The sequence below is a fragment of the Psychromicrobium xiongbiense genome (genome assembly GCF_030271165.1).
Classification (GTDB): Bacteria; Actinomycetota; Actinomycetes; order Actinomycetales; family Micrococcaceae; genus Renibacterium; species Renibacterium xiongbiense.
Genome location: NZ_JASSZH010000021.1, coordinates 113906 through 170262, shown reverse-complemented (window position 1 = coordinate 170262; position 56357 = coordinate 113906). Strand labels below are relative to the sequence as shown.

The following is a 56357-nucleotide window of genomic DNA, read 5'->3' as shown; positions in this document are numbered from 1 at the left end:
CCTCGGTGGTGATCGAGGCCCGGGAGGGTCAGTTCCAGACCACTCTGCGCCAGCCCGGCATGCTGCGTGCGCTCAGCGCCGCGGAACTCTCCGACGGAACCCTCCGCTACCTGCTGCTGTGTGCTGCGCTGCTGACCCCGCGACCGCCCGAGCTGATGGTGCTCAATGAACCGGAGACCAGCCTGCATGCGGATCTGCTGCCCGCAGTTGCGGAGTTGATCGTTGAGGCTGCGCGCCACTGTCAGCTGCTGGTGGTGACTCATTCGGAGCAGCTGCGGGCGCTGCTGGCCCGTCATCCCGAGGTCCACCAGCACGAACTGGTCAAGGAACTGGGGGAGACCAGGATCCTCGGTCTGGGGCTGTTGGACGCGCCGGCCTGGACATGGCCATCCCGCTGAGCTGCACCGCTGATCCGCGAACGCGCTGATCAGCGAAGGCCTTGACCCATGAACGCCGGTGAACAATGGCAGACTGGACGGGTGAGTATTGAGGTCATCTGGTCCCGTCCCGAGAATGAGCGTGCTGGAACGCCGCTCCTGGTCCTGTTGCACGGCTACGGCGCCGATGAGCGGGATCTGTTCAGTCTGAGCGAGCAGTTGCCTCCGGATCTGACCGTTGCCTCAGTCCGGGGATCATTGCAGGCCGGCCCAGGTTACGCCTGGTTTCCGCTGGCGGGGGACGCGGAAGGGAACCTCAGCTTCGAGGTGCAGGAGGTTGAAGCCGCCACCGCAGCCCTTGCGGAGTGGCTCGATGGTGTACGTGAGGCCCATACCGGCGTCGGTGTTCTGGGCTTTTCCCAGGGGATGGCGATGGCGACCTCGCTGGCCCGGCATCGTCCGGGGCAGATCGACACCGTCGTGGGACTCTCCGGTTTTGTGGTCGATCCCGGTTTGGCTGATCCAGCTACGGCTGAGCGTTCTGCTGCAGAGTTCTTCCATGACGAAGAGTTCAGCAAAGACCGGGTTCCGGTCTTCTGGGGTCGGGATCAGGCCGATCCGCTGGTTCCCGCCGCGGCCGTCGAATACACCCATGGCTGGCTGACCCGGCATGCGGTGCTGACCAAAGTGCTGTACTCGGGCATGTGGCACGGAATCAGCGCGGCGGAGATCAAGCACGTTGCGGAATTCCTCCAGGCAACCCTGCTGGCCCCGGTGAAGTAGCCTTCGCACAACGGGCGGAACGCCCATCGCCTCTGCCTACTAAGGACCTCTGCTTACTGAGCACGGTCAGGCCGAGGCATCTACCAGTCGCACCGAGCGGCCGTTGACGCTCACCAGAGCGCCGGCCCGTAACTGGGCTCCGCGGCGGGTCTCGATCTGCCCGTCCACGCTGACCAGACCGTTCTCAATGAACTCCTTGGCCTGGACGCCGTCCTCCGCGAGGCTCGCCAGTTTGAGTAGCTGTCCCAAGCGGATGGAACCATCCCGGATTTCGCATTCTTCAGTCGCCATCTGACCATCATCCCGCATTCTGAACCCCGGATGCCGCACTAGGCTTGAGGCCATGGAGCTACTAGTTGGGTCGTATACCACCGGCGGGAACCACGGAGCAGGACTGAGTGCGATTCCGCTGGATGCTCAGGGCCTGCTGGGCGAGGCGCAGCTTCTGACTGCCGTGGAGGATCCGTCCTTTCTGCTGGCTGAGGGTGGCCGTGCTCTTGCCGTGCTGGAGGGCGCGGAAGGCAGGCTGATCAGCTTCAACCGCAACGATCCTGCCGCCACCTTGCGGGAGTCGCCCGTTCTGGGGGCTGCCCCCTGTCATCTGGCCTTGCTGCCGGATGACAGGGTGCTGGTGGCGAACTACGAATCCGGAACCGTCTCCCTGGTCAGTGCCGACCTTGAGGTTCTGGATACCCTGCAGCTTCACGGCTCCGGTCCGGTGCCGGAACGTCAGGAAGGCCCGCACGCGCATCAGGTGGTTCTCACCGCTCATGGAACCTTCCTGGTCAGCGATCTGGGCGCGGATCTGATCCTGGAAGTAGTGGTGGACTGCGACGCACTGCGGATCGTGAACTCCTCCGCACTCCCGGCCGGGTCCGGTCCGCGCCATATGGCGCTGCGCCGCTCCGCGGGGGTCGAGGAGCTACTGGTAGTGGGCGAGTTGGATGGTCGGTTGCACCTGCTGCGGCGGCATCTGCCGGATGTACCCCAGCAGCCAGATACCCCCCAGCAGTATGGGCAAGCCAGCCTCTGGGAATACGCAGGTGGCGTTTCCGTCGCCACCACCGAGGGTGATGGCTTCTGCGCCCACCTTGCACTGCGTCAGGACAGCATGCACGGAGATCGTGCCTATGTCAGCGTGCGCGGCCAGGACCAACTGAGTGTTTTTGCGCTCGGTGAGCCGCAGGTCTCAGGGTCGGAAGGGCTCCCACAGCTGGTCCAGGAGGTCGCCACCGGTGGCTCCTGGCCGCGGCACTTCGCCTTGGGTGGTGGGGTTCTTTACGTGGCGAACCAGTTCACCGACTCGATTGTGGTCTTTGCCCTCACTGCGGAGGGACTGCTGGGCGCCCGGCTGCAAGAAGTGCAGATCGGCACCCCGGTCTGTCTGGTGCTCAACGAGTCCTGAGCACGATGACGGAGGTGTCAGGCCGCGCGGCCCGGTAGGCTTGCGATGTACCTTGTCCGGTCCGCATCCAGCCGACCACCGTGAACCACCAGGAGTTGTGCCCTATGGCCGCTAAATCTGCTCTCGATCCGATCATCTCGCTCGCCAAACGCCGGGGATTCGTTTTCCAGGCCGGTGAGATCTATGGCGGTTCGCGTTCAGCCTGGGATTACGGGCCACTCGGCGTGGAGCTCAAGGAGAACATCAAGAAGCAGTGGTGGCAGACCTTCGTTCGCGGACGCGACGACATGGTGGGCCTCGACTCCTCGGTGATCCTGCCGCGCCAGACCTGGGTCGCTTCCGGCCACGTGGAAACCTTCACCGATCCGCTGGTGGAGTCCCTGCACACGCACAAGCGTTACCGAGCCGATCATCTGATCGAGGCCTACACCGCCAAGCACGGACACTCCCCGGAGAACGGCCTGGCCGATATCAAGGACCCGGAGACCGGCCAGCCGGGTGCCTGGACCGAACCGCAGCTCTTCTCCGGCCTGATGAAAACCTTCCTGGGTCCGGTGGATAACGAAGAAGGGCTGCACTACCTGCGCCCGGAAACCGCGCAGGGCATCTTCGTGAACTTCAACAATGTGGTCACCACCTCGCGGAAGAAGCCACCGTTCGGCATCGGCCAGATCGGTAAGGCCTTCCGCAACGAAATCACCCCCGGCAACTTCATCTTCCGGACCCGCGAATTCGAACAGATGGAAATCGAGTTCTTCACCGCGCCGGCCGAGGCTGACGAGTGGTTCAAGCACTGGGTGGAGTCCTGCTGGGACTGGTTTGTGGACCTCGGCATCAACCCGGAGAACATGCGCCGCTTCGACGTCCCCGCTGAGGACCGCGCGCACTACTCGGCTGGCACCATCGACGTCGAGTACCGCTTCGGCTTCCAGGGCTCTGAATGGGGCGAGCTGATGGGCATCGCCAACCGGACCGACTTCGACCTGGGTTCGCATTCGCGGGCCTCCGGGACCGAGCTGAGCTACTTCAACCAGGCCACCGGCGAGCGGTACACCCCGTACGTCATCGAGCCGTCCTTTGGCCTGACCCGCTCCATGATGGCCTTCCTGGTGGACGCCTACACCGAGGATGAAGCCCCTAACACCAAGGGTGGCGTGGACAAGCGCACCGTGCTCAAGCTTGATCCGCGCCTGGCACCGATCAAGGCCGCGGTTCTCCCGCTGTCCCGGAACGAGGATCTGTCGCCCAAGGCGCGCGATCTGGCCGCCGAGCTGCGCAAATCCTGGAACATCGACTTCGACGACGCCGGCGCCATCGGCCGCCGCTACCGCCGCCAGGACGAGGTCGGCACCCCGTTCTGCATCACGGTGGACTTCGACACCCTGGAGGATCAGGCCGTGACGATTCGTGAGCGCGACTCGATGAGCCAGGAACGCGTCGGGCTGGACAAGGTGCGCAGCTACCTGGGCGAGCGGTTGGCAGGGGCATAATGTCGTACGAATTCCGCTCCTGGCAGGCGGGTGATGAGGACGAACTGCTCCAGATCTGGGGTGACCCGGAAGGCGAACAGAACGGCTGGTACCGCCAGACGCTCACCCCGGACCGCGATGGCGGGGTCGACGAACTGGGCCGTCGTGTGCCGTGGAAGCGGACCATGGTGGCCGTGGATCAGGGCATTCCGGTGGCCGCCGGAGTGGTCATGGAGCAGCAACTGCACAGCTCCCTGCTGGCTGCCTATGTGGAGGTTGCCCGGGACCACCGACGTCAGGGCCTGGGGACCGATTTGCTGGAAGCCCTGCGCCGCGCCGCGGCTGAGTCGGCACCTCAAGGAGCCAGCGGAGAGCCGCTGACCTTCAGTGTGAAGGTCGATGCCGGAACCACCGGTGAGGCCTTTGCTCGCGCCCGCGGCATGCGGGTGGTGCAGAACTCCCGGGTGGTTCTGGTGGAGGCCGGAGCGCTCGCCCTGCCGCGCTTTCCGCGTGCCGAAGGCCAGGCCGATGAGGATGCCGGCTCCGAGCTGGTCCAGGACCTGGCCACCGGCTCGGTGGAGCTGACCGACCTGGTGGGGCACTGGTATGAGGCAAGCCATCAGGACTGGAGCCCCACCGGCACGCTCACGCCCGGAGCCACCCAGCGGTACTTTCTGGCCGATGCCACGGGTGCGCAGGGCGCCATCGTGCTGCGCGGTGCACCGGAGAGCGCCTTCGGTAACACCGTACGCGCCACGAAGCGGGGGCGCATCCGCGCCTTTGCGGTCAGCTATGGCACCTATCCGGGCGCGGCTGCGTTGGAGGATCCGGCAGCCGAGGTGTTGCTGGGCTGGGAGCCATCGCTGAGCCGCGATGACTCCGTGGCTGCCGTCCGCGATCTGCTGGCCCTGGTGGCTTACCAGCACCCGGTGGTGCTGGAGGTGGAGGACTCGCTGGTGGCGCTGGACGCCGTCGTCGACCCTTTGATCGCTGCCGGGACCGCTCGGGTGCTGCGAGCCACCCAGGTGCTGGTGGGTTGAGCGGTGACCTTCACGATCGCCCAGGTGGCCGAGCAGACCGGGCTCAGCCAGCACACGCTGCGCTACTACGAGCGTGACGGCCTGATGCCGGGTGCGGTGGCTCGTTCCTCCTCGGGGCATCGCCAGTACACCGAGGCTGATCTGCGGATGATCATCCTGATTTCTCGGCTGCGGAGTACGGGCATGCACATCCGGGATATCCGGAGGTACGCGGAGTTGCTGCGGCAGGGGCCCGGCAACGAGGGGGAACGTCTGGAGATCCTGCGGGTACATCGGGATCAGGTGCTGAAGCAGCTGGCCGATATGACGGAGAACCTCCGTGCGGTCGAGGACAAGATCGGTGTGTACGAGGAGGCTCAGGCGACAGCTGCGCAGCTTACGGAGCCGCTGAAACTGGTGGTCTGAGCTGCTCCGCAGCCACTTGACTTAGAGCGCACTCTAAGAGGTTGGCTGTACTCATGACTGAGAACACACGCACTCTTGGCACTGCCTCCCCACTCCAGGTCTCCAGTCTGGGCCTCGGCTGTATGGGTATGTCCGAGTTTTACGGACCAGCCGATGAAACCAACGGCCTTGACACCATCCATCGCGCCCTGGACCTGGGCATCACCTTCCTGGACACCGCAGATATGTATGGGCCGTTCACCAATGAGCGTTTGGTGGGCCGGGCCATTGCAGGCCGTCGGGACGAGGTGCAGCTGGCCACTAAATTCGGCATTGTGCGCGGCGAGGGTGGTGAACGTCTGGGCGTCAACGGCAGCCCCGATTACATCCGCCAGGCCTGCGATGCCTCCCTGCAGCGCCTCGGAGTGGACCACATCGACCTGTACTACCAGCACCGGGTGGACCCGAATGTTCCGATTGAGGACACGGTAGGTGCCATGGCGGAACTCGTCACGGCAGGCAAAGTGCGCCATCTTGGCCTGTCTGAGGCCTCAGCGGACACGATTCGCCGTGCTCACGCCGTTCATCCGATCACCGCTGTGGAAACCGAGTATTCGTTGTTCAGCCGCGATGTCGAGAACTCGGTGTTGCCTGCCTTGCGTGAGCTGGGCATCGGCCTGGTCCCGTACTCTCCCTTGGGGCGGGGCATCCTCACCGGGAGGTTGACTGCAGAGTCGCTGGCGGACACGGCAGACGCGCGCAACACCCCCTATTTTCCACGCTTTCAGGGTGATGCGCTCGAGGCGAACTTGCGTCTGGTGGAGGGTGTGAAGGTTCTTGCCGCCCAGAAAGGAGTGACCGCAGGCCAGATCGCCCTGGCCTGGGTGCTGGCACAGGGAACGGACGTGGTGCCCATTCCGGGAACCCGGAGGATCGCCTATCTGGAGGAGAATGCCGCTGCGCGGGAGATCCAGCTCAGCCTGAGCGAGGTCGAAGCGCTTTCGGCAGCGGTTCCGCCGGAGGCCGTGGTGGGCAGCCGTTATGGAGACATGAGCAGCATCGACGGCTGAGTCACGGGTGCCGACGACTCGGCATGACGGAGTATTAAGCGGCCAGCGGAATATCCGTCCATTTGCTTGAATGACCTCTCCAACAAGGACGAACATGGGGGAAGCGCAACCCCGCGCGGCGGCTTCTGGCGCACCAGCCAGTAAGCGGCTCCAGCAATCGAGACAGGGCCACGAGCCCCAGGACGAGGAGGACAGCATGGGTATCAGCGACAAGATCGAAAATAAGGCTGAGGAGCTTGGTGGCAAGGCCAAGGAAGTAGCAGGTCAGGCCACCGACGACCAGCAGCTTGAGGCAGAAGGCAAGGCCGATCAGGTTTCTGCCGGTCTCAAGCAGGCCGGTGAAAAAGTGAAGGATGCTGCGGAACACGTTGTGGACAGCGTCAAGGACGTGTTCAAGAAGTAGCAGTCAGCTCACCAGCTCACAGCACAGAAGGGGCGTCGCCAGGGTTTCCTGGTGACGCCCCTTCTGTTTTCAGGCGGGGCAAAGCTCCTGGATAGGCCTCTGTTCAGAGCTCGGCGTACCGCTGAGCTGCGGCCAGGGCTGCACGCAGGCCTCCGACGTCGTAGCGCGCCACGTACGCTGGCGTGTCCCGTTGGTATCGCCAGCCCTCGCTGAGCGGCCCGGCATCCACCACGTCGAAGCCGAAGGAATCGATCAGGGCGGTAACCTCGGCCCGTGCCTGGGCGTCATCGCCGGCCACTGCGAGGGCGCGCCTGCCGGGAGTGCCAGCTGGCAGACCCTGATCCAACAGATCCGCAGCCGCAATGTGGTTGAAGGCCTTCACCACGCGCGACTGCGGGAGATGATCCTGCAGCAGCTCCGCCGTGGTGGTCGTTTCGGCATCGAGCGCGGCGATCTGCCCGTCGCGCTGCGGGTAGTAGTTATTGGTGTCGATCACGATCTTGCCCGCGAGAGGCTCCACCGGGACCTGCTGCCAGTTCTTCAGCGGGATGGTTACCACCACCAGATCGCCAGCTGCCGCTGCACCTTCTGCGGTGGCAGCGCTCGCCTTGGGTCCTAGCTCTGCCACCAACTCGCTGAGCGTCTCCGGCCCCCGGGAATTGCTCAACACGACGTCGTAGCCCTGCGCGATGGCGAGCCGGGCCAGGGCTGAGCCGATGTGTCCACTGCCGATGAATCCTAAAGTTGTCATGTCCATCCCAACGCGCTGAATCCCCAGCTATTCCTCAGGGCAGGCTCGCGTGACGAACCATGACGGTGTGCAGACTCTCCCGTAGTGTCGGTAGCAGGGGAGTACGGCAACAGCTCGCACAGCAGAGGAGACGTCCATGGGTCATTCACATCTGAGCCGCGACGATCTGGTGGACCTTGGGGTGGAGCCGGATGAGGCGGAGCGGGCGGCTGAGCAGGATGGTCCGGAGGGCTCACGACGGCGGGCGGTTTCCCCACAGCGTGCCGAGCGTGAGCGCAGCGCTCGCCGACGTTCCAGCTGGCTGTTGAGCCTAATACTGGTCCCCCTTGGGTTGGTGGCGGTGGTCTTCATGGTCGTTCTGTGGCCGACGGGTCAGCCTGCCACTACGGTGCAGCTCAACAGCCCCTATGCGGCAGCACCGGGAGCAAGCATTGACACCGGCAAGGTGCAGCGTACCGAGCAGCAGGACTGCCCGCAGGCGCCCTCGGGGAGCAAGGGATGCCTGGTGGCGTTGACTACCCCGGACCAGGGCGGAGCGGTGGTTCCTGTGTTGATCAGCCCCGAGATTGCCGCTCAGCCGGGTGTGCATGCGGGGGACTCCATCCGGTACGTCAATCTGTCCAGAATCCCCGGTGCCGGAGGTGTGGCAGGCAACAGCACGGCCGCCAGTGCCAGCTATGTGTTCATGGACTTCGTCCGCGGTGTTCCGATGCTCCTGCTGGCTCTGGTGTATGCGGCCGTGGTGATCGCCGTGGCCCGTTGGAGGGGCCTGCGAGCGCTGGTGGGCCTCGTCGTCGCCTATGCGGTACTGGCGCTCTTCGTGCTGCCGGGACTGGTTGAGGGCAAGCCGGCGTTGGGCCTGGCTCTGGTGGGTTCGGCGGTGATCATGTACGTGGTGCTCTACTTCTCGCACGGAGTCTCCGCCCGGACCTCCACCGCGCTGATCGGAACCCTGTTTGGTCTGGCGATGACGGCCGGAATAGCGGCCTGGGCCACCGGCGCCACCCATCTGACCGGCACGGCGGATCACAACGCCTACCAGTTGCAGACCGTGACTCCGCAGCTGTCGATTTCCGGGATGATCACCTGCGGTCTGATCATCGCCAGCCTCGGTGTGCTCAATGATGTGACCATCACCCAGGCCTCTGCGGTGTGGGAACTCTGGGAGCTGGCGCCCGGGGCGAGTGCCAGGAAACTCTTCGGCTCGGCGATGAGGATTGGCAGGGATCACATCGCCTCCACGGTCTACACGATCGCTTTTGCCTACGCTGGCAGCGCTTTGCCAGCACTGATCCTGGTCTCGCTGTACAAGCTGCCGCTGGCCGAATCGCTGACCAGTGCTGAGCTGGCGGAGGAGATCGTCCGGACCCTGGTCGGTTCGATCGGGCTGGTCCTCGCCATTCCGGTCACGACGGCGGTCGCCGTGTTGGTCGTGAAGGCCAGCGGCGGTCGGGCCGGTGCCGGTCGAGTCGGTGAGGGCACACCGCTGATGACGCACGACTGACATCACCTCGTTGGCGGGGCACCCTGCTGGTGACACGCTGAGTGGTTTAGAGGTGGTGGTAAATGTTGCGGAGGGGGTGCTGTCCGGGGTCGGTCCAGGGTGGTGGGATGAAGTAGGGCCTACCAGAACCACAACCTGAATCTGGACTGGAACCTGAACCTGAACCAGTACCGGGGTTGGGGGTGATGGTCCAGTGGTTTTGGTGGATGAGGTGGTGGTGGCGGGAGCAGAGGAGTGTTCCGTTGCTGATGTCTGTGGGTCCGTTGTGGTGCCAGGGTTGGATGTGGTGGGCTTCGCACCAGGGTGCTGGGATGGTGCAGCCCGGGAAGGTGCAGCCGCGGTCTCGTGCGGTGAGTGCGAGGCGTTGGGTGGGGGTGAAGAGTCTGCGGGTCCGCCCTAGATCCAGTACCTGTCCGTCCTGGCCGAATAACACCGGGGTCAGGTTCCCGTCGCAGAGCAGGTGTTCGACGAGACTCTCCCGGACCGGGCCGGTAAACCCCAGGGATGTACGGGTGCCGGACTGGTCGACAGTCTGCTGTGAAGTGTCTTCCGCCTTGCCCCCGTGCTGCGCGGTGGTTTCACCTTGTGTTTGCTGGTGGTTCATGTGGAGCAGGATCTGGGGTCGATGTCCACCGGTCATCGGGAGTTCGTTGGTTCGTAGCGCTGCTCCGAGGGCGGCGGTGAGTGCGTCCAGGCCTTGCTGGGCACGGCTGCGCCCATCCATCGACACCTCAATCCCGGTCATCCCGCCTGCCCTCGCACCTCTTTCCGTGGTGCTGTTAGCGGGTTCTGTGGTGCGGGGGCCGGTTCCTGCGTTGATGACGGTCAAAAGTGTTTCGGTTTGGTACTGGTCGGCCCAGAGTTCGAATTGGGTCAGTCCTCTCGAGGTGCGTTTACGCCAGATACCTTGCCGTAAACGTAGTTCTGCGTCGTTGGGTTCTTTCCCGTCCTGATTGATGAGGGTTTCCCAGCGTCGGAGGACCTGATGTAGAAACTCTGGCCCATGCTGGGCCATGACTCGGGCGACCGAGTGCTCCATCCGAGCCAACAGCTCAGGCGCTTCCGTGGAGGTTTCCGCTGGTTCCGGTGTCCCGGCCCCGCCCAGGGAATCCATGTCCGAAGAAGCAGTGTTGGATCTGATTTTCACGGCTGCTTCGTCCAGGGCCCGGACGGCTGCGGTGACTTCACGCCGCCCTGCCAGGCCGTCGGCGGCGAGAGCTCCAATCAGCGGGTAGCTGGCGGAAAGTGGTTCCCCGCCGAGGGCGTGTCCCGGGATCAGGGCTGTGGCGAGAGCGAATCGTCGTTTCACCTCGGCCCGGGTGATCCGTAGCCGGTGCGTCAGGACCTCGGCGACCGGGCGGAACTCCGCCACCGGCACTCTGGGGACAGCAGTCGGGAACGCGCCCCAGTCCTGAGGCTCGTCAGCCTGGCTCTCCTCGGGTTCCGCACCCCGGCCACTGGCGTCATCGTCCGCTACGGGCTCATCAGCAAGTTCGCAAACATTGATCAGCCCACGATCCAACGCACCCGCAACCGCCAACTGAGCGAACTCCGCCAACCGGCTCACCTGTTCAATACCGACGGCTGCATCGACCAGGTCCCGGGTGCTGAACCATCCGGGACGTTCCACCAGATCATCGACCAGCCCAGTGAGCAGCACCTGTGCTTCACGCAGACGCTCGCCCAACACCCCCGCCACCGGGATTGGGAAACTGATCAATGCCGCCATACTTCATTCTATCGAACACATATACTATCGACAATAGCGTGATCGAATAAATATTCCCATCGATCAGGGGGGCTCGCCTAACCCAGGGACACCAGAGCGCTCAGCATGGCGGCACTGAGCGGGCGGTCTGCATAGATTCGCCGGGGTGGATCACCATTCGGCGGGGCGCCTGGCGGAAGATCCATCACCCGGCCACCCCGCCACTGCACGTCCAGTCCCACGCGTTCAAGAACGCGGATCGAAGCGGGATTTTTGTCCTGGACCCTACCGATGACGGGCCGTTCCGGGCGGATCGTCGCGGCAGATTCAAGGCCTGCCCGGGCGAGTTCTGTCGCCAGACCATACCCCCATGCCTCGGGGATGAGCCGGTATCCCAGGTTCCAGGCGCCCTGGGCCACCCCGCCGCAGGTGACATCGATACCACCCACACCCACCAGAGTCCCGGCAGACAGTTCGGCCAGAGGCTCCAGCAGACGCGCGGCCCAGGAGCCCGACCCCTGGGAATCCCAGCCCTGCTGCACCATGGCGAGATGACGCCGGCTCAGCCCGGGATCGGTGTACACCTGGTGTGGCGAATGCCGCCAGGTGCGCGGATCAGAATACAAGGCATGAAACTCAGCAAAATCATCGTCGCTGAGCGCCCGGAGACTCAATCGGGCGGTGGTGCGCTGCGGATGCTGGGTCATCGTTCCATTATCTCCGCATGAGATCTCCGCGTGAGCGGTATGACATCTGTCATGCCCGGTGAGTGACAAGGGTGTGGGGTATAGGGCACGAATCCGCGGAAGACTCGTCACCATGAGGGAAACGATCGAGACGAGGACCCCATGAGTGCAACCCTGAACCAGACCATCAAAAACGAGAGCACCGCCCCATCGACGGTGCAGGCGGCCGCAGTGCTGGCCACTGGACTGAAGAAGGCATTCGGGCGGATCCAGGCCGTGAATGGTCTGGACCTCTCGATCCAGCCCGGTGAGGTAGTGGCTTTTCTGGGCCCTAATGGAGCCGGGAAGACTACGACGATTGACATGCTGCTCGGGCTCACCAAGCCGGACGAAGGGACGGTGCAGATCTACGGTAAATCGCCCCGGCACGCCATAGCGCTCGGCCAGGTGTCCGCCGTGATGCAGACCGGCGGTCTGCTCAAAGACCTGACCGTTCGGGAGACGGTGGCCCTGACGGCATCGCTGTTCGCTGCCGCTCGCCCCGTGGATGAATGCCTGGACCGCGCCGGCATCAAGGACATCGGCGACCGCCTGGTGGCCAAGTGCTCCGGCGGGCAGCAGCAGCGCCTCCGCTTTGCCATGGCGCTGGTCTCTGACCCCGGCCTGTTGATCCTGGATGAGCCGACCACCGGCATGGACGTGGAGGGTCGTCGTGATTTCTGGAGCGCCATTCACGCCGATGCACGGCGTGGCCGGACGGTCATCTTCGCCACCCATTACCTGGACGAAGCGGACGCCTACGCCGATCGGATCGTCCTGGTCCGGCACGGCCAGATCGTGGCCGACGGCTCCAGCGCGGAGATCAAGGCGCTGGCGGCGGGACGCACCCTCCGGGCGACCGTGACGGACGTCGACCAGGCTGCACTCGCTGCTCTGCCCGGCGTCGACCTGGTGGAACTGCAGGGCAACAGCCTGCGCGTCCAGGCTCAGGATTCCGATCTGGTGGCCCGCTATCTGCTGACCAACACCGGAGCCCGGGACCTGGAAATCACCTCCCGTAACCTTGAGGATGCGTTCCTCAGCCTGACCGCCGATGCTCCCGAGGAGTCACGATGACCACGATCCCTTCCAGCATTTCTCTGGACCGTAAGGCCGCCCCCTGGGGTGGCTTCAATCTCACCCTGCTGCGGATCGAGCTCGCCCGGCGTCTGCGGAACCGACGTACCCTGATCTTTGCCCTGGTGATGCCGATCGTCATGTTCCTGATCTTCGGTCTTCAGTTCAAGAATGTGGCTCTGACCAGCACCCCCGTGGCCCAGGGTGGCCTGTCTGTGATGAGCTACATCATGATCTCGATGGCGGTGTACGGCTGCATGATCACCTCCACCTCGGCAGGTGGCTCGGTGGCGGTAGAGCGGGCGATGGGCTGGAGCAGGCAGCTGCGACTCACCCCGCTGAGCCCTGCCGCCAACATCGCCACGAAAGTACTCGGCGGGCTGATGCTGGGCCTGATCGCGGTACTGGCGGTCTTCCTCACCGGTTTTGTTGTGGGAGTACGGCTCGATGCGCAGGTCTGGATCGTTTCGGGCCTGGCCGCCCTCGGCGGCTCGCTGGTGTTCACCGCGCTGGGTCTGCTGATGGGCTATCTGATACCGAGTGAGAATGTCATGCAGTTCATGGGGCCATTGGTCGCCTTCCTGGCGTTGTTTGGCGGCCTCTTTGTTCCGCTCAACCAGCTGGGTGACACCTTCGTGCAGATCGGCAAGTGGACGCCGACCTATGGGCTCAGCGAGCTGGCCCACGCGCCTCTGCTGGGCGCCACCGTCGATGGCTGGTCGGTGCTCAACATCCTGGCCTGGCTGCTGATCTTCTCCGCCGGGGCCGCGCTGGCCTTCCGCCGGGACACCCGACGCGTCTGAGACGCGTGGTGTTGTCGGTGGCTATGACTACAGTGTGGCTATGACTGAAGGATCCACGGCCGGCGGCCTGTTCGGCCAGATGCTTGACGTGGACCGGCCGCTGACCTTCCGGGAGCTGCTGACCGGTCCGGGCCCGCGGCGCTGGTATATCGCAGGGGCGCTGTCCCTGCTCTTCTGGGGCCTGACCGCGCTGCCCGGGGCGCTCGCCCAGGGCAACCCGGGGTACGCCCTGAGCTACGGTGCCCTGCTCCTGGTACTCATGGTGACTTTCCTGCTGGTCCCACCGCTGAGCTGGGGGAGGCCGCTGCATCAGAAACTCGTGCTCACCGCCGTGATGATCGTGATTGATGTGGCGCACTGGATCATGATCGGCCCCAGCGGGGCATGGTTTTCCACCTTCCTCACCGTCGGGATCGGGATGCAGCAGTTCTCCCGCCGTCTGGGGACGGTGATGATCCTTGTCACCGCTCTGCTGACCGGCGCCGTTGCGCTGCTGCAGGGTTCGGCCCCGGAGAATGCCCTGGCCGTCGCCGCGGTGGTGGTCTCCGTCGGGCTGATGATGGGTGCCTTCGCTCAGATGGTCAAAGCGATGCGCGCGTTGCGGCTGGCACAGCGACAATTGGCCCTGGCGGCAGTGCAGGAGGAACGCAACCGGCTCTCACGCGATCTGCACGACATCCTCGGCCATTCACTGACGGTGATCACGGTCAAGGCCCAGCTCGCCGGCCGTCTGGTGGACCTCGATGCCGCCCGTGCTCATCAGGAGATCAGCGAGGTGGAGACACTGGCCAGGGAATCGCTGGCGGATATTCGCACCACCGTGGCAGGGTTCAGACCGGTCACCATTCTCAACGAGCTTCCCACGGCGAGGACCGCGCTGCGATCCGTCGGCATCGAGCTGGAACTCACCGGCTCCGCAGAATCGGTGCGGGAAGAGTACCGGGAGCTTGCCGGATGGGCGCTGCGGGAAGCGAGCACCAATATTGTGCGGCACGCGGGGGCGCAGCACGTCCACGTCACACTCAACCCCGGTTTTCTTCAGGTGGACGATGACGGCTGCGGATCTCAGGGCGTCGACAGCCAGGTGAGCGACGGCTTGGCGCATGAACCTCAGCCTCAGGGCATGAGCGCAGGCACGGATGCCGCGGGGCTGCGCGGCATCGGTCTGATCGGTCTGCGTGAGCGTGCCGAGGCAGTTGGGGCTTCGTTGAGCTTGGGCCGCTCCAGCCTGGGCGGCTACCGGGTGCGGGTCCAGTGGTGAGCGCGGGCGTGCTTGCCGAGCACCGGTCGTTGCCTGCGAAGATGGAACTGTGACCGAACCCGCTGCACCTCAGAGAATTTCGATCCTGTTGGCGGATGATCAGGCGCTGGTCCGTGGTGCGCTCGCGGCGCTGCTAGGCCTTGAACCGGACCTCGACGTCGTCGCCCAGGTGGGGCGTGGTGACGAGGTTCTGCAGACTGCGCTGGCGCACCGGCCCCAGATCGCCGTGCTGGATGTGGAGATGCCGGGGATGGACGGCATCGCAGCCGCCGCGCAATTGCGGACTGCCCTGCCCGAATGCCGGGTGCTGATGGTCACCACCTTTGGCCGACCGGGCTATCTGCGCCGGGCTATGCAGGCCGGAGTCAGTGGGTTTGTGGTCAAGGACACGCCCGCGCAGCAGCTCGCCGAGGCCATCCGCAAGGTTCATCAGGGGCTGCGTGTGGTGGATCCGACGTTGGCGGCGGAGACGCTGACTCAGGGCGAAAGCCCGCTGACCGGCCGCGAGACCGAGGTGCTGCGTGCGGCGGCGGCCGGTGGCACCGTTCAGGACGTGGCAGGGGCCCTTTTTCTCTCCGAGGGGACGGTGCGCAATTACCTCTCCAGCGCCATCGGCAAAACCGGGGCCCGGACTCGCGCTGAGGCGGTGCGTCTGGCGGAGGAGAACGGCTGGTTGCTCTGAGCTGCGCTCCATTGGGGGACTGGCCTGCGCTGTTTCGGCGGCCGAGGCGGGGCCGGTTTGCGTGACTTTGCGAGAATGGAACTGTGACTGTTGTGGAAAATTCTCTGGCTGCCCAAGAACTGGCTCCGCGCGAGGCGGAACCGATTGAGTCCGCCCTGCGCCTGGAGCTGCCGCCGTTACGTCTGGGCCGTCACACCGTGCAGACCCCGGTGATCCTGGCACCCATGGCCGGAATCACCAATGCCGCCTTCCGTAGGCTCTGCCGCGAATACGGTGGCGGGCTCTATGTGGCGGAAATGGTCACCTCGCGTGCGCTCGTGGAACGCACTCCGGAGAGTCTTCGGATCATTGCGCACGATGACGATGAGCAGATTCGCTCGGTGCAGCTCTATGGCGTGGAACCAGTCACCGTCGGCCGGGCAGTCCGGATGCTCGTCGAGGAGAATCGTGCGGATCATATTGACCTCAACTTCGGCTGCCCCGTGGCCAAAGTCACCCGGCGCGGCGGCGGCGCGGCGCTGCCCTGGAAGACCGAGCTTTTCGCCAGCATTGTGCGCACCGCCGTACGGGAAGCTGACAAAGGCAACATCCCGCTGACCATCAAAATGCGCAAGGGCATCGATGAGGACCATCTGACCTACCTGGAAGCCGGTCGGATAGCCCGGGATTCCGGCGTTGCCGCCGTAGCGCTGCACGGACGCACCGCCAACCAGTTCTATTCCGGCACGGCCGACTGGTCCGCCATCGCCCGCCTCCGCGAGGCCCTTCCGGATGTTCCGGTGCTGGGCAACGGTGACATCTGGAGCGCCGAGGACGCCATTGCGATGGTGCGCCAGACCGGTGTGGACGGCGTGGTGATCGGCCGCGGCTGCCAGGGGCGGCCCTGGCTGTTCGGTGATCTGCAGGCTGCCTTTGAGGGGCGGAACACCCGGTTCACCCCGGGACTGCGCGAGGTGGCAGAGGCCGTGTACCGGCATGCCGAACTTCTGGTGGACACCTTTGGCGAGGAGGATAAAGCGCTGCGGGACATCCGCAAACACATGGCCTGGTATTTCAAGGGCTATGTGGTGGGCAGTGAGACCCGGACCAGACTCGCCATGGTGAGCAGCCTGTCGATGCTGCGCGAATTGCTCGACGGCCTCAATCCGGAGGCGGGCTATCCCGGGGCTGATGCCGAAGGCCCTCGCGGGCGGGCGGGGACTCCCAAGCGGACGGCGCTGCCGGACGGATGGCTGGCCGACCGTGACCTGAGCGCAGCACAGCGCGCGGTGATCGCGGCAGCGGAGATGGATGTTTCCGGTGGCTGAGCGGATCATGCTGGGGGACTCACGGGGTTCCGTCGAGGTGGCTCCGGAGAGCGCTCCGAGCCCCGGCTACGCCGCATCGGACGCTCAACGCTGGGTGGCTGAGCCGGGCAAGAAGAGCTATCGGACTCCCTTTGAACGGGACCGTGCCCGGGTGCTGCACTCTTCGGCACTGCGCCGACTGGGTGCCAAAACCCAGGTGGTCTCGCCGGGCACCGACGATTTTGTCCGCACCCGGCTGACCCACTCGCTGGAAGTGGCGCAGGTGGGCCGGGAGATCGGCCGTGCCCTGGGCTGCGATCCGGATGTGGTGGACACCGCCTGCCTGGCTCACGATCTGGGTCACCCGCCGTTCGGGCACAATGGTGAGTCTGCGCTCAATGAGCTGGCGGACGGCATCGGCGGCTTTGAAGGCAACGCCCAGACGCTGCGGCTGCTGACCCGGCTGGAACCGAAAGTTCTGGACGCCCAGGGCAACTCCGTGGGCCTGAACCTGAGCCGGGCCAGCCTGGATGCCGCCTCGAAGTATCCGTGGCTCGCGCAGGATGCGCCGATCATCCATGGGCACCGGACCGGCAAGTTCGGCGTCTATGCCGATGACGCCCCGGTCTTCGACTGGCTCCGTCAGGGGGCGCCGGAGGGGCGCAGCTGCATCGAGGCGCAGGTGATGGACCTGGCTGACGACATCTCCTACTCCGTACATGATGTGGAGGACGCGATTGTCGCCGGGCACGTCCGGCTGGATATGCTCGACGACGCCGAGACCCGGGAGCGGGTCATCGGCTACACCCGGCAGTGGTACCTTCCGCATACCGAGGCAGCGGAGGTCGCGGAGGCACTGGCCCGGCTGGAGGCGAGTCAGGTCTGGGTGCGTGGATCCGACGGTTCCAGGGCCTGGATGGCGGCGTTGAAGAACATGACCAGCCAGCTGATTGGCCGGTTCTGCCAGAGCGCTCTGGACATGACGCGGGCCATCTACGGGCCGGATCCACTGACGCGCTATGCCGCAGATGTGGTCGTCCCGCAGGAGACCATCGTGGAGATCGCCGTGATGAAGGGGCTGGCCACCACCTTTGTCATGACGACGGAAAACCGGCAGCCCATCTATCAGCGGCAGGCGGAAATTCTGCATGAGCTGGTGCAGGCGCTGGAACAGACCGGGGAACGGCATCTGGAGCCCATGTTTGCTGCGGACTGGCGGGCCGCTGCCGACGATGCCGGACGGTTGCGCGCCGCGATCGACCAGGTCGCCTCGCTGACCGACGGGTCCGCGCTGAGTCTGCACCACGAACTCACACGCTGAGGCTTGGCTGGCGTTTCCGGCCGCATCTGAGCCTGTCGGCCCGCTGGCCTAGACTGACTGTGTGGCCGGACTGATCAAGCGTGAGGATATCGAGGAACTCCGCGCCCGCACCGATATCAAAGAAGTGGTGGAGGGCTACGTCACCCTCAAAAGCGCCGGCATCGGCTCCTGGAAGGGCCTCTGCCCGTTCCATGATGAGCGCAGCCCGTCCTTCAACGTCCGCCCACAGGTAGGCCAGTACCACTGCTTCGGCTGTGGCGAGGGCGGGGACGTCATCAGCTTCATCCAGAAGGTTGACCACCTTTCCTTTACGGAATCCGTGGAGAAGCTGGCGGCCAGGATCGGGTTCGAACTCCACTATGAGGACGGCGGAACGGGGCCGCGGCGTGAGGAGATCGGCCGCAGGCAGCGTCTGCTGGATGCGCACAAGGTCGCGAGCGAATATTTCGCTGAGCAGCTTTCCAGCGCCGGGGCTGTCACAGGCCGACGATTCCTGGCCGAGCGTGGCTTCGACCGGGCTGCCGCTGAGCATTTCGGGGTCGGTTATGCCCCGCAGGGATGGGATTCTCTGCTCAAACATCTGCGTAGCCGGGGGTTCACCGATCAGGAACTGCAGCTGACCGGGATGTTTTCCACCGGGTCCAGTGGGCAGCGGCTCTTCGACCGGTTCCGTGCACGGCTGATCTGGCCTATCCGCACCATTGCGGGGGAGACTATCGGCTTTGGGGCGCGCAAGCTCTTTGAGGAAGATCAGGGGCCGAAATACCTCAATACTCCGGAGACCACGCTGTACAAGAAATCGCAAGTACTCTACGGCATCGATCTGGCCAAGCGTTCCATCGCCAAAGAGCGGCAGCTCGTCGTGGTGGAGGGGTACACCGACGTGATGGCCTGCCATCTGTCCGGCGTGGAGACTGCGGTGGCGACCTGCGGTACGGCCTTCGGCGCGGATCACGTCAAAATCGCCCGGCGGTTGCTGTCCGATGACGGCAGCGGGGGGCGGGTGATCTTCACTTTCGATGGCGATGCCGCGGGTCAGAATGCCGCGCTCAAGGCCTTCGCTCTGGACCAGCGGTTCGTCGCGCAGACCTTCGTGGCGGTGGAGGCCAGCGGGCAGGATCCGTGTGAACTGCGTCAGAGCGGTGGGCCGGAAGCGGTACGGGCCCTGATCGCCTCGCGGAAGCCCCTGTTCGAGTTCGCCATCCGGTCCGAACTGGGAAAGTTTGATCTGGATACGGTGGAGGGACGAGTCCAGGGCCTGCGCGCTGCCGCTCCGATTGTGGCGCAGATCCGCGACGGTTCAACGCGGGTGGGCTACAGCCAGGAGCTGGCCGGCTGGTTGGGTATCGCCGACCCGGACCAGGTGCTGCGCGCGGTCAATAACGCCGCACGCCATCAGTCTCCGGCATCGTCGTCGGGCTCTTCCTCCCAGGGCTCGAGAGAGCACGGCGCACCGGGGAGCGCCCCCGCGGCCAATGGCAGCCCGCACGACGCTCCGGCTGCAGAAGGTCGATCCGGAGAGGTTCCCAGCGTTGCCCCGGGGTTCAGCGCTCCGGATCCTCGCGATCCGGTGGCTCGGATGGAGCGACTGGGCCTGGAAGCCGTGCTGCAACAGCCCGTTGTGCTCACTGCCGATGACTGGCGGCATTTCTCCGCCGTACAGTTCGTCGTACCGGCCTACCGGGCTGTACACGAGGCCATTCGAGCCGCAGGTGCGGAGCAGGTGGGGTCGGTGCCCTGGTTCCAGGCCGTGCTGGACCACCTCCCCGAGCCGCTACACCCTCTGATGTCTGAATTGGCGGTGGCGCCTCTCCCGGCGCACACCGAGGAGAGTCTGGTGAAGTACTGCCGCTCGATGGTCAGTGGGCTGGTGGAAATGCAGCTGACCCGGGACAAGGCGGAGCGGCTCGGTGCCTTGCAGCGGATGGACCCCTCCACGGACCCCGCGCTGTATCACGCCTTGCAGACGGAATTGCAGGAGTTGGAGCTCCAACGACGGGCGTTGAAAGAGGCCTGAGCGACCTCCAGATTCTCGATTTCACAGGACCGAAATCCTTTGTTACAGTTGTACCTGCTTCATTCCTCCTTAGCTCAATTGGCAGAGCATTCGACTGTTAATCGAAGGGTTGCTGGTTCAAGTCCAGCAGGAGGAGCTCGCAGGGAAAATGCCCCGCATTCGTCAAGGATGCGGGGCATTTTCGTGTCTGGATCCTCCCCCAACCGGGGAGGCAGGGCGGCGATCCGCAACATCGCCTGTTACTCAGGCCCCGAACCCGTACCTGCCTCAGCCTCCGGCCCCGTGACCAAGGTGCGCAATAGCGAGGTCCGCTGGCGCATCGACATGCCGGGCAGGTACGCCTCGGTCAGCGCCAGCGCGACGGACGGTAGCGACAACGGGTCCTGGTAATACATGTATAGCGTCCGGTGGACCGGTTTGAAACGGGCTTTGAAGGCCGCCAGAGAACGGAAACCGTAGTAGGGCTCCAGAGCCTTGGCCAGGGTGCTCAGCAGACGGTCCATGGCGTCGCTGGGGCCCTCTGCGGCGGAGAACTGACCCGCCAGAGGGGAGCCGGAGAGCGAGATCTCCTGCACATCGTTCTGGAACCTGGTGACGGCGGAGGCGATCAGGAAGTCCATCACGCCGTTGAAAGCGGTGCTCCTGCGGCGCATGAAGTCCAGCGTCCAGGAGACGATCTGGCCCTCCCGGTACACCGGAAGCCAGCTCGTGGCCGCCAGCACTTCCCCCTGCACGTCCACCGCGAGGGCGCACAGCACGCCGTCATCCCGCAACTCGTCCAGGCCTCCCAGCGTGAAGCCCAGCGGCGGCAGGGGCTGTTCATCGGCCCATTCCTCGCTCAGTTGCACTAGTTGAGCCCTGATCAGCGGCCCGAAGGAGGCATAGGTGCCCCAGACCACCTCCACATCGAGTTTGCGCGCCCGATTGATCGCGGTGCGCACATTCTGCCAGTCCTTGCCCTTGAAGGTCTGCGAGGCGACCTCCAGCCGGGTCTCCTCCGCCACCTCCAGCGGCCGGAAACCCATGGGCGCCAGCTCAGTGCCCAGTTCCGCCGGTGCCGAGTAGAAACAGGGCACGATGCCGGCCTCCACCGCGTACCGGGTGAAGCCCAGCGCAGCCTCGGCCTGGGCGGCGGCCACGCCAAAGGGCTCGGCCACGGTGATCGCGACCCCGTGATGTACCTGATAAGCGACGCCGGCCCGGCCATCCGCGGTGAACCAGTAGTGGTTGCCTTCCCACAGTGCCATTTGCGACAGTGCACCACCGCCCCGACGGATCAATGCCTCGGCCTTATCCCGTTCCGCGGTGCGTTCCCGTCCATGACCGCGGTAGCGCCGGGAATGGCGTACCAGCTGTACCAGGAGCAGTAGCCAGACCACGGCGCCGCCAAAGCCGTAGAGCGCCGTGCTGACCGGGCCCTGGGGTAGATAGGTGTCGAAGGGGAGCTGGAAGGGGATCAGCAGATGGGGGAGCTGCACCAGCAGATCCAGCAGCGAGCTGGTGGTCTGGTTGTCCTCGGAGAACCAGGCCACGATATACACCACCAGCAGCGAGGCCAGCAGGACGATGGACAGCCGCGCCAGGGACCGCCCGCTGACCGTGCTGGCACGCACCTCAAAGGCATTGCGGCGGATGAGCAGCAGGAGCACGATGCCCAGCGGGGACAGCACCGTGGGAAGCAGGTAGACCGCCACAAAACCGGAGATCTCGGCATCGAACATCACCTGGGGGTCCGAGTAGAAGACCACCACAGCCAGCAAGGCGTTGAGCGCCATATAGCTCTGGGCGGCTACAGTGATCCACCAGCTCAGCCGTCGCCCGCGGCGCAGCCCGTCCGCGCAGACCAGCAGGAGCAGCACCGGGATCAGGGTGAACACCACGGCACCGGGACTGTTGATACCGATCCAGGACTGCAGGTTCACGCAGGATTCTGAGCCATTGCAGACATCACGGAGGGTCTGCGCATCCAGAGTGCCCTGCAGGGCCAGCTGATTGGCCATGAACAGCGGCCCCGAGGCGAAATTGGCGGTGAGCTGGGTCAGCCACAGGCCCAGGGCGGAGACCGCCACCACCGTGGCCACCAGCACTCGAGTCTCGCGCAACGTGGTGTGGGCCAGCCCCAGCCCGAGCGGGGAGGAGGGATGCGTGCCGGAGGTCGTCTGTCGACGGTGGTAGACGGCCATACCGCTCAGCACGCCCAACACTGCTCCGAAGAACGCCAGAATGGTCGCACCCTGGCCCAGATAAAGCACCAGCATGACGGTCAGGGCCAGCAGCCACAGTCTGAGCCGGCGTCGCCACAGGGAGCCGAAGGCCGCCGTCGTGAATCCCAGGGCCGCGCAGACACCCCCGTAACAGCCCATCTGGTAGGTGCCGCCCAGGTAACCCAGCCACTGATTATCGTTGACCACGCCCCAGTCCAGGACCAGACTCAGCCCCAGCGCCGAGAGGGCGCCGCCCACCAGGAAGGTCAGGCCAGCACGTAGCGGGCCGACGAATCGGCAGGCGAAGGCCAGAGCAGTGAACAGCAGCGGTGTCGAGAGCAGATATTCCAGTGGCGACCCGGCGAGCAGTACCGAGGTCACGAGCGACCAGGGATGCGAATTCAGGCTGCCGAAGTAGAGCGCGAAATCATGCCAGGAATTTTGCTCGGGAGTAGCCGACGGGGCGGCGAAGAGGCCGCCGGTCAGCACTCCACCCAGAATGAGCACAACGACGGCGACCAGTGGCAGCCCAAAGACCGCCCCGGGATTCCTGGGGCGGTGCAGTGGCGGCTGACGCCAGCGCGCTTGCTGCAGGCCCCAGGAGGAGGGGCTCACAGGGCGGGCACTGTCCGCGGTCGAACGATGGTCCACAACACCACTATCAGAGCAGCAATGGACGAACACATCAACCAGGACATGACCAGCGGGGTCGCGGGGCCGAAAGCACCGACGATGGGTGACATCAGGCCACCGAAACCGAAAGTCACCGCGCCCATCAGGCTGGCCGCAGTGCCGGCCCGGGCTCCATGGTTGACCAGGCCCAGCACCTGGACGGTCGGGAAAACGAACCCGATGCAGGCAACGTAAAACCAGAGCGGGATCAGGGTTCCCCACAGCCCCCAGCCCAGTAGATAGGTCGTACCGATGGCCGCCGCGCCGAGGAACTGGATGGGCGTCACCCAGGCCAGAATCCACTGCGGGCCGATCCGCTTCATCAGGCGGGAGGAGATCTGAACGCCGGAGACCACCGCCACGGACAAGCTGGCGAACACCAGTCCGTACTGCTGCGCGGAGAGTCCGTAGAGGTTCTGAAAGATGAACGGGGTGGCGGAGAGATAGACGAAGAGGCTCGCGAAGTTGAATCCGGCCACCAGCAGCATGCCGACAAAAATCCGGTCCTGGAAGACCGCGGCATACCGTTGCAGGGCTTTTTGCTGATGCTGGCGGCGTTCCACGGGCAGAGTTTCCCGCAGGAAGAACACGGAGGCGAGCAGAATGGAGCAGCCATAGGCTGCCAGAACCCAGAACAGTCCTGGCCAGGGCATGATCGCCAATAGCTGGGAGCCCAGCACCGGAGCCAGGATGGGGGCGAGCCCACTGACCAGGGACAGCCGGGAGAGCATCTTGACCAGGGGATAGCCGGAGAACATGTCCCGGACCATCGCCATCGCCACCACGCCGCCGCCGGCCGCACCGATGCCCTGAAGCACACGGAAGATGCCCAGCATGGTGACATCGGTGGACAGCGCGGCGCCGATCGAGGCGAGAATGTGAACGGCGGTGGCCAGAATCAGCGGGTTACGGCGTCCAAAGGTGTCGCTGAGCGGGCCAACCACCAGCTGGCCCAGGGCAAAGCCGACCGTGGTGGCGGTCAACGTGAGCTGGATGGCCGTCTCGGTGGTGTGCAGGTCGTGCTGCAGCGCCGGGAAGGCAGGCAGATACATGTCGACAGTAAACGGCACCAGCGCGGTGAGCAGACCAAGAACAATGATGTACAGCAGCTTGTCCCGGGTGCTCAGCGCATCTCCCGGGTGGCTATCGGCGGTCACAGGTCTCCTCATAGTCGGCCAACCGTGAAGGTCGGCGGGTCGGTGCTCGGGTGGTGCGGGGTGGTGTTCGACGCCGACGCGCGGTCAGGCAGCGACAGGGTGGTGGCGCAGCAGAAAGCTCAGTGGTGGGGTCAGGGCGGGCGGTGCGATCGCGGTCCGCGGGGTCCCTGGGCCATTACGGTGGACGGCGGGACGCGGATTGCCGGAACTCCCATGCTATGCGCTTTTCGGTGATGGCTGCGAGGGTTGTCCAACAGAATGGTAATTTTGACGGGTAGGTCGGACTGAGCTGTGGAAGGCAACACTCATGAGTGAAACACCAGCACTGCCCCGCGGCGCTGACGGTGGGGCATCCCTCGTCGGAAATGTGCGCACCCTGGCTCAACTGACACCCCGTCAGATCAACGATGAAGTAACGCTGGCGCTCCGCGAGCTCAAGGCTAAAGGCATCAACCTCGGGGTTGCTGTAGGTCTGTTCGTTGCGGCGTTGTTGTTTCTGAGTTTCGCCCTCGTCGCCTTGATTGTGGCCGCCATCATGGGCCTGGCCACCGTGATGCCAGCCTGGCTTTCCGCACTGATCTTCGCAGTGTTCTTCCTGCTCGTCGTCGGGCTCGGCGCCCTGATCGGCCTACGGTATGTGAAGAAGGCCATGCCGTTGACTCCGGATGAGGCGATCCGTGGCGTCAAACACGATCTGGGCGTGCTCAAGGATGGTGCCTCCTTTGATGTCGCCTCGCTGGAGCGCTCTGAGGCGGACGATGCCGCCGCGGCAGAGGCGAAGCGGGAGGCCAAGCAGAGCGCGCGCAAGGGTGAGGATGCGGCAGAACCGGCACCTACCGATGCCGAGCTCCGGCAGCGGATTGCCGAACGCCGCAGCCATTTACTGAATCTGCGCGAGGAACTGGCCGAGCAGGTAGATGTGAAGAAGCAGGCGCAGAAGCTGTTGGACGATCCGGAGTCGCCGGTCAACCAGGTGCGCCAGCGTTGGGTCCCGCTGACCGTTGCTGCGGTATCCACCACCACGCTCCTGGTTCTGCTGCGCAAGCTGTTGAAGAAGTAGCCCCGCTGCGAGTCGCATGAGTGTGTGCAACCGGTCCCGATGCGGCCAGTCCCGGGGAAGGGGGCGGAGATGAAACTGATAGGTGCAGGTTCCCGCCCCGGTCAACCCCTGGTCAGCCATGATCGGATCCTGACCGTACCCAATATGCTGACCGTCATTCGGTTTCTGGGTGTCCCGCTGTTTGTCTGGCTGGTTCTCGCTGAACGGCAGTACGGCTGGGGTGTAGTGGTGCTGGTGGTGATGGGCGGAACGGATTGGGTGGACGGCTATGTCGCCCGGCGTTTCGACCAGGCCAGTCGTCTGGGGCGCGTTCTGGATCCGCTCTCGGATCGCATCGCCCTGATCGCGGTGGCCATCACCCTGGTCATTGCCGAGGTCGCGCCCTGGTGGCTGCTGGCCGTCATCGTCATTCCGGATGCCGTGCTGACCGCTACTTCGCTGTTGTTCTTCCGCTGGCATCCGGACCTGCCGGTCAGCATTATCGGCAAACTCCGTACGGCTGCGCTGCTGATCGGGACGCCGCTGCTGTTGCTGGCCAAGGCGATCAGCGATGCACCCAACCCCCTGACATATGTCGCCTGGACGGTGATCGGGCTGGGCGTCGCCGGGCACCTGATTGCGGCCTACAACTACTTCTGGGCCATCGTGCGCAAACACCATGAACTGCACCGCCCCATCGACAGCGCCACCACGACGGGCCACTCCGCGACAGGAAACCAGCCTCGATGATGTGGATTGCGGTCACCTGTGCCGTGGCCTCGGCATTTTTCATGGCTTTCGGCGCACAGCGTCAGGGTAGTGCTGTCAAGGCCAATACAGGTGGACTCGCCCTGGGAGGCAACGGCTTCCTGCGTCTGGTGCGCAACCCGCGGTGGGTTCTCGGACTCGTGCTGTTGGGTACCGGGACCCTGCTCAACGCAGCTGCCCTGACCATGGGTACTCTGACGGTGATCCAGCCGATTGGTGCCATTTCGCTGGTGATCACCACCATTGTCAATTCCCGGGATCAGGGCATCAGGCTCAACCGGGCCACCATCGTCGCGATTTCCGCCTGTGTGGTGGGCAGCGCTATTTTCGTGCTGCTGGCGGTCAACGTGGTGCGGGAGAACACCTCGGTCACGGCCGAGGAGGAGTTGACCGTCGCTCTGCTGCTGGTGGTTGCGGTGATCATTTTCGGTGGACTGGTGCTCGCCTGGCGGCACAAGCTCAAGGCCTTTTTCTACATCATTGGGGCAGGTGTGCTGTTCGGGTTCGTAGCGGTACTCACCCGCATCATTTCAAAGCAGATCTTTGACCCCAACGGTCTGTTCCTGCTGAATGTGCAGTGGTATTCGTTGTTGGCGATTGCGGCAGCGGGTGGGCTGGGAAGCTGGTTCGTCCAGAGCGCCTACGCCTCGGGGCCACCGGACCTGGTGATTGCCGGACTGACAGTGATCGATCCGATGGTGGGCATCGCGATCGGCATCATCATTTTGAATGAACTTCGATCCGACGTGCCTGCCGTCGTGGCGATTGCCATGGGGGTGGCCGCTCTGATTGCTATCGTGGGTGTCATTGTCCTCTCACGGCACCACCCTGATGTGGTTAAGCGGGCCAAGGACGCGCGCGAGCTCGCCAAGCGTTCGCAGCGCAGGGCCAGCTAGGGCTGTAGACCACATATCGAGGAGTCACACGAATGAGCAACCACGAGGCAGGCACGTCCCCGGAGAGCACGGAGACGAAGAAACCCCTCGTCATCCTGATCGCGGCTGAAACCTACCCGCCCATGGTCAACGGTGCAGCCCAGTTCTGCTATCGACTGGCCAAGGGAATGAGCGCGCGCGGGCATGAGATGCATGTGCTGGCGCCGCGTGCGGACCGTGGGCCGAGCTTCACGGAGCTGCGGCCGGAGGCGGAAGTGCACAGGCTCCGCTCCCACGCCATGCCGACCAACCCGGATTTCCGGATCTGCTTCCCCTGGGAGATCAAACGCGAGATCTCCATGCTCTTTGACCGGGTCAAGCCTGATGTGGTGCATATCCAGTGCCACTACATGATCGGAAAAGCCACCATTGAGGAGGCGGTCCGGCGGGGGATCCGAGTGATCGCCACGAATCACTTCATGCCGGAGAACCTCAATCCCTTCCTGCCTTTCCCAGAGTGGTTCCTGAAGATTGTGGCCCGTAATTCCTGGCGCGATATGGGCAAGGTGATGAGCAAAGCTGCCGTGGTGACCACGCCCACGCCGCTTGCCGCCAAGGCGATGCATGAGCATGCCTTCCTGCGAAAGGTGCTGCCGGTCTCCAACGGGATCGATGCTGCGGCCTACGAGCTGGAGCCCGGTGAAGTGCTGGAGAAGTTTGACTATCCGACGGTGCTCTTCGCAGGACGGCTCGCCGAGGAGAAGCACGTGAATGTGCTGATCGACGCGATCGCCAAACTGCCAGCCGGGCTGAATGCGCACCTGGAAATCGTCGGTGGCGGCGAGGTGCGGCCGGCCCTGGAAGCACAGGTGGCTGCCCTGGGCCTGGGTGGGAAGGTGCGGTTCCTGGGCTTCGCCAGCGACGAAGAACTCCGTGAGGCCTACATTCGGGCGGCTGTCTTTGTGATGCCGGGTACGGCCGAACTGCAGTCGCTGGTCTCCCTGGAGGCAGCCAGCGCTTCCACGCCGCTGATTCTTGCTGATGCGATGGCGCTGCCTCACCTGATTGACGATGGCGGCAGTAACGGCTTCCTGTTCGAACCGGGGAACAGCGACGATCTGGCAGAGAAACTTGTGGCCATACTTTCGCTGCCAGCTGCGGAGCAGGCAGCGATGGGCGCCGCATCGCGGGCCGTTGCGGAGCGCCACTCGCTGCAGGCGACGCTCGAAACCTTTGAGGACCTGTACCGCGGCGCGGGCTATGACGACAAGGTCATCTGAGCAGGGTAGACGATTCTGCCGGTGAACGGTTGCGGTAGGACTCGCCGCGGCCACGGCGTCGCCTAAGATGATCGAGGTGAGTTTTGCTGGGGCGCATTGCGCCGGGCAGGGCGCAACTGGGGGCTGTAGCTCAGCTGGTTAGAGCAGAGGACTCATAATCCTTTGGTCCAGGGTTCAAGTCCCTGCAGCCCTACCAGATAGGCTCCCGATCTGCGGAAACGCCAGGTTGGGAGCCTATTTATTTTCCCGAAACCGGTGGAGGGGAGGGGGCTGGGTGTGCGGTGCGAACGGGCGTCTTTACTGAACATCTACTCTGCGGTAAGTTACTCATGAGTAACTTGTTGGGTGGTCCACTGCCCGGCAGACCTGACGGAGAGTGCAAAGATGCCCAGAGAAGTTGATCTCAACAACCTGCCGTACGCTGACGGTGATTTCTATGCTTTTGAGCAACTGCTCAACGAGTCGGAGCGTGAACGGCTCCAGATCATCAGAGAGTTCCTGGCCCGTGAGGTCAAGCCGATTGCCACTGACTACTGGAACCGCGCCGAGTTCCCCCATGAACTCATTCCTCGGCTGGCCGAACTCGATGTGGTCAGCCCGGTACGGCGGCAGGGCTACAGTAATCTCTTCGCTGGGCTGGTCCACGCGGAGTTCACCCGTGCGGATGCCTCCATCGCCACCTTCCTGGGCGTCCACGACGGTCTGTTCACCGGTTCTATCGAACTGCTCGCTTCGGAGGAGCAGAAGGCTCAGTGGCTCCCGGAGATTTACTCTTTGCAGAAAATCGGTGCCTTCGGCCTGACTGAGCCGCTGGGTGGATCGGATGTGGCCGGTGGTACCCGCACCACGGCGCGTCACGAGAACGGTCACTGGGTGCTCAATGGTGCCAAGCGCTGGATCGGCAACGCGACCTTCTCCGACTGGGTGGTCATTTACGCCCGCGACGTGGATGACAATCAGGTCAAAGCGTTCCTGGTGGACACCAGCACGGAGGGCTATTCAGCCAGCAAGATTGAGAACAAAATCTCCCTGCGCGGAGTCCAGAACGCTGATATCACGCTGAACAACGTCATCGTCCCGGACGACTACAAACTGGCGCATGCTAACAGCTTCAAAGACACCAATAAGGTGCTCAAGGTGACCCGCCTGGCGGTGGCCTGGCAAGCGGTCGGGCTCCAGCTTGCCGCATTCGATGTGGCTCGCCGCTACGCCGTGGAGCGCCAGCAGTTTGGGCGCCCTATTGCCTCCTTCCAGCTGATCCAGGATCAATTGGTGCAGATTCTGGGCAACACGGTCAGCTCTCTGGGCATGATGGTCCGCCTGGCCCAGTTGGAGGACGCCGGTCTGGCAAAGGATGAACAATCCGCACTCGCCAAGGCCTTCACCACCGCCCGGATGCGCGAATCGGTGGCCCTGGGCCGCAGCATTCTGGGCGGAAACGGCATCGTCACCGACTACGAGATGGCCAAGATCTTCTCTGATGCCGAGGCGGTCTACTCCTATGAGGGCACCCATGAGATCAACTCCCTGGTGACCGGCCGGGCCATCACGGGCATCTCCGCCATCGTCTGAGACTGAGACTGAGACTGAGACCCAGCAGAGGCGGCGACGTGCTTCAGGGGCAGCAGCACCGACGGCGACCTGTTTCCGAGGAAGAGCAGGGGATCGAGGTAGCTGCTTCCCCGCCGCACGCCCCAGTGTAGGCATCCCTGTCCAGGGCAGTGGCCTGACGCCGCACTACTTGCCTCCACGGTGCCAATCGCCTGCCCGGCCGTGACGTGATCTCCTTCGGTCACCGAGGCACTGACTGGCTCGAAGCTGCTGCGCAGGCCGTTGCCGTGGTCGATGGTCAGCACATTCCGGTCCACGACCCACCCGACGAAACTCACCACGCCGGCGGCCGGGCTGTGCACCTGGTCGCCGATGGCGGCCTGCAGATCCACGCCGCGATGTCCAGCGAGCCAGGGCTTGGCGGGCGGATCAAAAGAGCGCACCACCGCAGGCTGAGGGCGAAGCGGCCACTGCCAGCGCTTCTGGGCTGATGAGGATGCCGACGATGACGACGCCAGGGCAACTGGCGCCGCAACGAGCGATGACAGACTCACGAGCAGGGCGATACCGAGGATGGCGACTGCCCAGGCTGCGCTTCGCACCGGCGTTTTCATCCTCTCAGCCTCGGCTGGCATGCCCAGTCGGACAAGTTCAGAGACAACTCCAGCGCCCGTTGTGGACAAAACCGGCTCTTGACTGCATGTGGAGGAGAAGTGGCCGCGGCCTCAAAGCAGGGGCATGTGCCGTATAGTTAGGGGTGCGGCGCTTTCGGGCGCTGACTACGCGTGCCCATTTCCGCATTCACAGTGACGCCCTCTGGCCTGGCCAGCGGTGTGTCCCCGTGACTGGGCTGGGTTCCTCTCGGTATCCATCCGGTGTATTCGACCGGATGGGGGTGAGGAATCCGCTGGGCACCAGGAATAACCGTAAACAAGACAAAGGAGCGTCGGCATGCCCGTCGTAACCATGCGCCAGCTGCTCGACAGCGGCGTACATTTCGGTCACCAGACCCGCCGTTGGAACCCGAAGATGAAGCGATTCATCCTCACCGAGCGCAACGGCACCTACATCATCGATCTGCAGCAGTCGCTGTCTTACATCGACCGCGCCTTCGAATTCGTCAAGGCCACGGTTGCCCACGGCGGCACCGTGCTCTTCGTCGGCACCAAGAAGCAGGCCAAGGAAGCCATCTCCGAGCAGGCAACCCGTGTCGGCCAGCCCTACGTCAACCAGCGTTGGCTCGGTGGCATGCTGACCAACTTCCAGACAGTCTCCAAGCGCATCCAGCGCATGAAGGAACTCGAAGAGATTAACTTCGAGGACGTCGCTTCCTCCGGTCACACCAAGAAGGAGCTCCTGCTTCTCAAGCGTGAGCTGACCAAGCTTGAGGCCAACCTGGGCGGTATCCGCAACCTCACCAAGGTCCCCTCGGTGATCTGGATCGTTGACACCAAGAAGGAACACCTCGCCATCGACGAGGCCAAGAAGCTCAACATCCCCGTGGTGGCCATCCTGGACACCAACTGCGATCCCGATGAGGTCGACTTCCCGATCCCGGGTAACGATGACGCCATCCGCTCCGTGAACCTGCTGACCCGCGTGGTCGCCGATGCCGTGGCAGAGGGCCTGATCGCCCGCAACGCCAAGGCCACCGGCAGCGCAGACGCTGCGGCCGAGCCGCTCGCCGAGTGGGAGCGCGAACTGCTGGAAACCTCTGCTGCGCAGACCCCGGCCGAGGCACCCGTTGAGGTTGTCGAGACCGAGACCACTGAGACCGAGACCAAGTAGAAGTAGTTGTTCTTCGGTGTAGCTGTGGTGCGGACTCAGTGCCGCACCACAGCTACGTCAGGACACCATCACTAACAACAGGAGTTCACATGGCGAACTACACCGCCGCTGACATCAAGGCACTCCGCGAGCGTACCGGCGCGGGCATGATGGACGTCAAGAAGGCTCTTGACGAAGCAAATGGGGATGCCGAGAAGGCTCTCGAGCTGATCCGCATCAAGGGTCTCAAGGGTGCAACCAAGCGTGAGGGCCGCTCCACGGCTGAGGGCCTGGTGGCCGCAACCGTCGTCGACGGCGTCGGCGTCATGGTCGAGGTCAACTGCGAGACGGACTTCGTGGCCAAGGCTGCTCCGTTCATCGACTTCTCCAACAAGGTACTGGCTGCAGCTGTGGCCTCGGGCGCTTCGGACGTCGAGACCCTGCTGACCGCTGAGGTGGACGGTAAGCCGCTTTCCGAGCTGGTCATCGAAGCTGGCGCTCTGCTGGGCGAGAAGGTGGCTGTGCGCCGCCTGGCCCGCGTTGAGGGTGCTGTGGTTGACGCTTACCTGCACAAGACCTCCAAGGATCTGCCCGCCCAGGTGGGCGTGCTGTTCGCGGTGGACGTTGACAGCGAGGCCGCTCAGACCGCAGCTCACGATGTCGCCGTGCACATCGCCGCTTACTCACCGACGTACGTGACCCGTGACGAGGTGCCCGCTGACCTCGTCGAGAGCGAGCGCCGCATCGCTGACGAGACCGCACGCGCCGAGGGCAAGCCGGAGGCTGCACTGCCGAAGATCGTCGAAGGCCGCCTGACCGGCTTCTTCAAGGAGAACGTGCTGGTGGATCAGCCCTTCGCGAAGGACGCCAAGCAGAGCGTTGGCCAGGTCCTCGAGGCCGCAGGCGTCAAGGCTACCGGGTTTGCACGCTTCCGCGTCGGCTCCTAAGCTCTCACTCAGCGTGAAGCTCAGCTACTGAGCAGTTCCACCTCGGTGGGCCTCTGTTCCGGGTGACCGGACGGGGGCCCGCCGGTGGTTAATGGCCCTTCCATAGGGTGCTCCTCATTGGGCACCAGCAAGACAGTCGCGATAGTCTGTCTCAGGCGTAGACATCCTGCAGCGGTCATTCTCACTGACCCCGGGGTGGTCGCCCATTGCTCGCTTACACTCACGATTCAGCCAGGGGATGGTCCATGGAAAGCACCGAGAACTCCGTCCAGATTGCTGTCTCCGCCCAGGAACGTGAGCAGCTGGAGAAGGCTCCGAAGCGCCGTCGTGTGCTGCTCAAGCTCTCTGGAGAGGTCTTTGGCGGAGGTAAGCTCGGCGTGGATCCGGCGACCGTACGCGGCATCGCGGGTCAGATCGCCCAGGCCGTGGCCGACGTCGAGGTCGCCATCGTCGTCGGTGGCGGTAACTTCTTCCGCGGCGCCGAACTCAGTGCCTCCGGCATGGACCGCTCGCGCGCCGACTATATGGGAATGCTGGGCACGGTGATGAACTGCCTGGCCCTGCAGGATTTCCTGGAGCAGGCCGGCGTGGAGACGCGTGTGCAGTCCGCTATCACGATGGGCCAGGTTGCTGAGGCCTACATTCCGCGCCGCGCCATCCGACACCTGGAAAAGGGCCGCGTGGTCATTTTCGGCGCCGGCGCCGGTCTGCCGTACTTCTCCACTGACACTGTGGCCGCTCAGCGTGCGCTGGAGGTCCATGCGGACGTCGTCCTGATGGCCAAAAACGGCGTCGACGGTGTCTACACTGCGGATCCCAAAAAAGATCCTGACGCCGTCAAACTTGACGTGCTCACCTACGATGAGGCGCTGGCCCGCAATATCCGGGTGCTCGATCAGACCGCGTTCAGCCTCTGCAAGGACAACCGACTCTCCATGCTGGTCTTCGGTATGGAAGGCGAAGGCAACGTGGAACGGGCAATCCGTGGAGAGAGCCTCGGCACCCTCGTCACACCGTAAGATGGACAGTTGAGAGCCGAAGCGCCCCCGTATACACAGCACCAGGAGACACCGTGATCGAAGAGACCTTGCTCGAGGCTGAAGAAAAGATGGATAAGGCCGTCGAGGTCGCCAAGGAAGACTTCAGCTCCGTGCGAACCGGCCGTGCCAACCCCGGGCTGTACTCCAAGGTCATGGTGGAGTACTACGGCAGCCCCACTCCGCTGCAGCAGCTGGCTTCCTTCTCCGTGCCCGACGCCCGTACGCTGCTGATCAGCCCCTATGACAAAACCGCGCTGAACGACATCGAGCGTGCCCTGAGCAACTCCGAGGTGGGCGCCAACCCCTCCAACGACGGCAACGTGATTCGCGTGGTCATCCCGGAGCTGACCGAGGAGCGTCGCCGCGACTACGTCAAGATCGTCCGCGGTAAGGGCGAGGATGCCAAGGTCTCCATCCGCAACATCCGTCGCAAAGCCAAGGAAACCCTGGACAAGATCGTCAAGGACGGCGATGCCGGGGAGGACGAGGGGGCTCGCGCAGAGAAGGAGCTCGACGCATCCACCAAGTCCCACACGGATGTCATCGACGAGCTGCTCAAGCGCAAAGAAACCGAGCTCCTCGAAGTCTGATGAGCCACGTGCCCGGTTCCGGCTCGGAATCACCGCCCCCGCTGCCCAGTAGGCGCGTCCTGCGGGCGATGGAGCGTCGGCAGGAGACCGCCGCGATTCCCGTGGTACCTCCGGCGCCGACCATTCCGCCCAGCGTCCCCGCCGAGCCTCTCGATGCACCGAAACCGGCTGCCAGGACCTCGCGCGCCGGGCGTGATCTTCCGGCCGCGATCGGCGTCGGGCTAGCACTGTTGATCGTGGTGCTGGTCGGGCTGCTGCTCTACCCGCCGGCCTTCCTGATGATCGTGATAGCCGCCTCCGCACTGGGTGTCTGGGAGGTGGTGCGCGCTTTCGCCCAGCACGGCATCCTGGTGCCATGGGTTCCCCTGGGTGCCGGGGTGCTGGCGATGCCGATTGCCGCCTATTATGTGGGTGTCGAGGGGCTGCTCTTCGCCTTCGTCGCCTGCGCCTTCGCGGTGCTGATCTGGCGTGCCCTCGATCACGCCCCGGGCGTGGCGCATGGCGTGTTCTCCGGCGTCTTCATTCTGGCCTGGGTGCCGTTCCTCATTTCCTCGGTGCTCCTGGTGCTCCGTGAGCCGAACGGACCGGCGACCATCATGTCCTTCCACTTCGACTGGCCCAGTCAGGGCGCTTTGCGGGTGGTCACGACGCTGCTGTTGGTGGTGTCCAATGACACCTTCGGCTATCTGGTGGGGGCGCTGTTCGGCAAACATCCGATGGCGCCGAAGATCAGCCCCAAGAAGTCTTGGGAAGGTTTTGCCGGCTCGGTGATCGGCGCCATGGTGATCGGTGTGCTGGCTGCTCTCTTCCTACTCCACCAGCCGTTCTGGGTCGGGTTGGTGCTGGCCGTGGGGTTGGTGGCGGCATCAACCGCGGGCGACCTGGCTGAGTCCATGGTGAAGCGGGAGCTGGGTGTCAAAGACATGTCCAGCATTCTGCCCGGGCACGGTGGCGTCATGGACCGGCTCGATTCCATGTCCTTTGCCGCTCCGGTGGCCTTCCTGCTTTTTGCGCTGATGGACTGGCTGCAGACGCTCTAGGATGTGAGGAACGATGACAGGAACCGGAAGGGCTTTTGTGGCGCAGGAACAGAACACAGAATCACGGGCGGAGATCGCCCCGTTTGCGCGGGTGGACCGCAAGACGTTCGGCTACAACGTCAAGCAGGTTGACCAATTCCTGGCACAGGCCCATGCCGTGTACGCCGAGGGGGGCACCGATCAGTCGATGGAGAGCCGCTCGGTGCGTGAAGTGACCTTCGATGCCGTTCACGGGGGCTACGATCCGCAGGCCGTCGACGCGGCACTGGACCGGCTGGAGGACGCCTTCGCCGAGCGGGAACGCCAGGCCCTGATTGCTTCCGAGGGGGAGGACGCCTGGCTGGCTCAGGTGGGCAGGCTCTCTGCGGTGCTGCGCGCGCGGTTGCACCGTCCTGACGGTGAGCGTTTCCGCCGTCCCCGGCGTGCTGTACGCAGCTACTCTGTGGCTGATGTGGATGCCCTCTGCGCCCAGCTGCTCGATTATTTTGAGCGGGATCAGCCGATGTCCGTCGACCAGGTTCGTCGTGCTGTCTTCGGGCCTGCCAAGGGGAAGAACGGCTACGAGGAGCAGCAGGTCGACGGTTTCCTGGACCGGGTGGTCGAATTGATGACATCCATCGACTGAGCCACTCAGTCACCGAGCGCTGGCTATTCTGCGGACGCTTCCAGCAGTGGCATGACCCGGTAAGGCACCAGGCGACTCATCGCCAGCGAGGTGTCGGTCCGCTGCACACCGTCGCAGGCCAGGATCTTGCCGTTGATCCGGAACAGGTCTTCGGCATCTTTGGAGACGACGCGCGCCAGCAGATCGGCAGATCCAGTCAGACCGAAGACCTCAAGAATCTCCGGAATGGTGGCCAGCTCCCCGGCCAGCACTCCCAGGAGCCGCTGGTCCACATGAATCGAAATGAACGCTGTGAGCGGGTAGCCCAGCGACTCGGTGCTGATGCGGTGTTCAAAGGAGCGGAAGACTCCGCGGTGTTCCAGCGCTGCGATCCTCGCCTGCACCGTGTTGCGGGAGAGGCCCAGCTCCGCAGCCAGCGCGATGGCAGGGCGGGAGGAATCGCGGCTGAGTGCGGCCAGGAGTCGACGGTCGGTGGCGTCCAAAGTGCGCATACTGCGAAAGATTAGCACGGTTCACTGCATCAATTCTGTGCAGAATGCTTGATTTATGGAAGGGATGTTGTGCTTCCTGCTGGGTGTGAGTACGGTCACAGTAACTGATCACCGTCGATCAGCCGGGTGCCGTCACCCACCCCGTGGCGACGCCCTCATCCCGCCGTGATCCCATCACAGCTCATGGCGGGCTGAGTGCAGGATCTGCGGATCCGTCAGGAGGAATGTGCCATGCCATTCGATACCGTGGGAAGTGCTCCAGGGCAGACTCCGGTGGGAGCCACCGGCCGCCCGGGTGTTGCCAGGCGAGGGTTCCTGCAGGTGCTCTCACCTCAGGGCGAGCGACTTCCGCAGGCCACCCTTGATCCGTGGATCGCCGAGTTGTCCGCTGAGGAGCTGCTGGGTCTGTACCAGGACATGCTGGTGATCCGGCGCATCGATGCCGAGGCAACCGCCCTGCAACGCCAGGGGGAACTGGCGCTCTGGCCGCCGCTGCTGGGCCAGGAGGCGGCGCAGGTCGGCTCCGTGCGTGGCCTCGATCAGGACGATTTCATCTTTCCGAGTTATCGCGAAAACGGTGTCGCCTACCTACGTGGCATCGATGTGGTGGATGTTCTCAAGGTCTGGCGTGGCAATGCGCATGGCGGCTGGGATCCGGCCAGACACCGGATGGGCAGCCAGCAGATCATCATTGGCGCGCAGACGCTGCATGCGGTCGGTTATGCGCTGGGCGTGCAGTTCGATGACGCCAGCACCGCGACCATCGCGTATTTCGGCGACGGTGCCACCAGTGAGGGTGATGTCAACGAGGCGATGATCTTCGCTGCCTCCTTCCAGGCACCCGTCGTGTTTTTCTGTCAGAACAACCACTGGGCGATTTCCGAGCCGGTACGGGTGCAGGCGCATCGCGCTATCGCGGACCGCGCCCCGGGCTTCGGTATCCCGTCGCTGCGCGTGGACGGCAATGACGTTCTGGCGGTTCTCGCGGCTACCCGGCTGGCCGCGCATCGGGCGCGTACCGGTGGCGGGCCGACTTTCATCGAGGCGGTCACCTACCGGATGGGTCCACACACCACGGCGGATGATCCGACCAGGTATCGCGATGCTCAGGAGCTTGCCGGCTGGGCGGCACGAGACCCGCTCAGCCGGATGGCGGCCTGGCTGCGGTCCACCGGGGTGCTGACTGCCCAGGAGCAGGAACGCATCGATCGGGAAGCGGACCGGGTGGCCGCGGATTTGCGGGCCCGATGCCTCGAGTTGCCCGATCCGCAGCCGCTGGAGCTCTTCGACCACGTGTATGCCGAGCCACATACCGAGCTGGAGGCTGAGCGCGAGGAGTACGCGCGCTATCTGAGCATTTTTGTGATTGAACCTGCGGAGTCTTCGCTTGAGACCCCGGCCGCAGCCCAGGAGAGAGCAGCCCAGGAGGGATCACGATGACGACGCTGACCTTGAGCAAAGCGATCAACACGGGTCTGCGTCAGGCTATGGAGCGTGATCCACGGGTGGTGTTGCTGGGCGAGGATATCGGGGCTCTGGGCGGCGTTTTCCGGGTCACCGACGGACTGCAGAAGGACTTCGGGCCGCGGCGCGTGATCGATACGCCCCTGGCGGAGTCCGGCATCGTGGGTACCGCCGTCGGCCTGGCGTACCGGGGGTACCGACCGGTCTGCGAGATCCAGTTTGACGGCTTCATCTACCCTGCTTTCGACCAGATCGTGGCGCAGGTGGCCAAACTTCACTACCGCACTCGTGGCGCGGTGAGGATGCCGCTGACCATCCGGGTTCCCTTCGGTGGTGGCATCGGCTCGCCGGAGCACCATTCCGAATCGCCGGAGGCCTACTTCACGCACACCTCGGGGCTGCGGGTGGTCAGTGTGTCCAGTCCCCAGGACGCCCTGGTGATGCTGCAGCAGTCGATTGCCAGTGATGACCCGGTGCTCTACTTCGAACCCAAGCGGCGCTATCACACCAAGGGTGAGGTGGATGAGGGGCTGGATCCGTTCGATAACGCGCAGACCCTGCCGATGTCCCGCGCCCGCGTGGTGCGTGCTGGCGCAGATGTGACACTGGTGGCGTACGGACCGCTGGTCGCCACCGCCCTGGACGCTGCGCAGGTCGCTGCGGAGGAGGGGGTCTCCGTGGAGGTGATCGATCTGCGCTCGCTTTCGCCCGTGGATTACCCGACCCTCGAGGAGTCAGTGCGGCGCACCGGGCGCCTCGTGGTCACGCACGAGGCGGGTCGCCATGGCGGCGTGGGTGCCGAGCTGTGCGCCAGCCTGACCGAACGGTGCTTTGAATATCTGGAGGCTGCGCCGGTGCGGGTCACTGGCTGGGACGTTCCCTACCCGCCCTCCAAACTGGAGAGCCACCAGCTGCCCGAGGTCGACCGCCTGCTCGATGGTGTGGACCGGGCCCTTGGCCGTTCCCTGCCGATCGGAGAACTCTCATGATCAAAGTATTCAATCTGCCCGATCTGGGTGAAGGACTGACCGAATCCGAGGTGCTGTCCTGGCGTGTCTCCGAGGGGCAGCAGGTGGCGCTCAACGAGGTGCTGGGTGAGGTGGAGACGGCGAAGGCCGTGGTGGAGCTGCCTTCGCCTTTTGCCGGGGTGATCGCGGCTTTGCACGAGAAGCCCGGTGCGGTGGTGGAGGTGGGTAAACCTCTGGTGTCTTTTGAGATTGACGATGCCGGCCAGCCCGGTCAGGTGAGCGAGCCTGGCCGGCAGCGGGTGCCAACCCTGGTGGGCTATGGCGCGGAGCCCGAACGCGGGGGGCGGCCGACTCGCCGGCCCCGGCGCGGGGTGGCTGGGCCCGCTGCGCCAGGGCCCGTGGTGACCGAGCCCGTGGTGACGCGGCCTGTCGCGGCTTCGACCGGAGAGCGTCCCCGATCGACACCGCCGGTACGCAAGATGGCGCGCGATCTGGGCATCGATCTGTCCTCGCTCACCGGAACAGGCCCCGAGGGGCTGATCGTCCGCCAGGATGTTCAGGCAGCTGCCGAGGCCCGCAGCCCGGCGGCGTCTTCTCCCGTCGAACCTCAGGGGGCAGCTGCGCGTGAGGTGCGTACTCCGATCCGCGGAGTGCGGAAGTTCACCGCAGCCGCTATGGTCAGCAGTGCCTTTTCCGCGCCCCATGTCACCGAGTTCCTGACCGTTGATGTCACCGCGACGATGGAGTTGCTGGCTCGGCTCAAGGCCAGCCGTACCTTCGCCACCCTCAAGTTGACGCCCCTGACCATCGTGGCGAAGGCGCTGTGCCTCGCCATCGCTCGTCACCCCTCGCTGAACTCCCGCTGGGATGAGGAGCATCAGGAGATTGTCACCTTCAACTATGTGAACCTGGGCATCGCGGCTGCGACCCCGAGGGGGCTGACCGTACCGAACATCAAAGAGGCTCAGGCGCTGAGCCTGGTGCAGCTGGCCGAGGCGCTGGCGCAGCTGGCGGAGACCGCTCGGGCCGGGAAGACCACGCCTGCTGAACTCTCCGGCGGCACCATCTCGATCACGAACATCGGTGTCTTCGGCATCGACGCGGGAACGCCGATCCTGAATCCGGGGGAGGCTGCGATTCTTGCGGTCGGCGCGGTGCGCAAGCAGCCCTGGGAGTATCGCGATGAGGTGGCGCTACGTCAGGTCATGACCCTGAGCTTGTCCTTTGATCACCGGGTGGTCGACGGCGAACAGGGCTCACGATTCCTGGCCGACCTCGGGATGATCCTGGCTGATCCGGCGATGCTGATCACGCTGGTCTGATCCGAGGAAAGCTTCCGCCGATGGCAGGGTTCAGCTCAGCAGGGCAGCCAGTGCCATCCGTTCCAGAACCTGCCCGGCGGTGGCGGCGGGAATTCTGGAGCCGGAGCGGCCGTGAGTGTGCAGCGAATGCGGTGTGGAGTTGATCAGCCCGAACGCCGCATGGGCCTGGACCCGCAGCTGGGTCGTCGGCGCCTCCGGGTGCAAGCGGCTCAGCGCCTCGACCCAGAGCTCAACGTAGTCACGCTGCAGTGCGCGGACGGACTGCTGATCCACCTCTGTCATGCTGCTCAGATCTCGGTCCTGGACCCGGATGATGTCCGCGTTGTGCAACGCGAAACGCACCTGAAAGGTCACCAGCTGGCGGACAGCTTCCTCCGGGGCCGTGGGCTGGCTCAGGACTGTCCGGCCGCCCTCGAGCAGATCCTCGCTCACTCCCAGGAGCAACGCAGCCAGCAGCTCCTGTTTCCCGGCGAAATGGCGGTAGACGCCCGGACCACTGATGCCTGCCGCGGATCCCAGCTCCTCCAGGGAGACGCCATGAAAGCCACGCTGTGCAAACAGCCGGGCGGCAGCCCGCAGGATCGCTTCCCGGCGGCTCGCCTTCGCCCGGGACCGAAGCGTGGGCTGCTCGGTGTCGGTCAACTCTGCCATGCGCTCCTCAGACCTCGTTCAGCACCGGTTCAGAACCACCAGCGGTGGACATCACAGTTAATCAAGACTAATCTAAATTCGAGTTAATGGAAACTAACTAAAACCCGTTCAGGAAGAGAGTCGATGGAGACTTTGACCACGGCGGTCATCCCGGAAAGCGCTGAGTTCTTAGCGCATGATGCCGCCCACCGGGCACTGGTGGGGCAGCTGCGGGAACGCCTGGCCCGGGCGGCACTGGGCGGACCGGAGCGTTCGCGCCAGCGTCACCGCTCGCGCGGCAAGCTCCTCCCACGCGAGCGGGTCGCCGCTCTGCTTGATGAGGGCAGTCCCTTCCTGGAGATCGCGCCACTGGCGGCCGAGGACCTGTACGAGGGGGAGGCCCCGGGTGCGGGTGTGATCGCAGGCATCGGCCTGGTGCACGGCAGGGCGGTCATGGTGGTTTGTAATGACGCCACGGTCAAAGGCGGAACCTACTACCCTCTGACGGTCAAAAAACATCTGCGGGCGCAGGAGATCGCCGGCGAGAACCGACTGCCCTGCGTATATCTGGTGGACTCCGGCGGCGCTTTCCTGCCCAGACAGGATGAGGTGTTCCCGGATCGGGAGCACTTCGGGCGGATTTTCTATCATCAGGCCAGGCTTTCGGCCGCAAAAATTCCGCAGATTGCCGCGGTACTCGGCTCGTGCACGGCAGGCGGCGCCTACGTACCGGCGATGAGCGATGAAACGGTGATCGTGCGCAATCAGGGCACGATTTTCCTCGGTGGCCCGCCACTGGTCAAGGCCGCCATCGGCGAGATCGTGACGGCAGAGGAGCTTGGCGGCGGAGAGTTGCACGCCAGCGTCTCCGGGGTGGCCGATCACCTGGCGGAGAACGATGAGCACGCCCTGCAGATTGTCCGGGACCTGCTGACCACCGTTCCGCCGCCACTGCCTGCTGCCTGGGAGGTGCGGGAAACGCGTGAACCGGTGGTTGACCCGGGGCAGCTGTACGGTGCGGTTCCGACCGACGTTCAGTCGCCCTACGACGCCCGGGAGATCATCGCGCGGCTGGTGGATGCCAGCGAGTTCCACGAGTTCAAACGCAGCTACGGGACCACGCTGGTCACCGGTTTCGCGCATATCCACGGGCACCCCGTCGGCATCGTGGCCAACAACGGTGTGCTGTTCAGCGAATCGGCGCTCAAAGGCGCGCACTTCATCGAGCTCTGCGATCAACGGGGAATCCCGCTCGTGTTCCTGCAGAACATCAACGGGTTCATGGTCGGGCGGGACGCGGAGGCCGGCGGAATTGCCAAGCATGGGGCCAAGATGGTCACTGCGGTGGCGAGTTGCCGGGTGCCGAAGCTGACCGTCGTCGTCGGCGGATCTTTTGGCGCGGGCAACTACTCGATGTGCGGGCGGGCCTACAGCCCCCGTTTCCTCTGGATGTGGCCCAATGCGCGGATCTCCGTGATGGGAGGAGCCCAGGCGTCCTCTGTGCTGGCCACAGTCCGTCGTGAACAACTGGAGAGCCAGGGCGAGGAGTGGTCCGCCGAAGCGGAGGAGGCTTTCAAGGAGCCGATTCGGGCCCGCTATGAGGAGCAGGGAAATCCCTACTATTCAACGGCGCGGCTCTGGGACGATGGCATCATCGACCCCGCGGACACCCGCCGCGTCCTGGGTCTGGCCCTGGACATCTGCTCCCATGTTCCGCTGCCGGAGACCTCCTTCGGCCTGTTCAGGATGTGAGCGGATGAGCATACTGTTTTCCACCGTTCTGGTCGCCAACCGCGGAGAAATCGCCTGCCGGGTGATCCGTACCCTGCGCCATCTCGGCATCCGGTCGGTTGCGGTCCACAGCGACGCCGATGCCGACGCCCGCCATGTGCGCGAAGCCGATGTCGCGATCCGACTGGGACCGGCTGCTGCCGCCGGGAGTTACCTCAATATCGAGGCCATTCTGGCGGCCTGTCGGCTCTCCGGGGCAGAGGCTGTGCACCCCGGCTACGGTTTCCTCAGCGAGAGTCTCGACTTTGCGCGGGCGCTGAAGGAGCAGGGGCTCGTCTTCATCGGTCCGGATCTGCGCGCTCTGGAGGTCATGGGGGACAAAATCCGGGCCAAAAACCACGTCCAGAGCTTCGGGGTGCCCGTGATCCCGGGCATTGCCCGGCCCGGCCTCAGCGATGAGGAACTGATCGACGCTGCTGCTGGCATCGGCTACCCCCTGCTGATCAAGCCCTCCGCAGGTGGTGGCGGCAAAGGCATGCAGGCGGTTGACTCCGCTGCGGAGCTACCGCAGGCACTGATCACCGCACGCAGGATCGCCACGGCTGCCTTTGGCGACGACACCTTATTCCTCGAGCGGCTGGTGGAACGTCCGAGGCATATCGAGGTGCAGGTGCTGGGGGACCGCTACGGGCACGTGGTTCACCTGGGGGAGCGGGAATGTTCACTTCAGCGCAGACATCAGAAGGTCATTGAAGAAGCGCCCTCACCCCTGATCGATGAGGCCACCAGGGCCCGGATCGGGGAGGCGGCCTGTCAGGCTGCCCGCAGTGTCAATTACCTGGGGGCCGGGACAGTGGAGTTTCTGGTCTCCGATGCCGCACCGGAAGAGTTTTTCTTCATGGAGATGAACACCCGGCTGCAGGTGGAACACCCAGTGACCGAGATGGTGACCCACCAGGATCTGGTGGAGTGGCAGGTGCGGCTGGCCGCCGGGGAGGAACTGACCCTGCGCCAGGAGCAGTTGCGCCCGGTCGGACACGCCGTCGAAGCCCGGCTCTACGCGGAAGATCCTGCGCAGGGCTTTCTGCCACAGACCGGGACCGTGCTGGCCCTGCGGGAAGCAGAACAGGAGCCGGGCACGCGCAGGTATCAGGGGGTGATCCGCTATGACTCCGCGCTGCAGACCGGCCTGGAAATCACCGCCCACTACGACCCGATGCTGGCCAAGATCATCGCCTGGGGGCCGGATCGGCAGACGGCGCTGGCGGCCCTGGATGGCGCGCTCGCGGACACTGTGGTGCTGGGAGTGCAGACCAACGCGGAATATCTGCGTCTTCTGCTGGGCCTGACCGAGGTCCAGACGGGTCAGCTGGACACCGGATTGATTGAGCGCACCCTGCCGGGTCTACGGTTCGGAGCGGTAGGCGAGGTGGAGTTGCAGGTGGCGGCTGAGTTTTTTGCCCGCCGAGCCCGGCCTGCTGGAAGAGGCGGACCTGCCTGCACCGCCGGATCTGCCTGGAAAGTGGCCGACGGCTGGCGGCTGGGTGAACCCGAACCACTGGTGTTCTCCCTCACTGACGGCACCCGGACTCACGAGGTGCTGGTGGCTTCTGGTGCTGAAGGGGCAGCGGGGCGCGCTGATTTCCAGGCCAGTGACCTTCAGCATGGCGAATGGTCACTGATCCACGATGACGTCCGGCACCACGGTGCCTATGCCCTCGATGAATCCACCCAGACCTTGTGGCTGGGATCAGAGGGGCGGACTGCCGCACTGCGCCTGCGAAGCCGTGAAGAGCGGGTTGCCGCCTCGGTGTCCGCCCACCAACAGTTACGCCGGGCCTCCGGTGAAGACATCGGTGGTCCCCACGTCGAACCGCGCGTCGTATCGCCGATGCCTGGAACCGTGGTTTCCCTCGCCGTTGTCGACGGTGAAACGGTGCTCGCCGGTCAGCTGCTGCTGGCCGTGGAGGCGATGAAGATGGAACATGAGGTGCGCGCGGGGCGCGAAGGAACGGTGCATCTGCTGGTCCACCAGGGATCGCTCGTCACAGCGGGCCAGGTCCTCGCAACTCTTGAACCCCACCCCACGAAGGAGCAGGTATGAGTACGCCAGACTATGGATTGACTGAGGAATACCAGGATCTCAGCGACACCGTCCGTGCCTTTGCCGATGAGGTGGTGGCCCCGGCCTCCGCCCGTCACGATGAGGAGCACAGTTTTCCCTACGAGATCGTCGCCCAGATGGGGGAGCTGGGGCTGTTCGGCCTGCCCTTCCCGGAGGAATACGGCGGCATGGGTGGGGACTATTTTGCCCTGGCGCTCGCCATCGAACAGCTCGGCCGGGTCGATCAGTCAGTGGCCATCACCCTCGAAGCCGGCGTCTCCCTCGGCGCCATGCCGATCTTCCGCTTCGGCACCGAAGAGCAGAAGCAACAATGGCTCCCCATGCTGGCCTCCGCGCAGGCGCTGGCCGGATTCGGACTGACCGAATCGGAGGCCGGAACCGACGCCGGCGGCACCAAAACCCGGGCTCGCCTCGAGGAGACGGGGGATAGTCGCACAGGCAGGGAATGGGTGATCAACGGCAGCAAGGAGTTCATCACCAACTCCGGAACGGACATCACCCGCCTGGTCACGGTGACTGCGGTCACCGGAGAAGTCGCCGCGCCGGATGGCAGGATGAGCAAGGAGCTCAGCACTCTGTTGGTTCCGACCGACACCCCCGGATTCACCGCCGAAAAGGCCTATGGGAAGGTCGGCTGGAACGCCTCTGATACCCATCCGCTGACCCTGCGCGAGGTCCGGGTGCCGGAGAAGAATCTGCTGGGCGTCCGGGGGCGGGGATACGCCAATTTCCTTTCCATCCTGGATGAGGGGAGGATCGCCATCGCAGCGCTGGCCACCGGGGCCGCCCAGGGCTGTGTGGATGCCTCGGTGACGTATGCCAAGGAGCGGCAGGCCTTCGGCCAGTCCATCGGCAGCAATCAGGCCATCGCCTTCAAAATCGCCAGAATGTCGGCCCGGGCCCACACCGCGCGGCTGGCCTACTACGATGCCGCAGCCCGGATGCTGGCGGGTAAGCCCTTCAAGGTGCAGGCGGCGATGGCGAAGATGGTCGCCGGGGAGGCCGCGATGGATAACGCCCGCGATGCGACCCAGGTTTTTGGCGGTTACGGGTTTATCAATGAATTTGTGGTCGCCCGGCATTACCGTGATTCCAAGATCCTGGAAATTGGTGAGGGAACCACCGAGGTGCAGCTCATGCTGATTGCGCGGGAGCTGGGGCTTTAGAGGCGCGTCCACGGGAATCCACAGGAGGAACGATGATCGACAAAACAGTGGCCAGCGCGGCAGTGGCGGTGGCCGATATTCACGATGGCGCCTCGCTCGCCGTCGGCGGCTTTGGCCTGTGTGGCATCCCGGTGGCTTTGATCTCTGCCCTGCACGCTCAGGGCACCTCAGGACTGGAGACGGTCAGTAATAACTGCGGGGTGGATGACTGGGGCCTGGGAATTCTGCTGGCCGACGGGCGCATCCGCCGGACCGTCTCCTCCTATGTGGGGGAGAACAAGGAATTCGCCCGGCAGTATCTGGCCGGCGAACTCGAGGTCGTGCTGACACCGCAGGGCACTCTGGCCGAGAAGCTGCGCGCCGGCGGCGCGGGAATTCCTGCGTTCTACACCCCGGCCGGAGTGGGAACCCAGGTGGCTGAGGGTGGTCTGCCTCAGAAGTACGATGCCGCCGGGAACGTTGAGATTGCCTCGGCAGTGAAAGAAGTGCGCAGCTTCGGTGGTGCGGAGTATGTTCTGGAGGAGTCGCTGACCCCCGATTTTGCGCTGGTGCACGCAGCCAAAGGTGACCGGCACGGGAACCTCATGTTCCATGCCACCGCCATGAACTTCAACCCGCTGTGCGCCATGGCGGGGAAGATCACGATTGCCGAGGTGGAGGAACTGGTTGAACCCGGCGAGCTGGATCCGGAACAGATCCACGTCCCCGGCATCTACGTCCAGCGCATCGTCGAAGTCCCGTCGGGCTCGCCCGAGGCGGAGAAACGCATCGAGAAGCGGACGGTATCTGCGACGGCTGGTGGTGTCAGTCGGATGGATGAGGGGACCCCCGCCCGCTTCGCGGACGCCCGAAGCTGCTCCCGGGGCCCCCTCATCAATCCGACCCTCATCAATCCGACCAGCGAAGCCGCAACCGTGCTCCCAGCACGGCCGCTTCCTGGAACGCAGGCTGAACCGCGCGGCCTGGACCGGAATCAGCTCGCGGCCCGGGTGGCGAAGGAGTTGCGCAACGGGCAGTACGTCAATCTGGGCATCGGTATGCCGACGCTGATCCCGAACTATATTCCGGAGGGGGTGAAGGTGGTGCTGCATTCGGAGAACGGGATTCTGGGAACCGGGCCTTATCCGAGCGAAGACGCTGTGGACCCGGACCTGATCAATGCGGGGAAAGAGACCGTCACGGTCAATCCGGGGGCCGCGTTCTTCGATTCGGCATCCTCGTTTGGGATGGTGCGCGGCGGTCATGTGGATGTCGCCGTGCTCGGTGCGATGGAGGTGGCGGAGAATGGCGACCTGGCCAACTGGATGATTCCCGGGAAGATGGTCAAGGGCATGGGCGGGGCGATGGACCTGGTGTTCGGGGCGAAAAAACTCATCGTCATGATGGAGCATTGTGACCGAAACGGTCAGCCCAAGATCGTTCAGCGCTGTTCCCTGCCGCTGACCGGCAAGGGGTGTGTGGATCTGATTGTCACCGATCTGGCCGTCATCGAGGTCACCAAGGATGGGCTGGTGCTCCGCGAGGTGGCGCCGGGGGTCAGCATCCCGGAGATCATCGAAGCCACCGGCGCCCCGCTGAAGGTCGAGATGCATGATCTGGACACGGTATGAGAGCTAGCGACGACTACCGGAGCGAGGACGGCCAGCCACCTCGGGTGATCGAGCAGCGTGGCCTGTTCTATGAGGAGATGGAGCTGGGCGTCGTCTATGCGCACCGCCCAGGTCGGACCCTGACCGAGGCGGACAACGTGCTGTTCACCACGCTCACCATGAACACCCAGGCGCTGCACCTGGATGCGGCCTGGAGCGCAAGCCAGCCCTTCGGCCAACGGCTGGTCAATTCGATGCTGACCCTCTCCACGATGGTGGGCCAGTCCGTCTCCCAGCTGACTCAGGGCACGCTGGTGGCTCAACTGGGTCTGGACAGGGTGTCCTTTCCGCACCCGATGTTCCTGGGCGATACCCTGTACACCGAAACGGTGGTGAGCGGTAAACGCCTCTCAGGATCGCGCCCCGGCCAAGGGGTGGTGGCGATGACGCTGACCGGGCGGAATCAGCAGCGGACCGTCGTGGCGCAGGCCAGCCGGACCGTCCTGGTGTGGCTCCAGTCAGCGCAGCACCCGGCCGATCCTCACGACGCCGTTCGGAAGGACACCTGATGAGCGTCATCGAACCTCGGCCCTTTACCCTGGGGCCGGCCCTGTTGTTCTGCCCGGCAGACCAACCCGAGCGTTACACCAAGGCGGCCGAGCGCGCCGATGCCGTCATTCTGGACCTGGAGGATGCGGTGGCACCGGGAGCGAAGGCAGCCGCGCGGGAGGCGTTGCTGGCTCACCCACTGGACCCGGAGCGCACCGTGGTGCGGATCAACCCGATGGGCAGCCCGGAGTTTGAGCTGGATCTGAAGGCAATCCGGCGCAGCGCCTATCGGACCGTGATGCTCGCTAAGGCGGAGCTGGACGCGGGTACGGTCATCGCCAGCAGATTGCACCCAGGGCTCAAGGACTTTTCCGTCATCGCACTGTTGGAGACGGCGTTGGGGGTGACGCAGGCTCAGATGCTGGCCAGGCTCCCCGAGGTGGTGGCGCTCATGTGGGGAGCCGAAGATCTGGTGGCGTCACTGGGTGGCAGTTCCTCGCGTACTGCGGAGGGGCAGTACCGCGCGGTGGCACAACAGGCGCGCTCGCAGGTGCTGCTGGCAGCGGGCGCTTTTGGCAAGGCCGCCATCGACGCGGTGTACCTTGACCTGAGTGATCTCCCCGGTCTGGCGGCTGAAGCGGACGATGCCGCGGCCTCTGGCTTTACGGCCAAGGCGTGCATCCATCCCGCCCAGGTGGCGGTCATTCGCAGCAGCTACGCCCCCAGCGAGGAACAGATCGCGGCGGCCCGTGAGGTGCTGGCGGCAGATGCGGCCTCGGCCACCGGCGTCTTTCAGCTCAACGGGCGGATGGTGGACGCGCCCATTCTGCGCCAGGCCGAGCAGATTCTGCGCCGGGCGGCGGCTGCCCAGAGCTGAACCGGCCGCGGATCAGGATGCTGTCGGCCCCATGCGGGATACTGGAAACATGCTCCCGTCAGAAACCACCGAGGCTCTTCGCCCCGAGTCCGGTCCACGCCGTGTCGCCATTCTCGGCTCCACCGGATCGATCGGCACCCAGGCGCTCGACGTCGTCGCGCGTGCCCTGCTGGACGATGGCACGCCGCGCTTCACCGTGGTGGCGCTCAGCGCAGGGGGAGCGCATCCGGAGTTGCTGGCCCGGCAGGCCGTCCGGACCCGGGCGGAGGTCGTCGCCATCGCGCATGGCGACGCCGGGGACCTGCTGAGCAGGATCGGCGCACTGGAGCCCGGGTACCGGCCGCGCATTCTGGTAGGCCCGGACGCGGCGACCCAGGTGGCCGCCTGGCCGGTCGACGTGGTGCTCAATGGCATCACCGGATCGATCGGCCTGGCACCGACCCTGGCCGCGCTGCAGGCGGGCAGCACCCTGGCCCTGGCCAATAAGGAATCGCTCATTGTGGGCGGTGCGCTGGTCAAGAATGCAGCGCGGGAGGGCCAGCTGGTCCCGGTCGACTCCGAACATTCCGCGATTGCCCAGTGCCTGCGGTCCGGTCGCTTCGATGAGGTGGACAAGCTGATCCTCACGGCATCGGGCGGTCCGTTTCGTGGGCTCAGCCGCCAGGAACTGGTCACGAAGACCCCGCAGGAAGCGCTGGCGCATCCCACCTGGGATATGGGGCTGATGGTCACCACCAACTCGGCAACCCTGGTCAACAAGGGCCTGGAGCTGATCGAGGCGCATCTGCTCTTCGATATTCCGCTGGATCGCATCGAGGTGGTCGTCCATCCACAGTCGGTGGTGCACTCGATGGTGCAGTTCACTGACGGTTCGACGATCGCCCAGGCTTCCCCGCCGGATATGCGGCTGCCGATCGCCCTGGGACTGGCCTGGCCGGATCGCGTGGAGCATGCCGCGCAGCCCTGTGACTGGAGTCGGGCCACCGAGTGGACCTTTGAGCCACTGAACGTGAGGGCTTTCCCTGCGGTGGATCTGGCGCGCGATGCCGCGAAGCAGGGCGGGACGCATCCGGCGGTGTTCAATGCCGCCAATGAGGAGGCGGTGATGGCCTTCCATGAGGGCCGGATCGGCTTCCTGGACATTGTGGACACGGTGGAAGAGGTGCTCAGCGAGCACATGGCCGGTTCCGAGCTGAGTCTCGATGCGGTGTTGGATGCTGAAAAGTGGGCACGTTCGCGCGCTCAGGAACGTTTGCAGAAAAAGGCCCGCTTGCGGGACTGATGATGTCTTGATCTGGAAAGTTGTGTTGTGACTGTATTGCTCTTCATCCTGGGAGTGCTCTTCGTCGTCATCGGCGTGGGCGTCTCGATTGCGCTCCATGAGGTCGGCCATCTGGTGCCGGCCAAGATCTTCAAGGTGCGCGTCACCCGCTACATGATCGGCTTCGGCCCGACTCTGTGGTCCCGGAAGAAAGGTGAGACGGAGTACGGCATCAAGGCGATTCCCGCGGGCGGTTATGTCGCGATGATCGGGATGTATCCGCCGAATCAGAAAGACGGCAGCATCCGCCCCTCCAGCACCGGGATGTTCCAGACGCTGGCAGAGAATTCCACGCAGATCCGCAAGCAGGGGCGCTTTGCCCGGCTGGCCACGGAAGCGCGGGATCTGGCTCATGAGGAAGTCGGCCCTGAGGACGGCAACCGGGTGTTCTACAAGCTGCCGGTATGGAAGAAGATCATCATCATGCTGGGTGGGCCCTTCATGAATCTGGTGATCGGCACGGTGCTGCTCGGAGTGGTGCTGATGGTTTTCGGAGCACCCCAGACCACCACAACCCTGTCGCTGGTCAGCGCCTGCCAGGTCCCGTACGGGCAGCCGGAACCCACCGATCTGAACAACTGCTCCAAGACGCCTGCTGCCGCTGCCGGGCTGAAGCCGGGGGACACGGTGCTCAGTTTTGATGGCAGGACGGTCACCGGCTGGGATGAACTGACCTCCTGGATCAGGGCCTCGGCCGGAAAGTCTGTGCCGGTGACTGTGCAGCGCAATGGCAGCACCCTGAACCTGATGATCACCCCCGTCCTTTCGGCGCGGCCCATTCCCACGGCAGCCGGAACCCCGCAAGTGGACAGTTCCGGGAAGATGGTGACCGAAGAGGTCGGTTTCATCGGGGTCAGCCCCACCTCGGCGATCGTCCCACAGCCGATCACAGCAGTGTTGCCGCAGGCGGGGCAGAACATTGTCTCGGTGGCCGGCGTGGTGCTGAATCTGCCGCAGAAGGTGGTTGCGGTGGCGCAGGCAGCCTTCTCCAGCGCCCCGCGGGATCCCAATGGCCCGGTTTCCGTGGTGGGTGTGGGTCGGGTGGCTGGCGAGGTCGCCTCCATGGAGAGTGTTCCGCTGAGTGCGCGCTTCGCCACTCTGGTGCAGCTGCTCGCCGGGCTTAATTTCGCCCTGGCGGTCTTCAATCTGATTCCTCTTCTGCCGCTCGATGGCGGTCACGTGGCCGGTGCGCTCTACGAGGGTGCCCGCCGCCAGTGTGCCAGACTGTTCAAACGGCGCGACCCGGGCCCCTTCGACATCGCTAAGTTGCTTCCGGTGACCTATGTGGTGGCCGGGCTACTCTTGGTGATGGGTGCCTTGCTGATCTACGCGGACATCGTCAAGCCCGTCAACCTCCTGGGCTAACTGATTCTAAATGGTCTATATTTTCTTCTTCCAACTGTTGCCAAGGCTTGCTCACAGGGTCTACCTTGAATCATAGGTACTTTTCATAGCTGGCGTGTTCATGAAATTTGTCGAGATGGATGGCCGGCAGTCAATGAAGGGCATGCATCATGATTCCAACACGAAGGTACAGGGCCGCCGGCCTCAGTTTGTCCGGAGCATTGGCGCTGAGTTTTCTGGTGCCCAGCGCAGCAAATGCACTTGCTAAACCAATGATTTCCGCCGACAGTGCAAGCATCATTAGTGTCGTCGCTGCGGTTTTGGATGACAGAAATCAACAAGTAGTTGAACGTCCGGCCGTTGCCGCAATGAGCGTCGCACAGATGGTGACGGCTAAGCATGAGGCTGAAGTCCGATCAGATTACGCAGAGTTAGGCGCATTCAAAGTGCGATTGGCTAACTTCGGTCAGTCCTATACGGCTGTGAAAACCGCGATCAAATCGCACACGATTCAGATGAATGGGAATCTAGCCTCGGTCAGGCTTGTTGAACTGACGGAACTCAGCTACGCGCCCGATGCCACAGGGGTCGCGGGTCCACCCTACGTGTATGAGTACCCTCAGATTGTGAAGTTGGTAAGAGGGGCCACTGGGTGGGTCGTCGACTCAGTTGAACCTCAGGATGCTGGCGCACTTCCTCCATCCACTGCTTCTCCCCGTAGCAGCAAGGGCCAAGGCTCGAAATTTCAGGGTGCACTGGCGAATGTTCCGGGTGCCAATCCAGTGTCTGCCCAGGCTGGAGTGCCCGTCGGGTACGTTCCGAATGTAAAGACCTTGACTCAGTCGAACGGTCCGACAACTTATGTTGCTGGGTATGACTACGGGGCGATGGTTTCCTATGCAACTACCTACTGAAGTAATTACAATACGAACTACCGGAGTTTTGGAAATGACTGTCAAAACTTTGTTTCTCAGTCCATGGCTGCCGGTGGGTGGAGTGCTGTTGGTGGCTTTTATCAGTCGAACGAAGCGTGGTGGTATAACTGGGGAAATCAGACCTACTCATGGGTTGGATCTCAGACGTTCCACAATTTTGCGGTTCACTGGGGGCGCGTCAGCTATTTGACATATTTGAATGATCTGGGACCCGGGGATGTTTTGCAGGTTTCTTGGGGAACCCCTGACGACACTAGCCCCGACGTGGATCACTCCATGATTGTCACTTATTCGCCGTTTGGGACTGGTACTCGAGATATTCGTGTCAGTTATCACACGACCAATACCCTAAATCGGTCAATATGGGATCTGTACAGCACGAATCCGACTGCGACCTGGTATGGGCTTCGTACCTGACGGAAGCCGAAGGAGGTGTCTTGTGTGGACTCGTAGATTCCTGATCCTCATGGCGGCGGTGGTTTTCGGCGTCGGCCTGGCCGCTTGTGCGCCGAACCCGGCGGACCCAGATATTGGCCAAAGAGACTCCTTAGCTCATCAAGTGGCGGAGGCAGCGGTGGCCGGGGACGTGGCCCGTTTGGTGAGTTTTGTCCCGGCAGATCTACATGGTGCGGAAGCGGCCGCCCAGCAGCTGATTGCCGCGATGTCCGGGTTCAAGGACTATCGGTTCGAATTCAAGGACCGGCCGGGGCCAGACCTACTGCATGTCACGGTGGTGAATGGGAAGTCATCCGGCCAGCATGCGGAATTTGGAATGCACTGGACCACCGTGAAGGGCCAGCTCAAATGGTGGCTCAGTCTGGGAACTCAGACACCTGGAGGTTCACCAGCATCCCCGTCTTCCTCTGCCACCGCATTGACGGCCCATCAACCTCCTGGGCTAGAGTTCGCCTCTTCAATCTAAATTAATTGATATTGAATCATCAATTGATTTCAGTTGAAATGAAGTCGTGTGCGTTCTATGGTTGATCCATGTTCGTACTGACTGTGGACCAGAAGAGCAGCCGCAGCACCCCAGATCTGGTGCCGGAGCTTCTTCAGGCGCTCCAAGCCATTCCCACGGTGCTGGCGTTCCAGCGCAGCGTGGGGGATGAGATTCAGGGCCTGCTGGACGATGCCGGGGCCACGGTGGAGGCGATCATGCTGATTCTGCGCCGCCACAGCTGGTACGTGGGTCTGGGAATTGGGGCCGTCGAGGAGCCGTTGCCCGCCTCCCTGCGGGAAGCCCGTGGGCCGGCATTCATTGCTGCCCGAGAGGCCGTGGAACAGGCCAAAAAGACCGGAAATCGGATTCCGCTGGCCGTCCGCGGATCAATACCCACCCAGCAGACGGAGGCGGCTGAGGCCGTGCTGCGCCTGGTTGGACGGCTGGTGAGTGATCGCACAAGCGCCGAATGGAACGTCGTTGACCGCCTGGTTCCCGGCAAACGGGGCGAGCAACACAGGGTGGCACAGGAACTTTCGATGACGGCCCAGGCGGTCAGCGGAGCCGTGCAACGTACCGGGTGGAGCGAGGAGCTTGCTGGACGTGAAGCCGCAACCCTTCTGCTGACTCAGGCCCAGGAGACCATTAACCGCTGGAGTTGAGGCCGCTGGACCCGGTGAATTGTCGGAACCATGCGGCAAGATAGCCACATGGCATTCCTTCTCATCGCCGCAGCCGTGCTGCTGGCAGCGTTGCTGGGCTGGCCGGTCACCATCGGCGTCCTGCGCCTGGCCAAGCGGGGTGATCAGAGGCCTGCTCCGATGCCAGAATCGGAAACGGCAGCAGAGCAAGAACTTGCGGGGAAAGACGCGCAGAAGCCAGATGCAGATCCACAGCTACCGGCCGATGCCGCCACGGTACTGCGCGGGGGGACCATTATCGGTGTGCTGGAGCGGATCGCCGTCGTCCTGTGCATTGTCTTTGACCAGCCGGTCGCCATCGCCTATGTAGTAGCGATCAAGGGGCTGGGCCGTTACCCGGAACTCAAGGAATCTCCGGCCGCGAGTGAGCGGTTCATCATTGGGACTCTGGCCTCGCTGATCTGGGCCGCGGCACTGGGAATCCTGGCGCGGTGGCTTCTGAGGATCTGGTGAGTAGGTAGGCTGATTCCATGAGCGTCTACGCCGTTGAATACATCTACAGCCCGGAAACCGTCGAAGCACGGGACGACTTCCGTCCGGTGCACCGTGCCTGGCTGAGCGAACTGATTGAGGCAGGCACGGTACTGGCCTCCGGTCCTTACCCGGATGGCAGCGGTGCCCTCCTGCTGTTCCTGGCGGGGGATGACGCAGCACTCGCGGCTCTGCTGGCCCAGGACCCCTTCGCCATCGAACACTGCATTACCGCCACGAACATTCATCCCTGGAACCCCGGGATGGGTCTGCTCAAGGAATACGCGCTCTGAGCATCGCGCTGTGCTCAGAGCGCCGTTTCAGAGTCTTAGAACAATAAGGAGCCCTCAGTGACCTCGGTCAGTCTTGGAATGCCCGCCGCACCGCCGCCCGTCCTCGCTCCGCGGCGTAAAACCCGGCAGATCAAGGTCGGTTCGGTCGGCGTGGGCTCCGATTCACCAGTGAGCGTGCAATCGATGACCACCACGCCCACTACGGACATCAATGCCACACTGCAGCAGATCGCTGAACTCACCGCCACCGGATGTGACATCGTCCGCGTGGCCTGCCCCTCAGCGGATGATGCCGAGGCTCTGCCGATTATCGCGAAGAAGTCGCAGATCCCGGTCATTGCGGATATTCACTTTCAGCCCAAATATGTCTTTGCCGCCATTGAGGCCGGATGCGCCGCAGTACGGGTGAATCCCGGAAACATTCGTAAGTTCGATGATCAGATCAAGGAAATCGCCCAGGCGGCCAAAGATCATGGCACCTCGATCCGGATCGGTGTGAACGCCGGTTCACTGGACCCGCGCCTCTTGCAGAAGTATGGCAAGGCCACCCCGGAGGCCCTGGTAGAGAGCGCCGTCTGGGAAGCCTCACTGTTTGAAGAACACGACTTCCACGACTTCAAAATTTCGGTCAAGCACAATGACCCGGTCGTCATGGTGCGTGCCTATGAACTGCTGGCCGAGCGTGGTGACTGGCCGCTGCACCTGGGCGTGACCGAGGCTGGCCCAGCCTTCCAGGGCACCATCAAATCCGCTACGGCCTTCGGCGCCCTGCTCTCCCGGGGGATCGGGGACACGATCCGGGTATCGCTCTCTGCGCCGCCGGTGGAGGAGGTCAAGGTCGGTATCCAGATTCTGCAGTCGCTCAATCTCCGTCCCCGCAAGTTGGAGATCGTTTCCTGCCCCTCCTGTGGCCGGGCCCAGGTGGACGTTTACACTCTGGCGGAGCAGGTCACAGCTGGCCTGGAAGGCATGGAGATCCCGTTGCGCGTTGCCGTCATGGGATGTGTCGTCAATGGTCCGGGCGAAGCGCGCGAGGCGGACCTGGGTGTAGCCTCGGGCAATGGGAAGGGGCAGATCTTCGTCAAGGGCGAAGTGATCAAGACCGTTCCGGAAAGTCAGATCGTGGAGACCCTTATCGAAGAGGCGATGCGCATCGCCGAAGAGATCGAAGAAGCGGGCGGCGAGGATGGTCAAGGCACTACCAAGGGAAGCCCTGTGGTCAGCGTTTCATAGCCCCCGCTCGCGAACACCGCGTGGCTCCGGGCGGGAGGTCCGGGGGCTGGGGCAGGCGGACACCGCTGCCCTGGTCCGGTTGGTGGATCGCAATCCGGTGGCTAACGTCTTCTTTGCCGCTCATCTGGAGCGTCAGGGCAGTGCTCTGTCGGACTTGCCCGGTGTGGAGACCTGGGGCTATTTTGACGCCGACGGCGATCTGCTCGCCGCCTGCTGGGTCGGTGGAAACGTCATCCCCCTGGAAGCGGATGAGGAAGCGGCGCGCGCCTTCGCGCGACGCCTTCTGGAGCGCGGCCGCGGCTATTCCAGCATCTACGGCGAAGCCCGAAGCGTTCTCCCGCTCTATCAGGCGCTTGGTAGTCACGGGTTCCGTGCCCGGGAAGTCAGGGCCTGCCAGCCACTCCTGGCGCTCAGTGGGCCGCCGCGCATTGAGCCTTCCCCGTGGGTCACTCCGAGCCGGCTCAGCAATTTTGACCGCATCCTTCCCGCTGCCGTCGCCATGTTCGAAGAGGAAGTGGGCTACTCACCCTTGGTGGGCGGGGAAGCTTTCTACCGACGGCGGGTCGAAGAACTCATTCGCCGC

The 56357-nt window shown here is 64.1% G+C and carries 54 protein-coding genes, 2 tRNA genes and 2 pseudogenes (2 of these 58 running past the window's edge); 49 read left to right on the top strand and 9 right to left on the bottom strand.

The window, feature by feature from the left end:
- A protein-coding gene (locus tag QQM37_RS08775) for an AAA family ATPase (protein ID WP_285726590.1) crosses the window boundary here: on the top strand, positions 1–398 show its end. It extends 775 nt beyond the left edge of the window; 398 of the gene's 1173 nt are visible here — the last part of the coding sequence; its start codon lies beyond the left edge, outside the window; the stop codon is at positions 396–398.
- Positions 399–446: 48 nt separating this feature from the next.
- Complete coding sequence (locus tag QQM37_RS08770; RefSeq protein WP_420030143.1) at positions 447–1160, top strand: alpha/beta hydrolase; 714 nt, start codon at positions 447–449, stop codon at positions 1158–1160.
- A 66-nt stretch (positions 1161–1226) separates the two neighbouring features.
- On the opposite strand, the gene QQM37_RS08765 is transcribed toward QQM37_RS08770, so the two are convergent.
- Complete coding sequence (locus QQM37_RS08765) at positions 1227–1451, bottom strand: RNA-binding S4 domain-containing protein (protein WP_285726587.1); 225 nt, start codon at positions 1449–1451, stop codon at positions 1227–1229.
- 52 nt (positions 1452–1503) lie between these two features.
- Here QQM37_RS08765 and QQM37_RS08760 point away from each other — a divergent pair, with 52 nt between their 5' ends.
- The 6 genes from QQM37_RS08760 (at position 1504) to QQM37_RS08735 (ending at position 6931) form a co-directional block, all read left to right on the top strand.
- On the top strand, positions 1504–2565 hold the full coding sequence (locus tag QQM37_RS08760; RefSeq protein WP_285726586.1) for a lactonase family protein: 1062 nt from the start codon (positions 1504–1506) through the stop codon (positions 2563–2565).
- A gap of 104 nt (positions 2566–2669) precedes the next feature.
- Positions 2670–4055: a glycine--tRNA ligase gene (locus tag QQM37_RS08755; protein WP_285726585.1), complete on the top strand. Its 1386-nt coding sequence runs from the start codon at positions 2670–2672 to the stop codon at positions 4053–4055.
- Complete coding sequence (locus tag QQM37_RS08750) at positions 4055–5074, top strand: GNAT family protein (protein WP_285726584.1); 1020 nt, start codon at positions 4055–4057, stop codon at positions 5072–5074. The genes QQM37_RS08755 and QQM37_RS08750 overlap by 1 nt, the downstream gene beginning before the upstream one ends.
- Before the next feature lie 3 nt (positions 5075–5077).
- Positions 5078–5479 carry a MerR family transcriptional regulator gene (locus QQM37_RS08745; protein WP_285726583.1) on the top strand — a complete coding sequence of 134 codons (402 nt, stop codon included), beginning with the start codon at positions 5078–5080 and terminating at the stop codon, positions 5477–5479.
- A 53-nt stretch (positions 5480–5532) separates the two neighbouring features.
- Complete coding sequence (locus QQM37_RS08740) at positions 5533–6528, top strand: aldo/keto reductase (protein WP_285726582.1); 996 nt, start codon at positions 5533–5535, stop codon at positions 6526–6528.
- Positions 6529–6724: 196 nt separating this feature from the next.
- Positions 6725–6931, top strand: coding sequence for a CsbD family protein (locus tag QQM37_RS08735; RefSeq protein ID WP_285726581.1), 207 nt, complete (start codon positions 6725–6727; stop codon positions 6929–6931).
- 103 nt (positions 6932–7034) lie between these two features.
- Here QQM37_RS08735 and QQM37_RS08730 read toward each other — a convergent pair whose 3' ends face one another.
- The gene (locus QQM37_RS08730; protein ID WP_285726580.1) at positions 7035–7682 is read right to left on the bottom strand and encodes an NADPH-dependent F420 reductase; all 648 of its coding nucleotides are present in this window, start codon (positions 7680–7682) and stop codon (positions 7035–7037) included.
- A gap of 136 nt (positions 7683–7818) precedes the next feature.
- Between QQM37_RS08730 and QQM37_RS08725 the strand changes: the two genes are divergently transcribed.
- Complete coding sequence (locus QQM37_RS08725; RefSeq protein WP_285726578.1) at positions 7819–9186, top strand: YibE/F family protein; 1368 nt, start codon at positions 7819–7821, stop codon at positions 9184–9186.
- Between the two features lie 46 nt (positions 9187–9232).
- Here QQM37_RS08725 and QQM37_RS08720 read toward each other — a convergent pair whose 3' ends face one another.
- Complete coding sequence (locus tag QQM37_RS08720) at positions 9233–10915, bottom strand: HNH endonuclease signature motif containing protein (RefSeq protein WP_285726576.1); 1683 nt, start codon at positions 10913–10915, stop codon at positions 9233–9235.
- Positions 10916–10992: 77 nt separating this feature from the next.
- Positions 10993–11601, bottom strand: a complete 609-nt coding sequence (locus tag QQM37_RS08715; protein ID WP_285726574.1) for a GNAT family N-acetyltransferase — start codon at positions 11599–11601, stop codon at positions 10993–10995.
- A 141-nt stretch (positions 11602–11742) separates the two neighbouring features.
- Between QQM37_RS08715 and QQM37_RS08710 the strand changes: the two genes are divergently transcribed.
- From QQM37_RS08710 to QQM37_RS08675, 8 genes are all read left to right on the top strand, one after another.
- Entirely contained in the window at positions 11743–12696 is a 954-nt protein-coding gene (locus QQM37_RS08710; RefSeq protein WP_285726572.1) for an ABC transporter ATP-binding protein, read from the top strand.
- A complete protein-coding gene (locus tag QQM37_RS08705; RefSeq protein ID WP_285726571.1) occupies positions 12693–13499 on the top strand; it encodes an ABC transporter permease in 807 nt (268 codons plus the stop codon). Before QQM37_RS08710 ends, QQM37_RS08705 begins: the two co-directional genes overlap by 4 nt.
- 40 nt (positions 13500–13539) lie before the next feature.
- Positions 13540–14760 carry a sensor histidine kinase gene (locus QQM37_RS08700; RefSeq protein WP_285726569.1) on the top strand — a complete coding sequence of 407 codons (1221 nt, stop codon included), beginning with the start codon at positions 13540–13542 and terminating at the stop codon, positions 14758–14760.
- A 49-nt stretch (positions 14761–14809) separates the two neighbouring features.
- Entirely contained in the window at positions 14810–15442 is a 633-nt protein-coding gene (locus tag QQM37_RS08695) for a response regulator transcription factor (RefSeq protein ID WP_285726567.1), read from the top strand.
- Between the two features lie 119 nt (positions 15443–15561).
- Positions 15562–16749, top strand: coding sequence for a tRNA dihydrouridine synthase DusB (dusB, locus tag QQM37_RS08690; protein ID WP_420030148.1), 1188 nt, complete (start codon positions 15562–15564; stop codon positions 16747–16749).
- Between the two features lie 7 nt (positions 16750–16756).
- Positions 16757–18049: a deoxyguanosinetriphosphate triphosphohydrolase gene (locus QQM37_RS08685; protein WP_285726749.1), complete on the top strand. Its 1293-nt coding sequence runs from the start codon at positions 16757–16759 to the stop codon at positions 18047–18049.
- 61 nt (positions 18050–18110) lie between these two features.
- Positions 18111–20066 (top strand): DNA primase, encoded by a 1956-nt coding sequence (gene dnaG / locus QQM37_RS08680; RefSeq protein ID WP_285726566.1) that lies wholly within the window; start codon positions 18111–18113, stop codon positions 20064–20066.
- Positions 20067–20129: 63 nt separating this feature from the next.
- Positions 20130–20202, top strand: a tRNA-Asn gene (locus QQM37_RS08675).
- 103 nt (positions 20203–20305) lie between these two features.
- On the opposite strand, the gene QQM37_RS08670 is transcribed toward QQM37_RS08675, so the two are convergent.
- The gene (locus tag QQM37_RS08670; protein WP_285726564.1) at positions 20306–22921 is read right to left on the bottom strand and encodes a DUF2156 domain-containing protein; all 2616 of its coding nucleotides are present in this window, start codon (positions 22919–22921) and stop codon (positions 20306–20308) included.
- Entirely contained in the window at positions 22882–24099 is a 1218-nt protein-coding gene (locus QQM37_RS08665; RefSeq protein ID WP_285726562.1) for a multidrug effflux MFS transporter, read from the bottom strand. The genes QQM37_RS08670 and QQM37_RS08665 overlap by 40 nt, the downstream gene beginning before the upstream one ends.
- 307 nt (positions 24100–24406) lie before the next feature.
- Between QQM37_RS08665 and QQM37_RS08660 the strand changes: the two genes are divergently transcribed.
- The 6 genes from QQM37_RS08660 to QQM37_RS08635 all read left to right on the top strand — a co-directional run bounded on the left by QQM37_RS08660 (position 24407) and on the right by QQM37_RS08635 (position 29633).
- Complete coding sequence (locus tag QQM37_RS08660; RefSeq protein ID WP_285726560.1) at positions 24407–25159, top strand: phage holin family protein; 753 nt, start codon at positions 24407–24409, stop codon at positions 25157–25159.
- Positions 25160–25228: 69 nt separating this feature from the next.
- Positions 25229–25888: a CDP-alcohol phosphatidyltransferase family protein gene (locus QQM37_RS08655; RefSeq protein ID WP_285726558.1), complete on the top strand. Its 660-nt coding sequence runs from the start codon at positions 25229–25231 to the stop codon at positions 25886–25888.
- The gene (locus QQM37_RS08650; RefSeq protein WP_285726557.1) at positions 25885–26802 is read left to right on the top strand and encodes a DMT family transporter; all 918 of its coding nucleotides are present in this window, start codon (positions 25885–25887) and stop codon (positions 26800–26802) included. The genes QQM37_RS08655 and QQM37_RS08650 overlap by 4 nt, the downstream gene beginning before the upstream one ends.
- Before the next feature lie 32 nt (positions 26803–26834).
- The gene (locus QQM37_RS08645) at positions 26835–28061 is read left to right on the top strand and encodes a glycosyltransferase (protein WP_285726555.1); all 1227 of its coding nucleotides are present in this window, start codon (positions 26835–26837) and stop codon (positions 28059–28061) included.
- A gap of 119 nt (positions 28062–28180) precedes the next feature.
- Positions 28181–28257 (top strand) — tRNA-Ile (locus QQM37_RS08640).
- 188 nt (positions 28258–28445) lie between these two features.
- Positions 28446–29633, top strand: a complete 1188-nt coding sequence (locus QQM37_RS08635) for an acyl-CoA dehydrogenase family protein (protein WP_285726553.1) — start codon at positions 28446–28448, stop codon at positions 29631–29633.
- Here QQM37_RS08635 and QQM37_RS08630 read toward each other — a convergent pair.
- Positions 29561–30226, bottom strand: coding sequence for a M23 family metallopeptidase (locus QQM37_RS08630; protein WP_337250246.1), 666 nt, complete (start codon positions 30224–30226; stop codon positions 29561–29563). The two genes, QQM37_RS08635 and QQM37_RS08630, sit on opposite strands and share 73 nt — an antisense overlap.
- Before the next feature lie 337 nt (positions 30227–30563).
- Between QQM37_RS08630 and rpsB the strand changes: the two genes are divergently transcribed.
- From rpsB to QQM37_RS08600, 6 genes are all read left to right on the top strand, one after another.
- Entirely contained in the window at positions 30564–31400 is an 837-nt protein-coding gene (gene rpsB / locus QQM37_RS08625; protein ID WP_285726551.1) for a 30S ribosomal protein S2, read from the top strand.
- Between the two features lie 89 nt (positions 31401–31489).
- Positions 31490–32326: a translation elongation factor Ts gene (gene tsf, locus QQM37_RS08620; protein WP_285726550.1), complete on the top strand. Its 837-nt coding sequence runs from the start codon at positions 31490–31492 to the stop codon at positions 32324–32326.
- Between the two features lie 245 nt (positions 32327–32571).
- Positions 32572–33345, top strand: a complete 774-nt coding sequence (gene pyrH / locus QQM37_RS08615) for a UMP kinase (protein ID WP_285726549.1) — start codon at positions 32572–32574, stop codon at positions 33343–33345.
- A 53-nt stretch (positions 33346–33398) separates the two neighbouring features.
- On the top strand, positions 33399–33956 hold the full coding sequence (frr, locus tag QQM37_RS08610; protein ID WP_285726548.1) for a ribosome recycling factor: 558 nt from the start codon (positions 33399–33401) through the stop codon (positions 33954–33956).
- Positions 33956–34996: a phosphatidate cytidylyltransferase gene (locus QQM37_RS08605; protein WP_285726547.1), complete on the top strand. Its 1041-nt coding sequence runs from the start codon at positions 33956–33958 to the stop codon at positions 34994–34996. Before frr ends, QQM37_RS08605 begins: the two co-directional genes overlap by 1 nt.
- Before the next feature lie 13 nt (positions 34997–35009).
- The gene (locus QQM37_RS08600; protein WP_285726546.1) at positions 35010–35621 is read left to right on the top strand and encodes a DivIVA domain-containing protein; all 612 of its coding nucleotides are present in this window, start codon (positions 35010–35012) and stop codon (positions 35619–35621) included.
- Positions 35622–35644: 23 nt separating this feature from the next.
- Here QQM37_RS08600 and QQM37_RS08595 read toward each other — a convergent pair whose 3' ends face one another.
- Positions 35645–36112 (bottom strand): Lrp/AsnC family transcriptional regulator, encoded by a 468-nt coding sequence (locus tag QQM37_RS08595; RefSeq protein ID WP_285726545.1) that lies wholly within the window; start codon positions 36110–36112, stop codon positions 35645–35647.
- A 231-nt stretch (positions 36113–36343) separates the two neighbouring features.
- On the opposite strand from QQM37_RS08595, the gene pdhA reads away from it, so the two are divergent.
- The 3 genes from pdhA to QQM37_RS08580 are packed head-to-tail and all read left to right on the top strand — an operon-like array spanning position 36344 to position 39866.
- Positions 36344–37552, top strand: a complete 1209-nt coding sequence (gene pdhA / locus QQM37_RS08590; protein ID WP_285726544.1) for a pyruvate dehydrogenase (acetyl-transferring) E1 component subunit alpha — start codon at positions 36344–36346, stop codon at positions 37550–37552.
- Positions 37549–38565 carry an alpha-ketoacid dehydrogenase subunit beta gene (locus QQM37_RS08585; protein WP_285726543.1) on the top strand — a complete coding sequence of 339 codons (1017 nt, stop codon included), beginning with the start codon at positions 37549–37551 and terminating at the stop codon, positions 38563–38565. The genes pdhA and QQM37_RS08585 overlap by 4 nt, the downstream gene beginning before the upstream one ends.
- Positions 38562–39866, top strand: a complete 1305-nt coding sequence (locus tag QQM37_RS08580; RefSeq protein ID WP_285726542.1) for a dihydrolipoamide acetyltransferase family protein — start codon at positions 38562–38564, stop codon at positions 39864–39866. The genes QQM37_RS08585 and QQM37_RS08580 overlap by 4 nt, the downstream gene beginning before the upstream one ends.
- Before the next feature lie 30 nt (positions 39867–39896).
- On the opposite strand, the gene QQM37_RS08575 is transcribed toward QQM37_RS08580, so the two are convergent.
- Positions 39897–40517 carry a TetR/AcrR family transcriptional regulator gene (locus tag QQM37_RS08575; RefSeq protein WP_285726541.1) on the bottom strand — a complete coding sequence of 207 codons (621 nt, stop codon included), beginning with the start codon at positions 40515–40517 and terminating at the stop codon, positions 39897–39899.
- A gap of 123 nt (positions 40518–40640) precedes the next feature.
- On the opposite strand from QQM37_RS08575, the gene QQM37_RS08570 reads away from it, so the two are divergent.
- The 17 genes and pseudogenes from QQM37_RS08570 to QQM37_RS08495 form a co-directional block, all read left to right on the top strand.
- A complete protein-coding gene (locus tag QQM37_RS08570; protein ID WP_285726540.1) occupies positions 40641–42248 on the top strand; it encodes a carboxyl transferase domain-containing protein in 1608 nt (535 codons plus the stop codon).
- A 4-nt stretch (positions 42249–42252) separates the two neighbouring features.
- The gene (locus QQM37_RS08565) at positions 42253–44331 is read left to right on the top strand and encodes an acetyl/propionyl/methylcrotonyl-CoA carboxylase subunit alpha (protein ID WP_285726539.1); all 2079 of its coding nucleotides are present in this window, start codon (positions 42253–42255) and stop codon (positions 44329–44331) included.
- Entirely contained in the window at positions 44328–45518 is a 1191-nt protein-coding gene (locus QQM37_RS08560) for an acyl-CoA dehydrogenase family protein (RefSeq protein ID WP_285726538.1), read from the top strand. The genes QQM37_RS08565 and QQM37_RS08560 overlap by 4 nt, the downstream gene beginning before the upstream one ends.
- Before the next feature lie 32 nt (positions 45519–45550).
- A pseudogene (locus QQM37_RS08555) lies at positions 45551–46321 on the top strand (CoA transferase subunit A); the annotation flags it as partial.
- 111 nt (positions 46322–46432) lie between these two features.
- On the top strand, positions 46433–47128 hold the full coding sequence (locus tag QQM37_RS08550) for a CoA transferase subunit B (protein ID WP_285726747.1): 696 nt from the start codon (positions 46433–46435) through the stop codon (positions 47126–47128).
- Positions 47125–47676 carry a MaoC family dehydratase gene (locus QQM37_RS08545; RefSeq protein ID WP_285726537.1) on the top strand — a complete coding sequence of 184 codons (552 nt, stop codon included), beginning with the start codon at positions 47125–47127 and terminating at the stop codon, positions 47674–47676. The genes QQM37_RS08550 and QQM37_RS08545 overlap by 4 nt, the downstream gene beginning before the upstream one ends.
- Positions 47676–48533, top strand: coding sequence for an HpcH/HpaI aldolase/citrate lyase family protein (locus QQM37_RS08540; protein WP_285726536.1), 858 nt, complete (start codon positions 47676–47678; stop codon positions 48531–48533). The genes QQM37_RS08545 and QQM37_RS08540 overlap by 1 nt, the downstream gene beginning before the upstream one ends.
- 49 nt (positions 48534–48582) lie before the next feature.
- On the top strand, positions 48583–49815 hold the full coding sequence (gene dxr, locus QQM37_RS08535) for a 1-deoxy-D-xylulose-5-phosphate reductoisomerase (RefSeq protein WP_285726534.1): 1233 nt from the start codon (positions 48583–48585) through the stop codon (positions 49813–49815).
- 27 nt (positions 49816–49842) lie between these two features.
- Positions 49843–51219 carry a M50 family metallopeptidase gene (locus tag QQM37_RS08530; protein ID WP_285726532.1) on the top strand — a complete coding sequence of 459 codons (1377 nt, stop codon included), beginning with the start codon at positions 49843–49845 and terminating at the stop codon, positions 51217–51219.
- 218 nt (positions 51220–51437) lie between these two features.
- Positions 51438–52112 (top strand): hypothetical protein, encoded by a 675-nt coding sequence (locus QQM37_RS08525; protein ID WP_285726530.1) that lies wholly within the window; start codon positions 51438–51440, stop codon positions 52110–52112.
- 15 nt (positions 52113–52127) lie between these two features.
- Positions 52128–52550 (top strand): annotated as a pseudogene (locus tag QQM37_RS14530) (amidase domain-containing protein); the annotation flags it as partial.
- Positions 52551–52572: 22 nt separating this feature from the next.
- Entirely contained in the window at positions 52573–53055 is a 483-nt protein-coding gene (locus tag QQM37_RS08520; RefSeq protein ID WP_285726528.1) for a hypothetical protein, read from the top strand.
- Between the two features lie 68 nt (positions 53056–53123).
- Positions 53124–53738 (top strand): MarR family transcriptional regulator, encoded by a 615-nt coding sequence (locus tag QQM37_RS08515; protein ID WP_285726526.1) that lies wholly within the window; start codon positions 53124–53126, stop codon positions 53736–53738.
- A gap of 48 nt (positions 53739–53786) precedes the next feature.
- The gene (locus tag QQM37_RS08510) at positions 53787–54230 is read left to right on the top strand and encodes a hypothetical protein (RefSeq protein ID WP_285726524.1); all 444 of its coding nucleotides are present in this window, start codon (positions 53787–53789) and stop codon (positions 54228–54230) included.
- A gap of 17 nt (positions 54231–54247) precedes the next feature.
- Positions 54248–54541, top strand: coding sequence for a YciI family protein (locus QQM37_RS08505; RefSeq protein ID WP_285726522.1), 294 nt, complete (start codon positions 54248–54250; stop codon positions 54539–54541).
- Between the two features lie 57 nt (positions 54542–54598).
- A complete protein-coding gene (ispG, locus tag QQM37_RS08500; protein ID WP_285726520.1) occupies positions 54599–55774 on the top strand; it encodes a flavodoxin-dependent (E)-4-hydroxy-3-methylbut-2-enyl-diphosphate synthase in 1176 nt (391 codons plus the stop codon).
- A protein-coding gene (locus QQM37_RS08495) for a GNAT family N-acetyltransferase (protein WP_285726518.1) crosses the window boundary here: on the top strand, positions 55728–56357 show its 5' portion. It continues 282 nt past the right edge of the window; 630 of the gene's 912 nt are visible here — the first part of the coding sequence; its start codon is at positions 55728–55730; its stop codon lies beyond the right edge, outside the window. The genes ispG and QQM37_RS08495 overlap by 47 nt, the downstream gene beginning before the upstream one ends.

Excerpts from the sequence above, each read along its gene's own strand:
- QQM37_RS08770 (WP_420030143.1), top strand. The coding sequence starts at position 447 with ATGAACGCCGGTGAACAATGGCAGACTGGACGGGTGAGTATTGAGGTC.
- QQM37_RS08765 (WP_285726587.1), bottom strand. The coding sequence starts at position 1,451 with ATGGCGACTGAAGAATGCGAAATCCGGGATGGTTCCATCCGCTTGGGA.
- QQM37_RS08760 (WP_285726586.1), top strand. The coding sequence starts at position 1,504 with ATGGAGCTACTAGTTGGGTCGTATACCACCGGCGGGAACCACGGAGCA.
- QQM37_RS08755 (WP_285726585.1), top strand. The coding sequence starts at position 2,670 with ATGGCCGCTAAATCTGCTCTCGATCCGATCATCTCGCTCGCCAAACGC.
- QQM37_RS08750 (WP_285726584.1), top strand. The coding sequence starts at position 4,055 with ATGTCGTACGAATTCCGCTCCTGGCAGGCGGGTGATGAGGACGAACTG.
- QQM37_RS08740 (WP_285726582.1), top strand. The coding sequence starts at position 5,533 with ATGACTGAGAACACACGCACTCTTGGCACTGCCTCCCCACTCCAGGTC.
- QQM37_RS08735 (WP_285726581.1), top strand. The coding sequence starts at position 6,725 with ATGGGTATCAGCGACAAGATCGAAAATAAGGCTGAGGAGCTTGGTGGC.
- QQM37_RS08730 (WP_285726580.1), bottom strand. The coding sequence starts at position 7,682 with ATGACAACTTTAGGATTCATCGGCAGTGGACACATCGGCTCAGCCCTG.
- QQM37_RS08725 (WP_285726578.1), top strand. The coding sequence starts at position 7,819 with ATGGGTCATTCACATCTGAGCCGCGACGATCTGGTGGACCTTGGGGTG.
- QQM37_RS08720 (WP_285726576.1), bottom strand. The coding sequence starts at position 10,915 with ATGGCGGCATTGATCAGTTTCCCAATCCCGGTGGCGGGGGTGTTGGGC.
- QQM37_RS08715 (WP_285726574.1), bottom strand. The coding sequence starts at position 11,601 with ATGACCCAGCATCCGCAGCGCACCACCGCCCGATTGAGTCTCCGGGCG.
- QQM37_RS08710 (WP_285726572.1), top strand. The coding sequence starts at position 11,743 with ATGAGTGCAACCCTGAACCAGACCATCAAAAACGAGAGCACCGCCCCA.
- QQM37_RS08705 (WP_285726571.1), top strand. The coding sequence starts at position 12,693 with ATGACCACGATCCCTTCCAGCATTTCTCTGGACCGTAAGGCCGCCCCC.
- QQM37_RS08700 (WP_285726569.1), top strand. The coding sequence starts at position 13,540 with ATGACTGAAGGATCCACGGCCGGCGGCCTGTTCGGCCAGATGCTTGAC.
- QQM37_RS08685 (WP_285726749.1), top strand. The coding sequence starts at position 16,757 with ATGCTGGGGGACTCACGGGGTTCCGTCGAGGTGGCTCCGGAGAGCGCT.
- QQM37_RS08660 (WP_285726560.1), top strand. The coding sequence starts at position 24,407 with ATGAGTGAAACACCAGCACTGCCCCGCGGCGCTGACGGTGGGGCATCC.
- QQM37_RS08655 (WP_285726558.1), top strand. The coding sequence starts at position 25,229 with ATGAAACTGATAGGTGCAGGTTCCCGCCCCGGTCAACCCCTGGTCAGC.
- QQM37_RS08650 (WP_285726557.1), top strand. The coding sequence starts at position 25,885 with ATGATGTGGATTGCGGTCACCTGTGCCGTGGCCTCGGCATTTTTCATG.
- QQM37_RS08645 (WP_285726555.1), top strand. The coding sequence starts at position 26,835 with ATGAGCAACCACGAGGCAGGCACGTCCCCGGAGAGCACGGAGACGAAG.
- QQM37_RS08635 (WP_285726553.1), top strand. The coding sequence starts at position 28,446 with ATGCCCAGAGAAGTTGATCTCAACAACCTGCCGTACGCTGACGGTGAT.
- QQM37_RS08630 (WP_337250246.1), bottom strand. The coding sequence starts at position 30,226 with ATGAAAACGCCGGTGCGAAGCGCAGCCTGGGCAGTCGCCATCCTCGGT.
- rpsB (WP_285726551.1), top strand. The coding sequence starts at position 30,564 with ATGCCCGTCGTAACCATGCGCCAGCTGCTCGACAGCGGCGTACATTTC.
- tsf (WP_285726550.1), top strand. The coding sequence starts at position 31,490 with ATGGCGAACTACACCGCCGCTGACATCAAGGCACTCCGCGAGCGTACC.
- pyrH (WP_285726549.1), top strand. The coding sequence starts at position 32,572 with ATGGAAAGCACCGAGAACTCCGTCCAGATTGCTGTCTCCGCCCAGGAA.
- QQM37_RS08605 (WP_285726547.1), top strand. The coding sequence starts at position 33,956 with ATGAGCCACGTGCCCGGTTCCGGCTCGGAATCACCGCCCCCGCTGCCC.
- QQM37_RS08600 (WP_285726546.1), top strand. The coding sequence starts at position 35,010 with ATGACAGGAACCGGAAGGGCTTTTGTGGCGCAGGAACAGAACACAGAA.
- QQM37_RS08595 (WP_285726545.1), bottom strand. The coding sequence starts at position 36,112 with ATGCGCACTTTGGACGCCACCGACCGTCGACTCCTGGCCGCACTCAGC.
- pdhA (WP_285726544.1), top strand. The coding sequence starts at position 36,344 with ATGCCATTCGATACCGTGGGAAGTGCTCCAGGGCAGACTCCGGTGGGA.
- QQM37_RS08585 (WP_285726543.1), top strand. The coding sequence starts at position 37,549 with ATGACGACGCTGACCTTGAGCAAAGCGATCAACACGGGTCTGCGTCAG.
- QQM37_RS08580 (WP_285726542.1), top strand. The coding sequence starts at position 38,562 with ATGATCAAAGTATTCAATCTGCCCGATCTGGGTGAAGGACTGACCGAA.
- QQM37_RS08575 (WP_285726541.1), bottom strand. The coding sequence starts at position 40,517 with ATGGCAGAGTTGACCGACACCGAGCAGCCCACGCTTCGGTCCCGGGCG.
- QQM37_RS08570 (WP_285726540.1), top strand. The coding sequence starts at position 40,641 with ATGGAGACTTTGACCACGGCGGTCATCCCGGAAAGCGCTGAGTTCTTA.
- QQM37_RS08565 (WP_285726539.1), top strand. The coding sequence starts at position 42,253 with ATGAGCATACTGTTTTCCACCGTTCTGGTCGCCAACCGCGGAGAAATC.
- QQM37_RS08560 (WP_285726538.1), top strand. The coding sequence starts at position 44,328 with ATGAGTACGCCAGACTATGGATTGACTGAGGAATACCAGGATCTCAGC.
- QQM37_RS08545 (WP_285726537.1), top strand. The coding sequence starts at position 47,125 with ATGAGAGCTAGCGACGACTACCGGAGCGAGGACGGCCAGCCACCTCGG.
- QQM37_RS08540 (WP_285726536.1), top strand. The coding sequence starts at position 47,676 with ATGAGCGTCATCGAACCTCGGCCCTTTACCCTGGGGCCGGCCCTGTTG.
- dxr (WP_285726534.1), top strand. The coding sequence starts at position 48,583 with ATGCTCCCGTCAGAAACCACCGAGGCTCTTCGCCCCGAGTCCGGTCCA.
- QQM37_RS08515 (WP_285726526.1), top strand. The coding sequence starts at position 53,124 with ATGTTCGTACTGACTGTGGACCAGAAGAGCAGCCGCAGCACCCCAGAT.
- QQM37_RS08510 (WP_285726524.1), top strand. The coding sequence starts at position 53,787 with ATGGCATTCCTTCTCATCGCCGCAGCCGTGCTGCTGGCAGCGTTGCTG.
- QQM37_RS08505 (WP_285726522.1), top strand. The coding sequence starts at position 54,248 with ATGAGCGTCTACGCCGTTGAATACATCTACAGCCCGGAAACCGTCGAA.